Annotated in this window: 52 protein-coding genes and 2 pseudogenes (1 of these 54 only partly in view); 22 read left to right on the forward strand and 32 right to left on the reverse strand. The window is 65.1% G+C overall.

Going from position 1 to position 56,061, the window contains the following annotated elements:
• Positions 1-74: 74 nt before the first annotated feature.
• From ACGLHR_RS24110 to ACGLHR_RS24125, 4 genes and pseudogenes are all read left to right on the forward strand, one after another.
• The gene (locus ACGLHR_RS24110) at positions 75-974 is read left to right on the forward strand and encodes an MFS transporter (RefSeq protein WP_400096699.1); all 900 of its coding nucleotides are present in this window, start codon (positions 75-77) and stop codon (positions 972-974) included.
• Between the two features lie 240 nt (positions 975-1,214).
• Positions 1,215-2,264, forward strand: a pseudogene (locus ACGLHR_RS24115) (cytochrome P450); the annotation flags it as partial.
• Positions 2,265-2,426: 162 nt separating this feature from the next.
• A complete protein-coding gene (locus ACGLHR_RS24120; RefSeq protein WP_400096660.1) occupies positions 2,427-3,458 on the forward strand; it encodes a hypothetical protein in 1,032 nt (343 codons plus the stop codon).
• Positions 3,459-3,474: 16 nt separating this feature from the next.
• Positions 3,475-3,822: a nuclear transport factor 2 family protein gene (locus ACGLHR_RS24125; protein ID WP_318232401.1), complete on the forward strand. Its 348-nt coding sequence runs from the start codon at positions 3,475-3,477 to the stop codon at positions 3,820-3,822.
• A 61-nt stretch (positions 3,823-3,883) separates the two neighbouring features.
• On the opposite strand, the gene ACGLHR_RS24130 is transcribed toward ACGLHR_RS24125, so the two are convergent.
• The 5 genes from ACGLHR_RS24130 to ACGLHR_RS24150 all read right to left on the reverse strand — a co-directional run bounded on the left by ACGLHR_RS24130 (position 3,884) and on the right by ACGLHR_RS24150 (position 8,954).
• The gene (locus ACGLHR_RS24130) at positions 3,884-5,059 is read right to left on the reverse strand and encodes a thiolase family protein (protein WP_400096661.1); all 1,176 of its coding nucleotides are present in this window, start codon (positions 5,057-5,059) and stop codon (positions 3,884-3,886) included.
• The gene (locus ACGLHR_RS24135; RefSeq protein ID WP_400096662.1) at positions 5,056-5,958 is read right to left on the reverse strand and encodes a 3-hydroxyacyl-CoA dehydrogenase; all 903 of its coding nucleotides are present in this window, start codon (positions 5,956-5,958) and stop codon (positions 5,056-5,058) included. The genes ACGLHR_RS24130 and ACGLHR_RS24135 overlap by 4 nt, the downstream gene beginning before the upstream one ends.
• 43 nt (positions 5,959-6,001) lie before the next feature.
• Positions 6,002-6,850 carry a fumarylacetoacetate hydrolase family protein gene (locus ACGLHR_RS24140; RefSeq protein ID WP_400096663.1) on the reverse strand — a complete coding sequence of 283 codons (849 nt, stop codon included), beginning with the start codon at positions 6,848-6,850 and terminating at the stop codon, positions 6,002-6,004.
• A complete protein-coding gene (locus ACGLHR_RS24145; RefSeq protein ID WP_400096664.1) occupies positions 6,847-7,926 on the reverse strand; it encodes an amidohydrolase family protein in 1,080 nt (359 codons plus the stop codon). The genes ACGLHR_RS24140 and ACGLHR_RS24145 overlap by 4 nt, the downstream gene beginning before the upstream one ends.
• 227 nt (positions 7,927-8,153) lie before the next feature.
• Positions 8,154-8,954 carry a TetR/AcrR family transcriptional regulator gene (locus ACGLHR_RS24150; protein ID WP_400096665.1) on the reverse strand — a complete coding sequence of 267 codons (801 nt, stop codon included), beginning with the start codon at positions 8,952-8,954 and terminating at the stop codon, positions 8,154-8,156.
• A 150-nt stretch (positions 8,955-9,104) separates the two neighbouring features.
• Between ACGLHR_RS24150 and ACGLHR_RS24155 the strand changes: the two genes are divergently transcribed.
• On the forward strand, positions 9,105-10,727 hold the full coding sequence (locus tag ACGLHR_RS24155) for an ATP-dependent acyl-CoA ligase (protein WP_400096666.1): 1,623 nt from the start codon (positions 9,105-9,107) through the stop codon (positions 10,725-10,727).
• A 51-nt stretch (positions 10,728-10,778) separates the two neighbouring features.
• On the opposite strand, the gene ACGLHR_RS24160 is transcribed toward ACGLHR_RS24155, so the two are convergent.
• Positions 10,779-11,579, reverse strand: coding sequence for an SDR family NAD(P)-dependent oxidoreductase (locus tag ACGLHR_RS24160; protein WP_400096667.1), 801 nt, complete (start codon positions 11,577-11,579; stop codon positions 10,779-10,781).
• A gap of 129 nt (positions 11,580-11,708) precedes the next feature.
• Between ACGLHR_RS24160 and ACGLHR_RS24165 the strand changes: the two genes are divergently transcribed.
• Complete coding sequence (locus ACGLHR_RS24165; protein ID WP_400096668.1) at positions 11,709-12,458, forward strand: DUF2889 domain-containing protein; 750 nt, start codon at positions 11,709-11,711, stop codon at positions 12,456-12,458.
• 72 nt (positions 12,459-12,530) lie between these two features.
• Here ACGLHR_RS24165 and ACGLHR_RS24170 read toward each other — a convergent pair whose 3' ends face one another.
• From ACGLHR_RS24170 to ACGLHR_RS24190, 5 genes are all read right to left on the reverse strand, one after another.
• Positions 12,531-13,091 carry a 3-phenylpropionate/cinnamic acid dioxygenase subunit beta gene (locus ACGLHR_RS24170; RefSeq protein ID WP_400096669.1) on the reverse strand — a complete coding sequence of 187 codons (561 nt, stop codon included), beginning with the start codon at positions 13,089-13,091 and terminating at the stop codon, positions 12,531-12,533.
• A gap of 55 nt (positions 13,092-13,146) precedes the next feature.
• The gene (locus ACGLHR_RS24175) at positions 13,147-14,547 is read right to left on the reverse strand and encodes an aromatic ring-hydroxylating dioxygenase subunit alpha (RefSeq protein ID WP_400096670.1); all 1,401 of its coding nucleotides are present in this window, start codon (positions 14,545-14,547) and stop codon (positions 13,147-13,149) included.
• Positions 14,548-14,988: 441 nt separating this feature from the next.
• Positions 14,989-16,191 carry an ABC transporter substrate-binding protein gene (locus ACGLHR_RS24180; RefSeq protein WP_400096671.1) on the reverse strand — a complete coding sequence of 401 codons (1,203 nt, stop codon included), beginning with the start codon at positions 16,189-16,191 and terminating at the stop codon, positions 14,989-14,991.
• A gap of 204 nt (positions 16,192-16,395) precedes the next feature.
• Positions 16,396-17,382, reverse strand: coding sequence for an NAD(P)-dependent oxidoreductase (locus ACGLHR_RS24185; protein WP_400096672.1), 987 nt, complete (start codon positions 17,380-17,382; stop codon positions 16,396-16,398).
• Positions 17,372-18,802 (reverse strand): aldehyde dehydrogenase family protein, encoded by a 1,431-nt coding sequence (locus ACGLHR_RS24190; RefSeq protein ID WP_400096673.1) that lies wholly within the window; start codon positions 18,800-18,802, stop codon positions 17,372-17,374. The genes ACGLHR_RS24185 and ACGLHR_RS24190 overlap by 11 nt, the downstream gene beginning before the upstream one ends.
• A 201-nt stretch (positions 18,803-19,003) precedes the next feature.
• Here ACGLHR_RS24190 and ACGLHR_RS24195 point away from each other — a divergent pair, with 201 nt between their 5' ends.
• The 6 genes from ACGLHR_RS24195 to ACGLHR_RS24220 all read left to right on the forward strand — a co-directional run bounded on the left by ACGLHR_RS24195 (position 19,004) and on the right by ACGLHR_RS24220 (position 24,684).
• Positions 19,004-19,936, forward strand: coding sequence for a LysR family transcriptional regulator (locus tag ACGLHR_RS24195; protein WP_318232388.1), 933 nt, complete (start codon positions 19,004-19,006; stop codon positions 19,934-19,936).
• A 238-nt stretch (positions 19,937-20,174) separates the two neighbouring features.
• The gene (locus tag ACGLHR_RS24200) at positions 20,175-21,431 is read left to right on the forward strand and encodes an MFS transporter (protein WP_400096674.1); all 1,257 of its coding nucleotides are present in this window, start codon (positions 20,175-20,177) and stop codon (positions 21,429-21,431) included.
• Positions 21,432-21,490: 59 nt separating this feature from the next.
• Positions 21,491-22,141 (forward strand): RraA family protein, encoded by a 651-nt coding sequence (locus ACGLHR_RS24205; RefSeq protein ID WP_400096675.1) that lies wholly within the window; start codon positions 21,491-21,493, stop codon positions 22,139-22,141.
• 10 nt (positions 22,142-22,151) lie between these two features.
• Positions 22,152-22,925 (forward strand): fumarylacetoacetate hydrolase family protein, encoded by a 774-nt coding sequence (locus ACGLHR_RS24210; protein ID WP_400096676.1) that lies wholly within the window; start codon positions 22,152-22,154, stop codon positions 22,923-22,925.
• Between the two features lie 32 nt (positions 22,926-22,957).
• Positions 22,958-23,818 (forward strand): alpha/beta hydrolase, encoded by an 861-nt coding sequence (locus tag ACGLHR_RS24215; protein WP_400096677.1) that lies wholly within the window; start codon positions 22,958-22,960, stop codon positions 23,816-23,818.
• A 59-nt stretch (positions 23,819-23,877) separates the two neighbouring features.
• Complete coding sequence (locus tag ACGLHR_RS24220) at positions 23,878-24,684, forward strand: SDR family NAD(P)-dependent oxidoreductase (RefSeq protein WP_400096678.1); 807 nt, start codon at positions 23,878-23,880, stop codon at positions 24,682-24,684.
• 16 nt (positions 24,685-24,700) lie between these two features.
• Here the strand turns inward: ACGLHR_RS24220 and ACGLHR_RS24225 are convergent, their stop codons facing one another.
• The 12 genes from ACGLHR_RS24225 to ACGLHR_RS24280 form a co-directional block, all read right to left on the reverse strand.
• The gene (locus ACGLHR_RS24225) at positions 24,701-25,747 is read right to left on the reverse strand and encodes an oxygenase (RefSeq protein ID WP_400096679.1); all 1,047 of its coding nucleotides are present in this window, start codon (positions 25,745-25,747) and stop codon (positions 24,701-24,703) included.
• Between the two features lie 50 nt (positions 25,748-25,797).
• Complete coding sequence (locus ACGLHR_RS24230; RefSeq protein WP_400096680.1) at positions 25,798-26,739, reverse strand: Rieske 2Fe-2S domain-containing protein; 942 nt, start codon at positions 26,737-26,739, stop codon at positions 25,798-25,800.
• 28 nt (positions 26,740-26,767) lie between these two features.
• Positions 26,768-27,793 carry an amidohydrolase family protein gene (locus ACGLHR_RS24235; protein WP_400096681.1) on the reverse strand — a complete coding sequence of 342 codons (1,026 nt, stop codon included), beginning with the start codon at positions 27,791-27,793 and terminating at the stop codon, positions 26,768-26,770.
• 124 nt (positions 27,794-27,917) lie between these two features.
• Positions 27,918-28,736, reverse strand: a complete 819-nt coding sequence (locus ACGLHR_RS24240) for an SDR family oxidoreductase (RefSeq protein WP_400096682.1) — start codon at positions 28,734-28,736, stop codon at positions 27,918-27,920.
• A 19-nt stretch (positions 28,737-28,755) separates the two neighbouring features.
• Positions 28,756-29,529, reverse strand: coding sequence for an SDR family NAD(P)-dependent oxidoreductase (locus tag ACGLHR_RS24245; RefSeq protein ID WP_400096683.1), 774 nt, complete (start codon positions 29,527-29,529; stop codon positions 28,756-28,758).
• Between the two features lie 50 nt (positions 29,530-29,579).
• Positions 29,580-30,635, reverse strand: coding sequence for a phosphotransferase family protein (locus ACGLHR_RS24250; RefSeq protein ID WP_400096684.1), 1,056 nt, complete (start codon positions 30,633-30,635; stop codon positions 29,580-29,582).
• Positions 30,636-30,647: 12 nt separating this feature from the next.
• On the reverse strand, positions 30,648-31,922 hold the full coding sequence (locus ACGLHR_RS24255) for an acyl-CoA dehydrogenase family protein (protein WP_400096685.1): 1,275 nt from the start codon (positions 31,920-31,922) through the stop codon (positions 30,648-30,650).
• Positions 31,923-31,946: 24 nt separating this feature from the next.
• On the reverse strand, positions 31,947-32,684 hold the full coding sequence (locus tag ACGLHR_RS24260; RefSeq protein ID WP_400096686.1) for an SDR family NAD(P)-dependent oxidoreductase: 738 nt from the start codon (positions 32,682-32,684) through the stop codon (positions 31,947-31,949).
• Positions 32,685-32,745: 61 nt separating this feature from the next.
• Positions 32,746-33,723 carry a Bug family tripartite tricarboxylate transporter substrate binding protein gene (locus tag ACGLHR_RS24265; RefSeq protein ID WP_400096687.1) on the reverse strand — a complete coding sequence of 326 codons (978 nt, stop codon included), beginning with the start codon at positions 33,721-33,723 and terminating at the stop codon, positions 32,746-32,748.
• Positions 33,724-33,726: 3 nt separating this feature from the next.
• Positions 33,727-34,731 (reverse strand): fumarylacetoacetate hydrolase family protein, encoded by a 1,005-nt coding sequence (locus tag ACGLHR_RS24270; protein ID WP_400096688.1) that lies wholly within the window; start codon positions 34,729-34,731, stop codon positions 33,727-33,729.
• Positions 34,731-35,228, reverse strand: coding sequence for a bacteriohemerythrin (locus ACGLHR_RS24275; RefSeq protein ID WP_267601517.1), 498 nt, complete (start codon positions 35,226-35,228; stop codon positions 34,731-34,733). The genes ACGLHR_RS24270 and ACGLHR_RS24275 overlap by 1 nt, the downstream gene beginning before the upstream one ends.
• The gene (locus ACGLHR_RS24280; protein WP_400096689.1) at positions 35,228-35,923 is read right to left on the reverse strand and encodes an SDR family NAD(P)-dependent oxidoreductase; all 696 of its coding nucleotides are present in this window, start codon (positions 35,921-35,923) and stop codon (positions 35,228-35,230) included. Before ACGLHR_RS24280 ends, ACGLHR_RS24275 begins: the two co-directional genes overlap by 1 nt.
• Positions 35,924-36,088: 165 nt before the next feature.
• Between ACGLHR_RS24280 and ACGLHR_RS24285 the strand changes: the two genes are divergently transcribed.
• The 6 genes from ACGLHR_RS24285 to ACGLHR_RS24310 all read left to right on the forward strand — a co-directional run bounded on the left by ACGLHR_RS24285 (position 36,089) and on the right by ACGLHR_RS24310 (position 41,228).
• Entirely contained in the window at positions 36,089-36,502 is a 414-nt protein-coding gene (locus ACGLHR_RS24285; RefSeq protein ID WP_400096690.1) for a Zn-ribbon domain-containing OB-fold protein, read from the forward strand.
• The gene (locus ACGLHR_RS24290; protein WP_400096691.1) at positions 36,499-37,689 is read left to right on the forward strand and encodes a thiolase family protein; all 1,191 of its coding nucleotides are present in this window, start codon (positions 36,499-36,501) and stop codon (positions 37,687-37,689) included. The genes ACGLHR_RS24285 and ACGLHR_RS24290 overlap by 4 nt, the downstream gene beginning before the upstream one ends.
• A gap of 156 nt (positions 37,690-37,845) precedes the next feature.
• Positions 37,846-39,147 (forward strand): MFS transporter, encoded by a 1,302-nt coding sequence (locus ACGLHR_RS24295; RefSeq protein WP_400096692.1) that lies wholly within the window; start codon positions 37,846-37,848, stop codon positions 39,145-39,147.
• The gene (locus ACGLHR_RS24300) at positions 39,138-40,376 is read left to right on the forward strand and encodes an NAD(P)/FAD-dependent oxidoreductase (protein ID WP_400096693.1); all 1,239 of its coding nucleotides are present in this window, start codon (positions 39,138-39,140) and stop codon (positions 40,374-40,376) included. The genes ACGLHR_RS24295 and ACGLHR_RS24300 overlap by 10 nt, the downstream gene beginning before the upstream one ends.
• A 190-nt stretch (positions 40,377-40,566) precedes the next feature.
• Positions 40,567-40,806: an AbrB/MazE/SpoVT family DNA-binding domain-containing protein gene (locus ACGLHR_RS24305; protein ID WP_400096700.1), complete on the forward strand. Its 240-nt coding sequence runs from the start codon at positions 40,567-40,569 to the stop codon at positions 40,804-40,806.
• The gene (locus tag ACGLHR_RS24310) at positions 40,806-41,228 is read left to right on the forward strand and encodes a type II toxin-antitoxin system VapC family toxin (RefSeq protein ID WP_400096694.1); all 423 of its coding nucleotides are present in this window, start codon (positions 40,806-40,808) and stop codon (positions 41,226-41,228) included. Before ACGLHR_RS24305 ends, ACGLHR_RS24310 begins: the two co-directional genes overlap by 1 nt.
• A 149-nt stretch (positions 41,229-41,377) precedes the next feature.
• Here the strand turns inward: ACGLHR_RS24310 and ACGLHR_RS24315 are convergent, their stop codons facing one another.
• From ACGLHR_RS24315 to ACGLHR_RS24350, 8 genes are read right to left on the reverse strand one after another with little or no spacing between them, the layout of a single operon-like run.
• Positions 41,378-41,884 (reverse strand): DUF1993 family protein, encoded by a 507-nt coding sequence (locus ACGLHR_RS24315; RefSeq protein WP_400096695.1) that lies wholly within the window; start codon positions 41,882-41,884, stop codon positions 41,378-41,380.
• Positions 41,885-41,891: 7 nt separating this feature from the next.
• The gene (locus tag ACGLHR_RS24320) at positions 41,892-42,722 is read right to left on the reverse strand and encodes an SDR family oxidoreductase (RefSeq protein ID WP_318232363.1); all 831 of its coding nucleotides are present in this window, start codon (positions 42,720-42,722) and stop codon (positions 41,892-41,894) included.
• Positions 42,723-42,748: 26 nt separating this feature from the next.
• Entirely contained in the window at positions 42,749-43,594 is an 846-nt protein-coding gene (locus ACGLHR_RS24325) for an enoyl-CoA hydratase/isomerase family protein (protein ID WP_400096696.1), read from the reverse strand.
• A gap of 5 nt (positions 43,595-43,599) precedes the next feature.
• Positions 43,600-44,565: a lactoylglutathione lyase gene (locus ACGLHR_RS24330; RefSeq protein ID WP_400096697.1), complete on the reverse strand. Its 966-nt coding sequence runs from the start codon at positions 44,563-44,565 to the stop codon at positions 43,600-43,602.
• Positions 44,566-44,593: 28 nt separating this feature from the next.
• Positions 44,594-47,062 (reverse strand): RND family transporter, encoded by a 2,469-nt coding sequence (locus ACGLHR_RS24335; protein WP_400096698.1) that lies wholly within the window; start codon positions 47,060-47,062, stop codon positions 44,594-44,596.
• Positions 47,063-47,096: 34 nt separating this feature from the next.
• Positions 47,097-48,242 (reverse strand): YCF48-related protein, encoded by a 1,146-nt coding sequence (locus ACGLHR_RS24340; protein ID WP_267601506.1) that lies wholly within the window; start codon positions 48,240-48,242, stop codon positions 47,097-47,099.
• Between the two features lie 28 nt (positions 48,243-48,270).
• Complete coding sequence (locus tag ACGLHR_RS24345) at positions 48,271-49,638, reverse strand: DUF1329 domain-containing protein (RefSeq protein WP_267601505.1); 1,368 nt, start codon at positions 49,636-49,638, stop codon at positions 48,271-48,273.
• Positions 49,639-49,673: 35 nt separating this feature from the next.
• Positions 49,674-51,311, reverse strand: a complete 1,638-nt coding sequence (locus tag ACGLHR_RS24350) for a DUF1302 domain-containing protein (protein WP_267601504.1) — start codon at positions 51,309-51,311, stop codon at positions 49,674-49,676.
• A gap of 1,114 nt (positions 51,312-52,425) precedes the next feature.
• On the opposite strand from ACGLHR_RS24350, the gene ACGLHR_RS24355 reads away from it, so the two are divergent.
• The 3 genes and pseudogenes from ACGLHR_RS24355 (at position 52,426) to ACGLHR_RS24365 (ending at position 55,071) form a co-directional block, all read left to right on the forward strand.
• The gene (locus ACGLHR_RS24355; protein WP_267601503.1) at positions 52,426-53,082 is read left to right on the forward strand and encodes a TetR/AcrR family transcriptional regulator; all 657 of its coding nucleotides are present in this window, start codon (positions 52,426-52,428) and stop codon (positions 53,080-53,082) included.
• Between the two features lie 10 nt (positions 53,083-53,092).
• Positions 53,093-53,510: pseudogene (locus tag ACGLHR_RS24360) on the forward strand (tyrosine-type recombinase/integrase); the annotation flags it as partial.
• A 190-nt stretch (positions 53,511-53,700) separates the two neighbouring features.
• A complete protein-coding gene (locus tag ACGLHR_RS24365) occupies positions 53,701-55,071 on the forward strand; it encodes a Fic family protein (protein ID WP_267601502.1) in 1,371 nt (456 codons plus the stop codon).
• Between the two features lie 154 nt (positions 55,072-55,225).
• Here ACGLHR_RS24365 and ACGLHR_RS24370 read toward each other — a convergent pair whose 3' ends face one another.
• On the reverse strand, positions 55,226-55,384 hold the full coding sequence (locus ACGLHR_RS24370) for a hypothetical protein (protein WP_267601501.1): 159 nt from the start codon (positions 55,382-55,384) through the stop codon (positions 55,226-55,228).
• A 192-nt stretch (positions 55,385-55,576) separates the two neighbouring features.
• On the opposite strand from ACGLHR_RS24370, the gene ACGLHR_RS24375 reads away from it, so the two are divergent.
• On the forward strand, positions 55,577-56,061 hold the start of the coding sequence (locus tag ACGLHR_RS24375; protein WP_267601718.1) for an IS630 family transposase. Its footprint extends 598 nt past the window's final position; the window shows 485 of its 1,083 coding nt (coding positions 1-485); the start codon lies at positions 55,577-55,579; its stop codon lies beyond the right edge, outside the window.

Below are 56,061 nucleotides of genomic sequence, written 5' to 3' on the forward strand. Positions count from 1 at the left end.
CTTGCCATCCTTCAAGCTCTTCTTGTTGTTGCAGAGGCTTGAAAGTTAACACAAATTCGAATTTGTTAACAGTATTGGGGCTAGGCACCTTGCACCTGACCTGGACGCAACTGGTGAATAGCTGGTTTGACCGCAATCGCGGCCTGGCGCTGGCCATCACGCTGTGCGGCTCCGGCATTGCCGCGGCCGTCCTGCCGGCCCTGGTGACCTGGAGCGTCACGCGCTGGGACTGGCGCGCCGGCTTTCTTGCCATGGCAGCGATCCTGCTGCTGCTGACGCTGCCCCTGGTGCTGATGTGGATGCAGGCGCCGGCGGGAGCCAGCTTCGCCCGCAAGGGACCGGCGGCTACCGGCACAAGCACCGAGCCCGGCGTGACTTTTCGCCAGGGGCTGCGTTCGGGCAAGTTCTGGCGCTGCAATATCGCGCTCGTGCTCGCAGTTTCCGGCGTGGTGGCCATGGTCACCAACACGATCCCGGTGATGCGCGACAAGGGCCTCACCGCGGGCGAGGCCAGCCAGATCTTTGGCGGCTTCGGCGTCTCGCTGATTGTCGGGCGCATCGTGGTGGGCTACCTCGCGGACCGGGTATGGGCGCCGGGCATCGCGGCGCTGGCATTGCTCCTGCCAGGCGCGGGCTGCCTGATCCTGGCCTACGGCAGCCACGATCACGCGATCTTGCTGCTGGCCGTGGCCATGATCGGCGTGGGCGCGGGGGCGGAGTACGACGTTGCGTCCTTCCTGATTGCCAAGTACTTCGGCATGCGGGAGTACAGCCGGCTGTTCGGCGCGCACACCGGCCTCATCACCATTGGCGCGTCGCTGACACCGTTGCTGGTGGGCGCCCTCTACAAGCTCAGCGGCTCCTATAACGGGCTGCTGGCCTATGCCGTGTGCTGCTTCACCGTTGGTCCGTTGCTGTTGCTGACGCTGGGACGCTATCCGGCGTTTGCGCCAGCGGCGGACGCCGGCATTTGACGGCGCGTCAAACTAAGCCTGCGGACTTCGGCGCGACATCTCGCTACGATGCAAATCAGCTTGACACAATCAACTCAGGATGCCCGCCAGGGCTCATGAAGGAGACACAGTATGAATGCACCACTTGAGGCTCCCGTGCTTGATCTCGAGGCCGCTTACCACGCCGTTTCGGACACTTTCCGCGGCCCCGACCTGGATCTTCAGGCCCTGTGCCGCGAGATGCGTCACAACAACCCGGTGATGGAGGGCGACTTTGTCGCGACGCATCTGGGCGTCCCGACCAACGCCGGCGCCAACGCCGCCAAATGCGCGCTGACCTTGTTCAGGTACCGCGACGTGATGGCGGTGATGCGGGACGCGGCCACCTTCACCAATGGCTTTATCGCCGAAGGCTTCGGGGCATTCTTCGATGGCCTCATCATTCTGGCGATGGACGGGGACGCGCACCGCCGCGCCCGCGGCCTGCTGCAGCCGGTGTTCATGCCCGAGACCGTGAACCGCTGGCGTCCCGAGATTGATCGCCTGATCCGCAAGGACTTCCTTGAACCCCTGGTGCCGCAGAAGAAAGCGGACCTGATGGATTTCGGCCTGTACTTCCCGATACGCGCGATGTACGCCCTGATGGGCTTTCCGACCGACGACCCCGCCAGGTTCAACCAGTACGCCACCTGGGCGCTGTCCATGGTGGCGGGTAACCAGGTCGATCCCGAGAAGATCAAGATCTTTGGCCCGATCTCGGCGGCTGCGGTAAAGAGCCTCTACGATGCGGTAAAGGAGGTCGTCGTACGGCGCCGCGCCGAAGGCGCCGACGGGGACGACCTCATCAGCCGCCTCATGCGTGCCGAGTACGAGGGCCACAAGCTCGACGACCACGAGGTCACCACCTTCGTTCGTTCCCTGCTGCCGGCCGCGGGCGAAACCACCACCCGCACCTTCAGCTCGGTCATGACGCTGCTGCTTGAACGCCCGGAACTGGTAGAACGCGTGCGCAAGGACCGCAGCCTGATCTCCAAGGTCATCGACGAAGCAGTGCGCTTCGAGCCCGTTGCCACCTTCAAAGTGCGCCAGGCCGCGCGCGACGTGGAGATTGCCGGCGTCAAGGTGGCCAAGGGCGCGCTGGTCCAGTGCATGGTGGTTTCCGCCAACCGCGACGAAGAAGCCTTCGACCAACCCGATACCTTCGATATCGACCGCAAGCCCAAGCCATCCTTCGGCTTTGGCTTCGGCACCCACATGTGCATTGGCCAGTTCGTCGCCAAGGTCGAGATGCAATGCGCGATCAACGCCATCCTCGACCTGTTCCCGAACATTCGCCTGGATCCGTCCAAGGCCGCACCGCGCATTACCGGTGCGCAGTTGCGCGGCGCCAAGTCGGTGCCGGTGATCTGGGACTGAACAGCGCATGCGCCCATCCCGCCTGCCCCGGAAAAACCCACGGATACCCCACTCGCCATGAAGCATCCTACAACACTCCCCGAACGCGGGGACTTCGCTTACCAGACCCTGGTCGGCCCGCACAAGGTCAGCGGCCACGCCCTGCACGACCTGCGCGGGTTCTTCGGCCTCAAGCCCACCAAGGGCATGCCTTTCGGTTGCGTGCGCGACGAAGATGGCGAGATCTACGCCTTCGTACGCGCTGTCAACGAACCCGGCAGCACGCCCAACCCCACCAAGTTCATCTACCTGTCCACCCGTGTGGACGGCGAGCACCTGCGCATCGACAAGTCACGCATCGAGCCGCGCGCCATGACGCTGTTTCCCAAGCGCTGGCTCGAAGGCGACACGGCGTGCTGGTCCAGCCTGGAAGGCGAAACCGGCGCCCCCTGGCTGCTCACGGTATCCGGGGAACGCCTGAGCTGGAAGGAAGACGGCCTGTTCGAACTCGGCGGCCCGCTGCTGGGCCAGGGCATGCAGTGGTATCTGCCCGGCCCGGAATGGGGAACATTCTATGTCTCCCAGATCTACGACATCGCCGGCACCTGCGAGGGCCGGCGCGTGAAGGGCCTGATGGCCTTCGACCAGGCCTACATGGCCGAAGGCGGTGCCATCCATTTCAAGAAGGACCTGGTCGTCAACAACAAGATGCATGTGATCTGGTGGTCGTTCGCCACCGTCTACAAGGACGGCAGCTGGGACGTGGGCTCCTTCATGGTGGGACACGACAACCTGGGCTACGCCATCTTCCAGAACGACAAGGGCGAGATCCGCACCACAACCGACATCGAAGGTAGCGTCAGGCACAAGGAAGGCAGCTACTTCGTGGAGAGCGCGCGCATCGTGCTCGACGGCAAGGAGGAATGGGAATACCTGCCCTGCCCCAAAGGGGAAATGATCGACTTTGTAGGCGGCTTCCCGGTCACGGCGCAGCAGGAAGGCCGCTGGCGGCGCGTGGGCGACACCCGCGAGCCGGACCGCTGGCTGGGCTGGGGCGAATCCGACCGGCGCAACGGCACCGCGCGCAATGTGCGCGGCGCCGACCTCTGACAATGAGACCATCAGCATGACCGAAACCGAACGCATCGAAACCTTCCTGCGAGACCAGACCGCGCACTGGAACGCAGGCGACAAGCAGGCATTCCTTGAGGACTACAGGCGCGCGGCGCCGGCAGGCCTCAGCATCGAATACGTCGGCCGCCCGCCGCAGGACGGCTGGCCGGTACTGGAACAGATGTGGGAGCAGCAGCAGGCGAAGATCCTTGTGGAGCCGTTGATGAAGATCATCAATGGAAACGAGGCTGCCTGCCATATCCGCAACGTCATCAAGGGCACCGATCGCGCCATCGTGACGATTGAACTGTACCGGTTTGAAGAAGGCAGGCTGTTCGTGCGGTACTTCATCAAGCAATAAGAAACGCAGTCGCCTCCCCCAAGGGGAGGCGAAGCTGCCTTTGACTTAAACCGCTGACGCCTCATCCCAACCGTTCAATCACAGTCGCCGTGCCCATACCACCGGCACAACATATCGCCTGCAACCCATACCGCGCCCCGCGTCGCTCCATCTCATGCAGCATCGACGTCATGATTCGCGCGCCGCTGGCACCAAGCGGATGGCCAAGCGCGATGGCCCCGCCGTTGACGTTGAGGCGCTCATGCGAAACGCCCAGCTCCCGCATCCAGACCAGCGGCACCGGCGCAAAGGCCTCATTGACCTCGAACAGGTCGATGTCGTCCAGGCCCAGGCCAGCCTTGGCCAACACCTGGCGGGTAGCGGCAATCGGCCCGGTCAGCATCAGCGTGGGATCGGAGCCGACCGTCACCACCGCGCGGACCCGCGCGCGCGGCATCACCCCCAGCGCATCCGCCTTGCGGGCCGACATCAGCAGCAGCGCGGCCGCGCCATCGGAAATCTGCGAGGCATTGCCCGCCGTGACCCGGCCATCGGTGCGAAAACTGGTCTTCAGCGTGGCCAGCCGCTCCGCGCTGGTGCCGGCGCGGATGGTCTCGTCCGCCAGCAAAGCCGGCGCAGCGCCTTCGACTGATTTTTCCCGCAAGGCTTCCACGGGCACCGGCACGGTCTCCTGCTTGAACCAGCCAGCAGCCGCTGCTGCCGCCGCGCGGCGATGGCTCTCCACCGCATACGCGTCGAGCTGCTCGCGGCTAAGGTGCCACTGATCGCACAGCCGCTCGGCGGCTTCGCCCTGGCCGGTGAGCTCAAAGCGCTGCGCGGCCATCCAGCCGAAGGCCTCGCCGTGGAGGTCGCGGTTGCTGCCCATCGGCACGCGGCTCATGTTCTCCGCTCCACCAGCCACCACCACGTCGGCCGCGCCGCAGGCGATCAGGCCGGCGCCGACATGCACCGCCGCTTCGCCCGAGCCGCATTTCCGGTCGATCGTCAGGCCCGGGATCGTGACCGGCCAGCCAGCGCCCAGCAGCGACGTCCGGGCAATATTGGCGGACTGCTCGCCGATCTGCGTGACACAGCCAAAAATCACGTCGTCGACGACATCCGGGCGCAGCCCGGCCCGGCTTACCAGCTCGCCAATCACCAGGGCGCCGAGATGATCGGCGCGCACGCCGGCCAGGCTGCCACGGAACTTGCCGACCGGCGTGCGCACCGCGCCGACGATCACCACATCCGTGCTCATAGCGCGCTCCCCTTCAGGCCGGAGCCGGGCACGCGCTGGCCGTCCTCGTAACGATAAACGCCGTGGCCGGTCTTGCGGCCGAGTCGGCCGGCGGCCACCATCTTGATGATCAGCGGGCACGGCCGGAACTTGTCGCCCAGGGTCTGGTGCAGGTACTTCAGCACCGACAAGCGGGTATCCCAACCGGTCAGGTCGCCGAGTTCCAGCGGGCCCATCGGGTGATTGAAGCCAAGGCGCAAGGCGGTGTCGACGTCTTCGGCACTGGCAGTGCCCTCCTGCAGCATCCACATCGCCTCGTTGCCGAGCAGCGCCGACATACGGCTGGTGGTCAGGCCGGGCGACTCATTGACCACGATCGATGTCTTGCCGATCAGGCCGGCGTAGTCGCGCGTCAGCGCCACCGTCTCGTCGCTGGTGGCCAGGCCGCGCACCAGCTCGACCAGTTTCATCTTGTGTACCGGGTTGAAGAAATGCATCCCGACCACCCGCTCCGGGCTGGACACCGCGACGGCGATCTCCGTTACGCTCAGGGCGGACGTGTTGGTGGCATAGATCGCGTCGTCGGCCATCACCGCAGCCGCCTGCGTGACCACGGCCTTCTTTACCGCCAGGTTTTCCGAGACGGTTTCGACCAGCAGTTGTGCGCCTGTGGCAGCGGCGGTCAGATCGGTCTCCACGGTCAGACGGACCTTGGCAGCCTGCGCCACCCCGGCGTCGAGCTTGCCCAGCCTGACCCCGTCGTCGAGTATCTTGCCGATCGTCTGTCGCGCGCGTTCCAACGCCTGGGCGTCGGTATCGACCAGCGCCGTGGCAAAGCCCGAACTGGCAAACGCATGCGCAATACCGGTGCCCATCAGGCCGGCACCGACCACGACCACCTTGTTGTTCGTCAGGCTCATTCGGCAGTCTCCATTTTCCAAGAAATCATGATGCGCATGCCCCTCATGAGGCAATCTCCGAAACGACGTTGCGCAGCGTGCCAACGCCTTCCACGCTCGCTTCGACCACATCGCCCGGATTCAGGAAGCGTCCGCTACCCTGGCCCGTGCCTTCCGGCGAGCCCGTGTAGAGCACATCGCCGCATGCGAAACGCGAGCGCTCGTCGATGAATTGCACCAGTTCGGCCACGTCCCAGGTCATCTCGCCCGATGAAGCATCCTGGCGGGTATCGCCATTCACCTTCAGGGTCATGCGCAGCTTCGGGCTGCCGGCGGGAAACTCGTCGCGGGTGACGATCCACGGCCCAAGCCCCGTGGTGTCGTCCTGGCTCTTGGCGGAGAACAGGTCCATGCCCACGCCTGGCGGGCCGCTGCGCTGCAGGTCGCGGGCGCTGACGTCGTTGCCGACTGTGTAGCCCAGCACGCTGGACAAAGGATCGCTGCGGTCGACTCGTTGCGCGCCGATCACCGCCACCAGCTCGACTTCATGGTCCAGCTCCCGCGTGAGCGGCGGGTAGCGGATTGGGTCGTTGGCGCCGATCAGCGCACCGTAGGCCTTGAGGAAGGCCACCGGCTGCGTGTGTCCGCCCATGCCGAAATCGGCACGGAGGTGCTTGGCGTAGTTGGCGCCCGCCACCACCACGCGGTTGGTTCTCTCCACCGGAGGCAGCAGCCGTACGCTGGCCAGCGGCCGTGCCACGCCGGCCGGCGTCAAGGCGCCCTCGCCTTCGCCACGCGTCAGTGCGGGCGCCCAGTCGGCAAACGCGCCGGCAATCGGCGTGATTTCGCCGCGCGCGGTGTCCACCACGGCCCAGAACGGCGCGCCACCATCGGTACAGCGCGCGATCTTCATGCTGCCGCCGCCTGGCGCACCGGTGCGCCAATCTTCGCTGCATCGAGATGCAGCAGCTTGCAGGCGTTCTGCCAGCGGATCTTTTGCAGGTCGTCGTCGGACAGCCGCAGGCCATCGGTCAGGTCGTGGCGCACCGCGTCGCTGCCGCCAAAGTTGCTGCCGTAGACGATGCGGTCCGCACCGATGATGTCGACCAGCGCCTGGCGCATCGGGATCTCATGCAGCTCGACGTCGAAATAGAAGTTCTTCAGGTACTCGAGCACCGGCTTCTTGTTGTGCACGAAATCCAGGTTGGTGTTGCACTGCGCCAGCCGGCCGAGCTGGTATGGCACGTAGCCACCGCCGTGCGTGATGTACACCTTCAGGTCGGGGAAGCGATCGAACACGCCGCCACAGACCAGGTTCCAGAAGCAGCGCGTTTCGTCGTACTGCATGCCGACGATGGCGGTGGTCTCGTAGCGGTCGGTGTTGGCCTTGTCGCCCCAGGTAACCGACTGGTTATAGCCATGGACGAACATCGGCAGGTCCAGGTCGCACAGGGCGCGCCAGACCGGGTCCATCTCCGGCGAATCGAATTCCAGCCCGCCAAAGTTGGCGCCGCCGGCGACCAAGCCCTTGGCGCCAAGTTCGCCGCAAGCGCGGCGCAGTTCCTTGGCGGCCTCTTCCGGCGCGTTCAGCGGGGCATGGGCCCAGTACATCAGCCGGTCGGGTGCGGCCGAGCAGTACTCCGCCAGGGTGTCGTTGACCTTGCGGGCGTACGGCACGGAGAACTCGGCTTCCGCCCAGTACATATAGCAATGCGACGGCACGGAGACCACCTGCGCGTTCTGGCCGGCGGCGTCCATGCCGGCCAGGCGCACCTTGGGATCGGCCCAGCGTGCGAAGTACTCATCGAGCTTCAGGCCCTTGCCCGAGCGGACCGCGGCCTTGCGCTCGGGGGACCCCAGGGTCAGGATCCAGTCGCCAACCCGCAGCTTGACGTCGCCATCGGCATGCTGCTCGAAGAAGGGACCCCAGTGCGGGTGTTGGTTGTAGTACCCGGGATGCGGCGCATGGGCGTGAAGGTCGATCAGCATGAAGGTCTCCTTTTGTCATACGCGGCGCTGGAACGCGCAGCGGTGGGGAAAGCGGTCTGTCACTCGCTTCACGCCCGGACCAAAGGACACCACTGGACACTGGTCGCGCAAACGCGGGCTCAGACCGACAACATCATGCCAATGTTAGTCATTTTATGCAAATGTGTTCAATTTAAATTTCAAAGGCGGGAAGGCCATGAGCTGCATGCAGCCCATGGCCCTGCCCTTTAGCGCCGTGCCCGAGTCACGCCGCCGAAGCGCAACGCTTCCACCATCCGGCCGATCCGGCGCGACATGGCGCCGTGATCCGACTCGCCCCACACCAGGTTCTCGCTCATCACCATGCGGATCAGCAGATCGCAGATCAGCTCGCGGTCCAGCGCGATGCCCAGCCGCTCGTCCCACGCATCGAACACCGGCGCAAGGAAGTCCTGGAAGCGCACCACGGAGTCGTGAAAGATCCGCTTGAAGAAGCTCATGGCGAATTCCGGCGCCACCAGCAGCAGCCGGCGCGAGCTGCCGATGGCCATGTAGTCTTCCAGGTACTTCACCAGGGTCGCGAAGCGTTCGTCCGGGTCGGTGATGGGTTCAAGCAACTCGGCCAGCGACTTGTGGAAGGTCTCCCGCTTGTAGCGCGAGAACGCATCCAGCAGTTCTTCCTGCGAGGCAAAGTAGCGATAGAACGTGCCGCGCGAGATGCTGGCGGTATTGCAGACCTCAAGGATCGAGATGCGCTCGGCGCCCGACTCCAGGATCACCTTCTCGGTGGCTTCGAAGATGTTGTCGATGGTCTGCTGGGAGCGCTTGTTGCTGCGGCGCCGGCGCGGCGTTGCAGCCGCGGGCGCTGCGGACGCGGGTGCAGCCCCCGCTTTCTTCGCCGGTGCTCCTTTCTTCTTCTCCGCCGGCGCAGCGGCCACTGCCTTCAGGGCCGCTTTTGCTTTCGCGGGCTTCTCGGCCGCGGCTCGCCGCTTTGGCGCCGCTTCGATTTCGGTCTCGACAGGCTTGGTCTTTTTGCTCACGCTGTTCATCTGTTTCGCCATGAAGGAGTCGTCTGGATTAAGGTTTGCGGGTTTTCCCGCAGATCGATAAATGGATACAAGGCATAGAATTCAATTCTTGCATTAGAATTTACTGGGAAAGCACCCGGTTCTTATTTCGGAGATGATGATATGGCAGGGATGGGAAATACAGATACCTGGTCGCTTGGCGAACAGGACACCGTGATTGCCGCGCTCGACCGTGCCGTGGCCGCGCATCCAGACCGTGTATTGCTCGATTTCTCGGGTGAACTGTACACCTATGGCCAAGTCGATCAACTTTCGACCCGGCTGGCGAACTCCCTGGCCGCCCTGGGCATCCAGCCCGGCCAGACCGTGGTCACCATGCTGGACAACAATATCGACGCCGTCATCTCCTGGCTCGCGATCAACAAGCTGTGCGCGGTCAGCGTGCCGATCAACACGGCGCTGCGCGGCGAGTTCCTGCGCCACCAGATCGCCGACGCCAGCGCCCCATTGGTAATCTGCGAAGCGGACTACGTGGAGCGCATCGGCGCGCTCGCCGCGCAACTGCCCGACGTCAAGCTGGTGCTGCAACGCGGCAGCGCCGGCGCATCGTCTTGCGGCGGCCTGCAACTGGCGCCGCTGGACCTGCACCGCGGCACCGACGACACGCCGCTTGCGCGCAAGCCCAATCCCTGGGACCTGGCCTGCCTGATGTACACCTCCGGCACCACGGGGCCGTCCAAGGGCTGCATGATCAGCTACAACTTCCAGTGCAACCTGGCGCGGCTGCAACTGCGTTCCGGCCCGGCCACGGCTGATGACATCACGATCACGCCGCTGCCGCTCTATCACCAGAACGCGCTGGTGGTGGGCATCATCTCGAACATCCTGGTCGGCGCGCGCGTCGCCTTCGTCCCGCGCTTTTCGGTGTCCAACTTCTGGCCCGAGGTGGAGCGCAGCGGCGCGACCATCGCGTCGATCCTGGGCGGCATGGGCGGCCTGCTGGCCAACGCACCGGACAGCGACGCGGCCAAGCGCTGCTTTGGCCAGATCCACACCGTGCGCGGCAACCCGTTCACCGAGGAAAGCAAGACCATCTGGCGCGAGCGGTTCGGCGCCAAGCTGGTGGGCGGCAATGGCTACGGGCTGACCGAGGCCTGCGTGATCACCTCGCTGGCGGCGGGCGAATATGCCGCTCCCGGATCGTCCGGCAAGCGCGTGCCAGACTTCGACGTGCGCATCGTCGACGACCTGGACCGCGAGCTGCCGGCCAACACGCCGGGCGAGATCGTCTGCCGTCCGCTGCGCCCGGACATCATGTTCATGGGCTACTGGCGCCGTCCGGAAGAGACCCTGAAGCTGATGCGAAACATGTGGTTCCATACCGGCGATATTGGCAAGTTCGATGACGATGGCTACTTCTATTTCGTGGACCGGAAAAAGGACTACCTGCGCCGGCGCGGCGAGAACATCTCCAGCTTCGAGATGGAAACCGCCTTCTCCGCCCATCCCGACATCGCGGAGGTTGCGGTCCACGCCGTGCCCTCCGACAAGGGCGAGGACGATGTGAAGATCACCGCCATCCTCAACCCGGGCTCCGCCCTGACCGCCGAAGCCCTGTTCCACTGGGCCACGGACGCCGTTCCCTACTACGCGTTGCCACGCTACATCGAGTTCCGCGACACCCTGCCCAAGAATCCGCAAGGCCGCATCCTCAAGTACCAGCTGCGCGACGAGGGCAAGACGGCGAATACGTGGGACCTGGAAGCCACGGACATCAAGGTCGCCAAGCGCTAAGACCACAGGAAGGGCCCCTTGGGGCCCTTCCTGCCCTTCTTCCATTGCGGCTCAGTATTCCCGCGCAGGCACGTGCGCCGGCCGCGAGTTGTATCCCGGCAGGTGCAGCCCGCCATCCACGTGCAAGGTCTCGCCGGTGATAAAGCGCGACATCTCGGACGCCAGGAACACCACCGCGGGCCCGATATCCTGCTCGGGCTCACCACAACGGCCCAGCGGACGTGCCGCCGCCGAGCGCTCGGCAAACCCCGGGTTCTCCGCGGCCAGCTTGAAGAAGGTCGCGCCCATCGCGGTCGGCGCAATCGCATTGACCGTGACGTTGAAGCGTCCCCACTCGGCGGCGGCACTGCGCGTCAGCCCGACGATCCCCGATTTGGCGGTATTGTAGTCGGCATGCAGCCACGCGCCGGTCTCGGTATCGATCGAGTAGAAGTTCACGATCCGCCCCCAGCGGCGATCCCGCATATGCGGCATGGCCGCGCGCATTGCCCACCACGTTGCCCACAGCGCCGAGATCAGCGTCAGTTCCAGCATCTCGTCGGTCTTGTCTTCCAGCAGCACATTGGGCGTGGGAATAAAGGCGTTGTTCACCAGGATGCCCAGGCTGCCGAAGTGCTCGACTGTTTCCGCTACCGCCGCTTCGATCGACGCCTTGTTCGTCACGTCGGTCCGGACAAAGCGGGCCCGGGCGCCCAACTCCTTCAACTCTTGCTCCACCTGCCTGCCGCTCGCCTCGTCGATCTCCGCAATCACCACCGCGGCGCCCTCGCGGGCAAAGGCGCGCGCCACGCCCTTGCCGATGCCGCCGCCCGCCCCCGTGATGATTGCAACCCTGTCCTTGAGCAATGCCATGTCGATGTCTCCGTATTTTTTGAACACAATCTCATATATCGTACACTTTAAGCGGTAAAGTGTCAGCATCCGGGTGCCGGAGGATGGCTATGGTGCCCTTGTCTTGCAGCATTTCCGGGGGCTTTTTCCATGTTTAGACGCCGCATCATCATTTGCAGCCAGCGCGCGGGAACGCAAACCCGCGTACGCGCCGCGCTGGAGGACGATTTCCATCATTTCCGGGTCGAGATAGCCAGTGCCGAAGGCCGCGTGACACGCCTCGACGGCGCGGCACCCCGCCAGCCTTATACGCTGTGCGCCAATGCCGTTGCGCGGCTGGACGCGCTGCTAGGCATGCCGCTCTCGCCCACCGCGCACGAGGTCACCCGCGTGACCGATCCCACGGAGCAATGCACGCATCTGTTCGAGCTGGCCGGGCTGGCGGTTGCGGCCGCCGCCCGTGGCACGGCGCTGCGCCAGTACGATATCGAGGTACCGGTGCGGCAGCGGGGCCGCACGCGGCCCCGGCTATGGCGCGATGGCGCCGAGCTGGTCGCGTGGGAGGTACTGGGCAGCGTGATCGAGGGGCCGTTGCCCTACGCCGGTGTCGACCTGTACCATGGCATGGCCCGCTGGGCCCTGACCGCACTGTCTGTAGAAGACGCCGAGGCGGCGCTGGTATTGCGCCGCGCTACCGTGATTTCGCTGGGGCGCGGCATGCCGCTCGATGCGCAGGTCCATGCCAAGCCGAGCGGCAATTGCTACTCGCAGCAGCCCCGGCGCGCCACTGAAGCCTTGCGCGTGGTCGGATCGACGCTGGACTTCGCTGGCACGCCGGAGCGCTTGTGTGCGGATGATCTCGGGTGGCTGAGCTTCAAGGAGCATGCCGATGGCTGCTAGGCACGGCGCCGCGGCCTGAAAGGTAAAACGCCCCCGGAATGAACGGGGGCGTTGGCACGTAGCAGATGCCGTCTACAAGAAAATCGCCAGGTTCGGCGTCCCCAACACCGCCTGGTCCAGCAAGATCTCCCGCCGCGCCAGCTTGAACGTATCGCCACTGCGCCGCAGCACATCCCGCCGCTCGCCGCTGATCAAATCGAACTCGTCGAAGTTGAAGCGGCTACGGGTAATCAGCAGATTGCTGCACACGGCGAACTCGCCGGGGTTGTCGCCGGTGCGCACCGTCACATTGGTTACCAGGCGGCGAGTGCGCGAGGGCGGATCTTCCGCCCAGGCGCTCTTGGTGGCGGTCAGCCGCATGATGCGACCCATGATCGAGCGGTAGTCGTCGTGGTAGTGCTGCATGGTGCGAATCACCGTCGCGGCCTGCTGTGCCAGCGGCCGTGTCTGGCGCAAGGGCGCGGCATAGACGAGGTCCTCGGCCAGCGTGGCGACCCAGTCCTCCAGCCGGATCTCGTCCAGCATGGCGGCTTCCTCATAGAGGAACTCCAGCACCGCGTTATAGACCGGGGATCCGATCGACACCCGCGCCGACAGCGTCGCCGGCGCAACTTCGTCTTTTACTTCACTCATGGTGTTGTCTCCTAAATTGGCATCCGATGACGGCAACTGGCGGAAGCCTGGCGGCCTATTGCTCCGCCATCATCAGCTCGCGCCAATGCAGCCACCAGTGCCATTGCGTATCGTCCTTGGTGAAGCCCTCGTTGACGATGCCGGGGCCGGGCCAGCCCTCGGGCTTGCCGGTCTCGTAGATCGCCTGGTACTTCATCGTCATGTGCTTGCCCATCGCGCCCTTGGCGGCCAGCGTCATATGCGGCCAGGTGTCGGAGTCGTCCTGCTCCACCATGCCCGAGGTGCCGAACATCTGGATGGTCTGCTTGAGCATGCGCTCGCGCAATTCGGGCGGCGCGTCTTTCTCGGCGAAGATCCAGTTGACGAACTCGAGCTTGTCCGGGCCCCGGGGCACATAGGCGTGCATCGTGATGGAGCCGACCACCGTGCCGTCCGGCTGCGGGATATACAGGAAACCGAACAGCACGTTGGGGAACATGCCGCCAACCTGTGGCGGCATGCTGGTCTGCACCGCAAGCTGCTCCTCGCTCAGGTTGTTCCTCAGCTGGCTGACCATGTCCAGCGTCATGCCGGCCGGCGGCAGCGCATTGAGCTTTTCATCGACGCTCAGCATGTCGGGGTCCAGCCCGGTCAGGCGGCGGATCTTGCGGCCCAGGTCGATGCAGCGCAGCGCATGGCCGTGCGGCGAGCTGATCTCCACGCCGTACATCTCCGGGCTGAGATCGCCACCGCCTCCCTCGCCTTCGCCCTTCTTCGAATAGGCGCCGACCTCGCCCAGCCAGCGGTGCAGGGTCAGCGTGTGATAGCCGTCGCCCGACGACTGCTCGCCGGCGGCCTTCCAGTTGGCGCGCACCACGAAACGCTGGGGCGGCCCGAGGACTTCGATGCCCCGGTCGCTGCGCTTGAACAGCATGTCGTAATACCACTTAGCATCGCCCAGGAACTCGTCAAAGGACGGCCCGTCGATATTCCAGGTGGCGAAGATCAGCCCGCCATAGAGCGCCACGCGAGCCCGCTTCAGGCTGAGCTCCTCCTTGCTCCGGATCTTCCCGTGCATGCACTCCTTCTCCACCGGCGCGCCCAGGAAGGCGCCGTTGGGGCGAAACGCCCAGCCGTGGTAGATGCAGGTGTGGATCTGGGTATTGCCCGCGTCCAGCGTCGAGACACGCATGCCGCGGTGCGAGCAGACGTTCAGCAGCACGTTGACCTCGCCGGACTTGTCGCGCGTGACCAGCACCGAGTCCGAGCCCATGTCCCGGACCACGAAATCGCCGGAATTGGGAATCTCCGAGTCGTGGCCGAGCAGCAACCAGGTCTTGCCGAAGATGCGCTCCATCTCCATCTCATAGAGCTCGGGGTCCGAAAGCGTGCGCATCTGCACTTCTCGGGTCTCGACGTTGACCAGGTCCGCGACCTTGGTCCCGTCAGCCAGTGTGGGACTGGTCTGAGTCAGCATGCTTGTCTCCTTAACTTTCCCTAGGACGGGCTTGAATAGTAAATATAAACACTTTTCAAAACTGTGTACATAAATTACAGGATTCTTGCCGTAGCGCGCAAGCCCCTGGCGGACCGAGGCCGCCCCAATTCAATGGGCCCGGGCGCCTGCAAAGCCGCGCGCAGCGCCGCGCTCCGGCGGCCCGCCTCCTTTTCTTCCGGATAAACCCTAGGCTTGCCTCACGCTTGCGCGCCAACGGGCCCACACAACCAGGGGGCCAAGGCGACAGAAAGCCCCCTTTGTGTAAACAAAGGGGGCCACTACGCCTGTTCTTGAAAGTAGGGAGATTGCCCGGGGGGAAAGCCTGATCGGCCAGGACGCCGGGATCGATCAGGCCGGGCGGGGACTGGCCGGCGCAAGCACCGGCCAGCTTATGCGGCGCTCAGCGCTGGCGAGGTCCTGTCACTGCCACAGCGCGCACTTGGACTCGGCCTTGGTCATGTACGCCTGCGCCCCGGGAATGGTATTGACCAGCTTGTAATAGTCCCATGGCCCCTTGGACTCGGCCGGCGTCTTGACCTGCATCAGGTACATATCGTGCACCATGCGGCCGTCTGGCCGGATCGTGCCGCCCTTGGCAAAGAAATCATCGACCGGCGTGGCGCGCATCTGCGCCATGACCTTGTCCGCGTCGGTCGTGCCTGCGGCCTTGACCGCCTTCAGGTAGGTCAGCGCCGAGGACGCATCGGCCGCCTGGAACATGGACGGCATCTTCTTCATCTTGTCGTAATAGCGCTTGGCCCACGCGCGCGATGCGGGGCTCTGGTCCCAGTACCAGCCGTCGGTCAGGTACATCCCCTGCGTGACATTCAGGCCCAGGGCATGGATGTCGTTGATGAAGACCATCATCGCGGCCAGGGTCATGGTCTTGCCGATGCCGAACTCCCTGGCCGTCTTGATCGAGTTGATCAGGTCGCCGCCGCCGTTGGCCAGGCCCAGCACCTGCGCCTTGGAGGCCTGTGCCTGCATCAGGAAGGAGGAGAAGTCCGCGGCGGAGAGCGGATGCCTGACGGCACCGAGCACCTTGCCGCCATTGGCCTTGACCACGTCGGCCGTGTCTTTTTCCAGCGAAGTGCCGAAGGCATAGTCCACCGTCAGGAAATACCATGACTTGCCGCCTTGCCGGGTCACGGCGGCGCCGGTGCCGCGCGCCATGGCGGCAGTGTCATAGGCGTACTGCACGGTGTACGGATTGCACTCCTCGTTGGTCAGGCGCGTGGTGCCGGAGCCGGCGGAGATGAAGACTCTCTTCTTCTCTGCGGCCACCTTCGCCATGGCGAGGCTGGCCGCGGAATTGGAGCCGCCGATCAGCAGGTCCACCCCCTGCTGGTCGAACCATTCGCGCGCCTTGGCAGCCGCCACATCGGCCTTGTTCTGGTGATCCGCCGTCAGCAGCTCGATCTTGCGGCCCAACACGCTGCCCCCGGCATCGGCAATCGCCAGCTTGATCGCCTCGGCGCCGCCCTGCCCGTCGAAGTCCGCGTACACACCGGACATGTCGGTGATGAAGCCAATGCGCAGTACATCATCCGCGCCCCAGGCGGGCGTGCTCAGTCCCGCTGCGGCGACGAGCGATGCCGCGAGCCTTGCGATGCTTGATGCCATGATGTTGTCTCCTTGCTTATGGTTTGGGCCAGAGCAGCCCTTATGGCCGGCACGGCGCTTGAGCGCCGTGCCGGTATCTCTGTGTCGTGCGCCCGCCCATGCATGGCAACGACAACAGGCGCGGCGCGGCCGGCCCCATCCGAGCCGACCGCCACCGCGCCCTGTTCCGTGTCTGCGGAAAGCCCTGCATGGGGGCCGTGCCCGTCAGCCCGCCACCCAGCCCCTCGGCACCCGGGCGCGCTCGATCTTCGCCAGGTCGCAGATGGCATCGGCAATGCCCGAGAAGTCAACGCGGCCGTACTCGCTCGCCCGCGCCAGGCTGAACGACTCATAGACCGCGGCAGCCACCGGCATCGGCACCTTGGATGCATGCGCCGCGCCGAGCACCAGCGACATATCCTTGTGCGCCAGGTCGATGGTGAAACCGGGGGTGGTGTCGCCAGCCAGTACCTTGTTGGGGAAGTTCATGCGCAGCTGGCCGTTGTTGGCCGAGGTGCCGTAGAGCACCTGCAAGGTCTTGGTGATGTCCAGGCCAAAACGCTGCGACAGCGCCAGAGCTTCTGCATTGACCTGGCACAGCGTGACCGCGACGTAGTTGTTGACCAGCTTGGTGCGCCCGCCCGTGCCGACGCCGCCGCAGTGATACACGGTGGTGCCCATCGCATCGAGCAGCGGCTTGACCCGCCCGAAATCCGCATCGCTGGCGCCGACCATGAACAGCGACTCGCCCCGGTCCGCGTGCTCGGCCAGCCTGCCGACCGGCGCGTCGACCACCGACAGGCCCTTCTCCAGCGCCGCGGCCTGCAGGCGGTCCGTCGCCAGCGGATCGATGGTGCTCATGTCCAGCAGCAGGCTGCCGGCGGCCGCGTTCGCAAAGAGGCCATCCGCGCCCAGAGCCACCTGCTCGACTTCCACCGAGCTGGGCAGCATGGTGACCACGATGGCGCAGTCGCGCGCGACCTGGGCTACGCTCTCTCCCGCGGTGGCGCCGAGCGCCACCAGCTCGGCCACGGCCTCCCGGTTCAGGTCCATCACCACCAGATCGAAACCCTTCTTGCGCAGGTTTGCCGCCATGGGCTTGCCCATGCGGCCCAGCCCGATAAATCCGATCTTCTCCATTTCCTGTCCTTGTTGTTTTGCGAAACGCGGTGAATGCGCCAGCCCTGGCTCAGTCGCCGACTCAGTAGCCAACGTACGCAGTCTTGGTCTGGGTGTAGAAATCCACCGCGTAGCTGCCCTGCTCGCGCGGGCCGTAGCTGGAAGCCTTGGTGCCCCCGAACGGCACGTGGTAATCCAGCCCGGCTGTGGGCAGGTTGATCATCGCCAGCCCGCTCTTGACGTTCAGGCGGAAGTGATTGGCATGGCGGTGGGACGTGGTGCAGATGCCGGCCGACAGGCCGTACTCCGTGTCGTTGGCCAGGGCCAGCGCCTCGTCGTAGTCCTTGGCGCGAATGACGGCGGCAAACGGGCCAAAAACTTCCTCGCGGTTGATGCGCATGCTGTTGGCGGTGCCGGTCATCAGCGCGGGGCGCATGAAGAAGCCCGGCGTGTCGCCCTGCAGCAACTCGCCGCCCTCGACCAGCTCCGCGCCTTCCTCGCGCCCGATGCGGATGTAGTCCTGCACCATGTCGAGCTGGCCCTGGTTGATCACCGGCCCGATATCCACGCCCGCGGCCAGTGCGTGCCCGATCTTCAGGCCGGCCATGCGCTTGCGCAGCGCCTCGATGAAGCGATCATGGATGCCGTCGGTGACGATCAGCCGGCTGGAAGCCGTGCAGCGCTGGCCGGCGGAGAAATAGGAACCGTTGACAGCGCACTCGACCGCGACAGCCAGGTCGGCATCGTCGAGCACCACCAGCGGGTTCTTGCCGCCCATCTCAAGCTGGATGCGAACCATATTGGCGACCGCTGCCCGCGCCAGCGTGCGCCCGGTGCCCACGCTGCCCGTGAAGCTGATGGCGTCCACGCCGGCCACCAGCGCTTCGCCAGCGACGGCGCCGCGGCCATTGATCAGGTTGGCCACGCCGGCCGGCAAGCCGTTGCGGTGCAGCACCTGGAACAGCTCCCACGCTACGCCGGGCGTATCCTGCGACGGCTTGAGCACCGCCGTGTTGCCAAAAGCCAGCGCCGGCGCTAGCTTCCAGGCCGCAATGGCAATCGGGAAATTCCACGGCGTGATCAGCCCGATCACGCCGATGGGCTCACGGCTGACCTGCACGCCGATATTGGGCCGCACCGACGGCAGGTTCTCGCCGCCGTAGCGCACCGCCTCGCCGGCGAAGAACTGGAAGATCTGGCTGGCGCGCAGCACCTCGCCGATGCCTTCCGCGCGGGTCTTGCCCGCCTCGCGCGAAACCAGCTCGCCCAGTTCCTCCTTGCGCGCGGCCAGCTCCATTGAGGTCTTGAGCAGCAGGTCGCTGCGTACCTGCGTGGTGGTTGCCGCCCAGCCCGGCTGGGCCTGGCGTGCGGCCGCCACCGCCTGGCGCATCTGCGCGGCATCGGCCATGGCGTAGTGGCCAACGCTGTCGCGGGTGTCCGAGGGGTTGATGCTCTCGATCGCGCCTGACCCGGCGACCCATTCGCCACCGATGAGGTTGGGCTTGATTGTCATATGCTTTGTCTCCGATGAGCGCCCTGCCCCAAGGCACGATGCGCCTGGCTAAGGGGCTTTCGCTATGGTGCTTAAGTGAGTGGTCATCATAGAATTCCATGCAAATCGTTGTCGAATGACAAAAACTGATCGCAACATCACGCCCGGGCATGCATCCGGGCGGGCCGCAACAGCCCTAGCTTCCATCGCCCCCGGACCCCCATGGATATCCGCCAGATCCGCGCCTTTCTTGCCATCGCCGACACCGGCAGCGTGACCCGCGCCGCGGAATTGCTCCACGTCGTGCAGCCTGCGGTTTCGCGCCAGCTCAAGCTGCTGGAGGACGATGTCGGTGCACCCTTGTTCGAGCGGGACCGCCGCGGCATGCAGTTGACCGAGGCCGGCCACATCCTGATGGAGCGCGCCCGCCGTGCGCTGCGCGAGCTGGACGCGGCGCGCCTCGAGATCCGCCCCACGCCCGGCCTGATCTCCGGCATCGTGAACCTCGGGCTGCTGCCCAGCAGTTGCGAGTTGCTGACCGGCCCGCTGGTGGGTGCCCTGCAGGCGCAGTACCCGCATGTGCGGCTGTCGGTCTCGGTCGGCTATACCGATCACATGCTGCGCTGGCTGGAGAGCGGCGAGATCGATGCGGCACTGCTCTACGACCCCAACCCCTCGCCGGCGCTGGAGGTGGAGCCACTGGTCGAGGAGTCCCTGAGCCTCGTGGGGCTGGCCGCGCTCGGCCTGCGCGATGAGGAACCCGTGCCGGTGCAAGCGCTGGGGAGTGCACCGCTGGTGCTGCCAAGCTCGCCGCATCGCCTGCGCAACCTGGTGGAACACGCTTGCGCCGTGGCGGGCGTGCCGATCACCGTCGCGGCCGAGACCAATGCGCTGAGCGTACAAAAGGCGCTGGTTACGCAAGGCTATGGGCTCAGCGTGATCCCGCGCGTTGCAGTGCACCATGAGATCGAGCGCGGCATCCTGAGCGCGGCACGCATCGACGGCCCCGACTTCCTGCGCCGGATCGTGCTGGCGCTGCCCACCACGCGGCGTGTTCCTACCGCGGTGCGCTGCGCCACGACCGCCTTGCAGGTAGTGGTAAAGGACATTGCGCGCAGCGGCCATTGGCTGGGCGCGCGCTGGCTGGGCGACTGAGCTGCACTTGGGGCGGGCCTTGCCGTAAAGCTTGCCTCCTCCTTGCCCACCCCAATCCGTTTATAAACACATTGTGCAAATGTGTTTATTTTAGTGCTACACTCGGCCGGCGCTGCAGCCTTGCGCGCCAACAACGGTCCAGAGCCATTCATAGGTGCCGGAGGCAGCCGTGCAAGCGGCGCGGCCGGCTGCGCCCGGGCCGTCCACTTCCATGGAATGTCCCCGGCCGCAGGATCCGATGCCCTCCGCTCAACCCTCCGTGCTGCAGCCCCTGGGCCAGCCCGTCTTCCGCATGCTCTGGCTGGCCTGGCTGGCCGGCAATATGACGATGTGGATGAACGACGTCAGCGCTGCCTGGCTGATGGCCCAGCTCACCACCGGGCCGATGATGGTGGCGCTGGTGCAAGCCTCCGCAAGCCTGCCGCTGTTCCTGCTGGGACTGCCCAGCGGCGCCCTGGCCGACTTGCTCGACCGCAAGCGGCTCTATGCCTTCGCGCAGTTCTGGATTGCGCTGGTGTCCATCGCGCTGGCGGTGCTTGCCGCTGCCGGATGGATGACCGCGCACAGCTTGCTGCTGCTGTGCTTTGCCAACGGGATCGGCCTCGCCATGCGCTTTCCGGTGTTCTCCGCGATCGTGCCGACCCTGGTACCGCGCGCCCAGTTGCCCGCCGCCCTCACGCTCAACGCGCTGGCCATCAATGTGTCGCGCATTGCGGGCCCGCTACTGGCGGGCGTGGTCATGGCATCGCTCGGCATGGGCGCCGTGTTCGCGCTCAATGCCGCGCTGTCGCTGCTGTCGTGCGCGCTGATCCTCCAGTGCAAGACGCCGCCACATGACAGCACGCGCGCCTCCCAGGGCTTGCTGGCGACCATGCGCGGCGGCGTTGCCTATGTGAGGCAATCGCCCTCCATGCGCAATATCCTGGTGCGCACCTTCCTGTTCTTCCTGCACTCCATCGGCTTGATCGCTTTGCTGCCGCTGGTGGCGAAGGGGCTGCAGGCCAACGCCACCACCTACACGCTGCTGCTCGCATCGATGGGCGTGGGCGCCATTCTGTCGGCGCTGGCCTTGCCGCGCATTGCGGCCACCGCTTCCCCGGATCATGTGGTGGCAACGGGCGTGCTGCTCTATGCCGGCGCGACTCTCACCGCCGCGCTGGCGCCCTCGGTCTGGCTGGTCGCGCCGGCGATTGCGCTCTCTGGCGGGGTCTGGCTGTGCGTGGTCAACACCCTCACCATGGCCGCCCAGGTCGTGCTGCCGAACGCGATGCGCGCCCGCGGCATGGCGATCTACCAGATGGCCATCATGGGCGGCAGCGCGGCGGGCGCGGCGCTGTGGGGCCAGGTGGCCAGCCGCACCTCGGTAAGCACCGCGCTCTTGGCATCCGCCGCACTGAGCCTCGCCATGCTGTGGCTGAGCCGCCGCGTCTCCGTGCAGATCGGGCCGCATCCCGAACCCGAGGCGGCACCGGCAGCATCGGTCGAGCTGCATTAGCGAGCCCTGCTCTGCCGCCTTCACCCCTCTTCGCCAACCCTGACACCCGAGCAACCACCATGACATCCCTGGCCGAACAATTGGCAACCTGCAACACCCCGGGCCTGTTCGACGTGCTGCGCGTTCACGGCCTGCCCGTGCGTGAACTGCCGCGCGAGGTCCGCGCGCTCTCCCCCGGCATGAAACTCGTGGGGCCGGTCTTTACGATCACCGGACGGCCCGACCCGGCCATCAGCGTCCATGAATCGCTGGACCTGTTTATCTCCCGCGTGCTGTCGGGCGCGCCGCGCGGCCACGTGGTGGTCTGCCAGCCGAACGACCACGCCCGCTCGGCGATGGGCGACCTGGCCGCCGAAGCGCTCAAGCAGCGCGGCATACGCGGCTACTACATCGATGGTGGCTCGCGCGATGCCGATGAGATCACCGAGATCGGCTTCCCCGTCTTCGCGCGCTATACCAGCCCGATCGATATCGTTGGCAGCTGGCGGCTGGAAGCCACCGACGTGCCGGTGGTGATCGGCGGGGTCACCGTCAACCCCGGCGACTACCTGCTGGGCGACCGCGACGGGACCTTGCTGATTGACAAGGAGCACGCGGAGTTCGTCATCACGGAAACGGTCAGGACCATGCAGACCGATTCACGCATGCGCACCGAGATCCGCGGCGGCCGCGACCCGTACGACGCCTTCCTCGAGTTTGGAAAACTGTGAGCGCCCGACCATGAAAATCGCCCGATATCAGTTTCAGGATGCAGTCCATTACGGCGTGCTCGAAGGCGAGCACTTGCAGCGCCTGGCCGGTTCGCCCCTTGACAGCCTGACGCCCATCGGCCAGACCGATGCGCTGGCCGATGCACGCTTGCTGTGCCCGCTGCCCGCGCCGAGGCTGTTCGCCATCGGCATGAATTACATCGGCCATATCGCCGAGGCCGGGGCCAAGACGCCCGAGATCCCGCAGATTTTCATGATGCCCACGACCGCGGCCGTCGGTCCGGACGAGCAGATCGTACGGCCGCTCGAAGCGCAGATGGTGCATCACGAGGCGGAGCTGGCGATTGTGATCGGCCGCAAGGGACGCCGCATCCGCGAGGAAGATGCGCTCGACTACGTGCTTGGCTACACCTGCGCCAATGATGTCAGCGAACGCGTGATCCAGGGCCGGGAGATGCCTTACGGCTGCCTGATGATCGGCAAGGCCTTCGACACGTTCTGCCCGCTCGGGCCAGTGATTGCCACCGGCCTCGATCCGGCGAACCTGGGCGTGCGGGCTCATGTCAATGGCGTGCTGCGGCAACAAGGCAATACCTCCGACCTGCTGTTCAGCGTGCCCTTCATCATTGCCTACCTGAGCCAGGCCGTGACGCTGTTGCCGGGCGATGTGATCCTGACCGGCACCCCTTCCGGCGTCGGGCCATTGCTGGCGGGGGACGTCTGCGACATCTCGATCGATGGCATTGGCACCTTGCGCAACCCGGTGGTCGACGAAGCCGTCTGACGCCTGCGCGCCATGCCCGCTCCACAAGCCTCATGACCATGCACACCATCAACCCTGAACTTGAGGCGCAGTACAACCTCCGCGCCCTGCGGCCCGACTTCGAAGGCGGCATGCTGCAGCAATGGCTGGCCCGCTCCGCCGCCTTGCGCGCCGCGGCCGTGTCGTGGCTGGACCTGGCCTATGGCCCCGGTGAGCGCGAGCGCATCGACTACTTCCCCGGTGGCTCGCCAGACGCGCCACTCCTGATCTTCTTCCACGGCGGCTTCTGGCAGCGTGGCGACAAATCCATCTACAGCTTCGTCGCCGAGCCATTCGTTGCCCAAGGCGTGTCCGTGGTGCTGGTGAATTACACGCTGTGTCCTGCCAACAGCGTCGACGGCATCGTCGCGCAGGCGCAGCGCGCGCTGGCCTGGCTGTGGCGCCATGCCGGCGAGCTGGCCTGCTCGCGCGAACGCTGGTTCGTCGGCGGGCACTCCGCTGGCGGCCAGATAGCCGCGCGCCTGATGGCCACGCGATGGTCCGAACTCGGACTGGACCTGCCGGCACGGATGCTGCGCGGCGCCGTGCTCGTTTCCGCGCTGTTCGACCTTGAGCCGCTTTGCGCAACCACGCACAATGCGGGCTTGCAGCTGGATCTTGCTCAGGCGCGCGCAGCCAGCCCGCTGCGCCACCCTCCGGTCGACGATGCGCCGCAGTTGCTGGCGGTCGGCGGGGCTGAGTCACGCGAGTTCCATCGGCAAGCGGACGAGTATGCCCAGGCCTTCGCCACGGCGAAGCGGGCCATGCCCCGCTATCGGGTCGATGCTTGCGATCATTTCGACGTGCTGCAGGCGCTGGCCGATCCTGCGCATCCCTTCTTCCGTGATGCGCTGGCCTTTATCCACGCGCGATAGTCCCGATAGTCCGCCGGCTTCCTGCTGTCATGGGCTCCGCCCGCTAACCGAGATACGAAATGCCTGTCACATCCGAAGACCTGAGCGGTAAAGTCGCCCTGATCAGCGGCGGCGCCGGCGCCATCGGCGCTGCCACCGCGCGCAAGTTGGCGGCCAGCGGCGCCAAGGTCGTGATTGCGGACCTGCCCGGCGCGAACGCGGAACAGCTTGCCGAGACCATGCGGCAGGAGGACCTGGCTGTCAGCGCCCACGTGCTGGACCTGGCTGATGAGACCAGCATCCGCGAGCTGATTGCACACACCGTACGCACGTTCGGCCGCCTGGATGTGCTTGACAACAATGCCGCCCTGAAGGGACTGCGCGAAGACACCGATGTGATGTCGATGTCGGCGGACGTCTGGGACCAGGTCATGGGGGTCAATGCGCGCGGCACCATGCTGATGTGCAAGTACGCCCTGCCAGCCATGATCGCGGGCGGCGGCGGGTCGATCATCAATATCAGCTCGGGCACCTCGCTGGCCGGCGACGTATTCCAGACCGCCTATGCGGTGTCCAAGGGCGCCATCAACACATTGACCCGCTACGTCGCCACGCAGTGCGGCAAGCAAGGGGTGCGCTGCAACGCGCTGCTGGTCGGCTCCGTGCTCACACCGCCGATGCAGCGGGCATTGCCCGAGCCGATGCGCGACATCATCACCGCGCACAAGCTGCTCGGGCGGCTGGGCCAGCCCGAGGACGTTGCGGAGATGGTGAGCTTCCTGGCATCCGACCGTGCGGCCTGGATTACCGGGCAAACCTGGTCGGTGGACGGCGGCTTTTTCGCCCATTCCCCGACCATGCCCCAGTTCGCCGCGCTGCGCGCGTGAGCCGGAGCGGCGACGCTCAGTCCAGCATCCCCAGCAGGCCGCTGATATCGCGGCCCGGATCGGCGTCCGCGCCGTAGGAGAAATCGCCGCGGCGCTGCCGGGCCGCCAGCTGCTCCATCTGGAAGCGGTAGCGCGTGCCGGGCGTGTCGAAGCGCGAATGCAGGTCCAGCGGTTGGTCCGGGTCGAAATAGCGCTGGTTTTGCGGGCGCACCACAGAATTGTCCTGCGGCTGGATCACAAAAGCGATGCGCGGCATCACGTAGCGCAGGGGCACAGGCGCGGCGGTGGTATTGAAGGTGACGTCGCAGCGTGAGCGGTACCGCCCCACAGGCAGGAAGGGCTGCAGGTTGGGCACATCGTAGCCCGGCCGGAAGCGGGGATAGGAAATGCAGACATTGCTGCGCAGATGGACGTGCAGCACGGCGCGAAAGTCCTGGTAGCGGGCGCGCACGCCGCCCACCCAGCGCATGATCGGCGCAACCGATTTCCTGGTCACGGTGCGGGTGCGCGTGACGGTCTCCGAGGTCCATTCCACCTCGACCACGTCGGACACCGAAATGCCATCGCCGATGGTCCCCGCGTGCAGGAAATCCGCGTGGGTGAGATCGATCAGGTTTTCCACGGATAGCGCGGATGCGGCATCGAAGCGGACGGTCCGCTGCGTATAGCCCGGCAGGCTGCCATCCAGCGGCAGAAAGGGAATATGAGGCAGCAACAGCGCATCGGCGTGGTCCGGGTTGCCATACCAGACCCACAGATAACCGTAGCGCTCGACCACAGGGTAAAGACCCGTCCCCCCTGTGAAAGCCGTTGCAAGGTGGCGCTGGCCTGACAGCAGATGGGGATGGAATTCGCCCGCCATCGGCCGGCCGTTGTCGCGCCAGAGGAAATAAGGCTGCGAATGGATGATGCGGCGGCTCGGCCGCTGTTCCGTGACGTCGCGGCTATGCGAGACAGGAAACCAGGTGTCGCGCAGGTCGTAGTTGGCCGGGAGCCAGTCGCGTCTTGCCAGCCGGCTCTTCAGGGGCTCGGGCGCGGTAGCTGCGAGTGTCGTGGCGTTCATTGCGATCCTCCTGGCATTCGATGCCGCCTCAGTCCGTTCGGCGCCTTGGCTCAAGCCGCCGCACCCATGGGGGCAGCGCGCTCGGCGCGGGCAGCCGCAAGATCGCGCGATGGCGCGACCAGCAGCGCGGCAATTGCCGCGCCGTCGATCTTGTCGTGCAGCGCGAACGGCGCACGGCCGGCCGCGCGCGCCACGCGCCAGCGCAGCGGCGCGGCGGGCAGTGCATTGCCGTTCTTGAACCCGCGCCAGCAGATTCCCGTGGTGCCGCGCCGGTTGGCGCTGGCGGCAATCCGTATCGAAACCACCTGCGTTTCGTCGGCGCCCAGCAAATCGACACGAATCATGCCGCCGGCCAGAGGCACGGCGGTACGTACGATGAGGGGGTGATCGGTGACGAAAGCAGGCGGCAGCATCGCCGTCTTCCAGACCGCACCGCGTTCGAGCACCAGGTGCGTGCCCTCAACGCGCGGATCGCCAAGGAAGAAGTCCGTGATGCGCACGCCGTCGAAACCAAGCAGGCATTCGGGGCCGTCAAGCATCACACCCAGGTAATCGTCGTACGAAATGCTGACGATCGCCGAGCCGGTGAACTCGCGCCCACCCGGATTGGACGCCGCCGCAGGCAACTCGCCCTCGGGACTGCCCTCTCCCAGCCAGACATGGACGAAGCCGTTATGCTCCGCCACGCGGAAGGCCCGCGCGCCGTAGCGTGCCGGCACCCGCTCGTCCGCATGCAAGTTGGGAATCTCCAGGCAGGCTCCGGTGGCACCATCGAAGGTCCAGCCGTGATAGCCGCACTGCAGGCCGCCGGGCTTGACGGTACCCAGCGACAACGGCACCCGTCGGTGCGGGCACCGGTCCTCCAGCGAGAACAGATCGCCCGCCGCGTCGCGGTAGACCACCAACTCTTGTCCGTTACAGACTACCGCGAGGGGCTTCGTCCCGCTGACCGATTCGGAGAGCGCGACTGCCCACCAGCTACCGTTTGTCATAGCTTGGCTCGGAAAAGCATCTTGTGCGTCAGACCGCAACCGGCGCTTTCACATCGAGCTTGAGCAGCTTGATGGCGTTGCCGCTGCGGATCTTCTCGCGGTCCGCATTGGACAGGCCAAGGCCTTCGGTCGGATCGCCATGATCGTAGGCGCCGCCGAAGTTGGTGCCGTAGACGAGGTTGTCGACGCCGACGACTTCCACCACGCCACGGCGCAGTCCGGGCGTGTGGATATCGAGGTCGAAGTAGAAGTTCGGCAGATAATCCATCAGCGGGCGCTGGTTGCGCGAATCCGGCGCCATGACCCGGTTCAGGTCGTGCAACCGGCCCAGTTGGAATACCGCCATGCCGCCCGCGTGGGTGATGTAGGTCTTGAGCTGCGGGAACGCGTCCAGTGCGCCACCGTTGATCAGATTCCAGAAGAAGAGCGTTTCGTCGAAGCAATCGCCGACGATCGAGGTGGTCTCGAACTTGTCGTCGGTGTGCTTCTCGCCCCAGTAGATGGACTGGTTGAATCCATGCACCATGATCGGCACGTCGAGCTGCTGCAGCTTCTCCCACACCGGGAACAGCTCCTCGCTATGCGCCTCCAGCCCGTCAAAGTTAGCCCCCCCCACGCACAGGCCCTTGGCGCCGAGCTGGGTCACGGCGCGCTCGATCTCCTTCACGGCATCCGCCGGGCGAGCCAGGTTGGTATGCGCCCAGAAATCGAAATGATCGGGATCCTCCGCGCAGAAGGCGGAGAGTTCATCGTTGCAGATCCGCGCGTACTCCGTGCCGAATTCTCCGGCCCAGTACATGAAAGCGTGCGAAGGCGTGGACAGCACCAGTTTGTCCACACCGCGCTCGGCCATCAGCTTGCGGCGCGCGGCGTGCGTCATGCGCGCCAGCAGATTGGCCTCGGCTTCGTCGTCGTCCTTTGCCTTGGACGGCTGGGTCGTGCCCAGCGAGAAATGCCCCACGGTCAGGCCCTTGGTCTTCATGAACGGGCCCCAGAATTCATGGCGCTTGAGCATGCGGGGGGTGAATAGATGGGCGTGGATGTCGATCAGCATGGGATGTCTCCTCCTGAGTGGATATGGCGCGACGGCGGCCTGCCCGGCTTGCGCCGGATGGTTTGGTGCGGGCCGTCTTGTAGCGAACAGCTTTGAAGCAAACGTACAACCTGAATGGCCCGGTTCAGGTCGGAACCAAGGGCATCTTCCCCATGAAGCCAGCCGGCCTGCAGTGGAATTGCCCGCTGCCGGATGCGCCGGCCACGGTCACGCCGGAGTCCACGACCAGCGTGTGCGCCGTCACATGCCGTGCATCGTCGCTCGCCAGATAGACGAGCGCCGCAGCGATTTCCTCGGGCATCAGCGGCGTGCCCAGCGGCGAAGCCTTCGCGGCGGCGTCCAGCGCCGCATCAAGGCTGCCGCGCCCGGCCACGATCATGTTGGTGACGGTGGTCCCCGGCGCCACCGCGTTCACGCGCACGCCAAACGGTGCCAGTTCCGAGGCTGCGGAGCGCGTCAACCCGATCACGCCGTGCTTGGCCGTGGTGTATGCATGCGGGCCCAGGCCGCCGATCACGCCGGCCGTGCTCGCTACCGAAAGAATGCAGCCGCTGCGCTGCCTGGCCATGACCCGGCCGGCATGCTTGATGCCGTAGAACACACTGTCGAGCAATACCGCCAATGTGGCGTGCCAGGCTTCGCCGCTGGTTTCGAGGATTGACCCGAAGGCACCGACCAGCCCGGCGTTGTTGACCATGCAATCGAGCCGGCCGTGCAGCTGCACCGCGTGCTCCACGGCCCCGGCCACCTGTGCTTCCACGCTGACATCAGTACGCACGAAGCTGGCGCCGGCCAGCTCACGCGCCAGTGCCTGCCCGCCCTGCTCGTCGATATCCGCAAGCACCACGCGGGCGCCTTGGGCCGCCATGGCGCGGGCGGCTGCCGCGCCAATCCCGCTGGCCGCGCCGGTGACCAGCACCACGCGCTCTGTTAAACGTTCCACCGTGCGGCTCCTTGCGGGTTCAGGGGATCATCAGGCCGCCGTCGACGGCGAGCGTCTGTCCGGTGATGAACTGCGCGCCGTCGCTGACCAGGAACAGCAGCACCGGCGCCATGGCGCGATCCGGGTCGCCCAGCCGGCCGCCAAGGGGAATCAGCCCGGCCATCATCTCGTCGTGCGCCTTGAGCTGGGCGGCGTCCAGCCGGGAGCGAAAGGTCTCGTACATCGGCGTCCACATGGCGGGCGCGACGGCGTTCACCGTAATGCCGTGCTTGCCCCACTCCTTGGCAGCCGTGCGCGTCCAGCCCAGCACGGCCGCCTTGGATGCCGAGTAGTGCGCGAGGCCTGGCACGCCCATCACCCCCGCGGCGGAGGCAAAATTGATGATGCGGCCACCGTTGGCACGCAGATGCGTAAAGGCGGCCTGGTTGGTGTTGAGGGTGCCGCGGGCGTTGACGTCGAACATCAGGTCCCACTCTGCCTGCGAGATGGACTCCGCAGGCGACTTACGCTCGACTCCGGCGATATTTACCAGTGCGTCCAGCCCACCCAGCCGCTGCGCCACCGCGCTGAATACCTCTTCCACCTCGTGCCGCTGGCTCACGTCGCAGCGAAAGTAATGCGCCTCACCGGGGCCGCTGCGCGAGGCTGCCGCCGCAATGGCGGCGCCGGCCTCGTCGGCCAGGTCCAGGCCGGCCACTCTGGCGCCGGCAGCTACCAGCGCTTTCAGCGCACTGGCGCCGATGCCGCTGGCCGAACCGGTGACGATCACGCGCTTGCCGTGGATATCCACCATGCTTGTCTCCTTGTCGTTCGTTCTTGTCGTTCTCGGCAGGACCGCCGCACTCATGCGAGTTCCGCGATCAGGTCTCTGGCCTGCCCCAGCAGCCGCAGCGCCGAAGCATGGTGCCTCTGGCCCAGCTCCGCACTCGCCTTGCCGGCGCAGGAACGCGCATAGCTGCCCTCAAGCAGGATGCCCAGCTTGAAGCGCGCCAGCACCACGTACCAGTCGATCGACGACAGGTCGCGCTGGCTATGGTCCCGGTAGTACACCACCAGCTCCGCGGCGGTGGGAAAGCCCTGCCACGGCGCCACGCGGATGGTTCCCGCACCCTGCCCGCTGGCATCGGGCCAGGTGGCCACCAGCCAGCCCAGGTCGAGCAGCGGATCGCCGACGGTCGCCAGCTCCCAGTCGATCACCGCCGCCAGCTCGGCGCGGTCCGGGCGGAACATCACATTGGCCAGGTGGAAGTCGCCATGCAGGATGCCGGTGCGAGAAGGCTCGGGCCGGTTGGCCTCAAGCCAGCGCGCCACCTCAGTCACGCCCGGCAAGGAGGCCCGCCCCGGCCAGCCGGCATGGGTCCGGTATTGCTCCAGCTGGCTGCACCAGCGCGTCACCTGCCGCGCCAGGAAGCCTTGCGGCTTGCCGAAGTCTCCCAGCCCGACAGCCTGCGGATCCAGCTCGCCCAGGCGCAACAGCGCATCAACCATGGCAAAGCCCATCCGGCGCTGCATGGCCGAGTCGACGGCATGCGGCGCCGGCAGCGGCCCGGCCGAGGCGTTGAAGCCATCCACCGGCGCCATCAGGTAGAACGGCGCGCCCAGCACCTGCTCGTCGACACAGGCAGCAAACAGCGCCGGATGCGGCACCTTGCTGCCCGCCAGCGCCGCCAGCACGCGCGCTTCCCGGGCAATGGTGGCGCACACCTCCGCCCGTGCATGCAAGGGCGGACGACGCAGCACGAATTCGCGCGCGCCGCGAAAGAAGCGCAGCAGCACGTTCTGCGTGCCGCCGGTGAGCGGCACCGCGCCGGTGATGGGCCCCTCCTCCAGTCCTTGCGTATCCATCCATTGCGTGAGCCTATCCAGGTCCACCGCGGCCTGCCATGCAGTATTCGTCATCGATGGCTCCATTCAGCTGAGCTGTGCGCGAAACTTCTTCTGCGCCGCCACTGCCGCCGTGGGGCGGTGATAGGCCGGGAACAGGTCCTCGCAGGGCTGGTACTCGCGCAGCAACTGCCTGGCCACCGTGACCTTGTGCACTTCCGTGGGGCCGTCGGCCAGGCCCATCTGGAACGCGCGCGAGATCATGCCGGCGAAAGGCATCTCTGTCGAGGCGCCGATGGAGCCGTGCACGTGCAGCGCCCGCGCGGCAATATCGTGCAGCAGCTTGGGCATCGCGGCCTTTACCGCGGCGATGTCCTTGCGCACCTTCTGGTAGTCCTGGTACTTGTCGATGCGCCACGCGGTGCGCATCACCAGCAGGCGGAACTGCTCCAGCTCCAGCCAGGAATCGGCGATCTTCTCCTGAACCATCTGCTTGTCCGCCAGCAGCCCGCCTTGCGTCTGGCGCGACAACGCGCGCTGGCACAGCGCATCGAGCGCCTTCTGCGCCAGGCCGATGGTGCGCATCGCGTGATGCACACGGCCGCCGCCCAGGCGCACTTGCGCCACCACGAAGGCCTCGCCCGGCGCGCCCAGCATGTGGTTGGCCGGCACGCGCACGCTGTCAAACTCCAGATAGGCATGCGTCGCCGCCGGCTCATCGGCCATACCCACGTTGCGGATGATGTTCAGCCCAGGCGTACCCGCCGGCACGATGAACATCGACATGCCCTTGTAGGCTGAAACCTCCGGGTCGGTGATCGCCATCACGATGAAAAAGTCCGCGTAGCGCGCGTTGGAGGCAAACCACTTCTGCCCGCTGATCACCCAGTCATCGCCGTCGCGCACGGCGCTGGTGGTGAACACCTTGGGATCGGCGCCGCCCTGCGGCTCCGTCATGGCGAAGCACGACACGATCTCGCCGGCGAGCAGCGGCGCCAGGAAGCGTTGCTTTTGCTCGGCGGTGCCATAGTGCGCGAGGATTTCCGCATTGCCGGAGTCGGGCGCCTGGCAGCCAAAGACGATGGGCGCGAACAGCGCGCGGCCCAGGATCTCGTTCATCAGCGCCAGCTTGACCTGGCCATAGCCGGCGCCGCCCAGTTCAGGGCCGAGGTGGCAGGCCCACAGCTTGCGCGCCTTGACCTGCTGCTGCAGCGGCCGCACCAGCGCCTGGAACTTCGGGTCGTGGATTTCCCACGGGCTGCCCAGCACGTGCTCCAGCGGTTCGACCTCATCACGGACGAAGGCCTCGATCCAGTCGAGTTCGGCCTGGAACCCGGCATCGGTTTCAAATTCCCAAGACATGCTGCTTCCTTTATCGAGTGCGCATCAGGCCAGCAACATGCCGCCGTCCACCAACAGGGTCTGGCCAAGCACATAGGCCGAGAGCGGCGACGCCAGGAACAGCGCCGCGCCCGCCATGTCTTGCGGCGTACCCAGGCGCCCCAGCGGGATGTTGCGCAGCGCGCCCTCCAACCGGTTCGGATTGCCGGTGGTGACGCGGGTCAGCTTGGTATCGACCAGGCCCGGCGCGATGCCGTTGACGCGGATGCCTTCGCGCGCCCAGGCCTCGCCTAGCGTGCGGGTCAGGCCAAAGGCGCCGGTCTTGGAGGCGTTGTAGGCCGGATTGCCACGGGTAGAGTGAAACGCCGCGGCGGAGCTGACCACGATCATGGCGCCACGCGCCTCCCTCAACGGCCCGTAGCATTTGTCGGCGCAGGCCATCAGGCTGGTCAGGTTGATGTCGAGCACCTTCCTGAAGCCTGGCGTCTTGAACTCCTGGCGGTCGTAAAGCACCGTGCCCTGCGCTTGCACCAGCACGTCGAGCCGGTCGAATGGCAGCGCGCATCGCTCGATATTGGCCGCGTCCGACACGTCGACCTGGGTGTAACCCAATCCGTCCAGGCGGGAGTCCGGAGAGTCCGTGTAATCGAGGGCCGATGCACGGGTGCCCCACACGTGCACGGTGGCGCCGCGTTCGCGAAAGGCATGGGCAATGCCATTGCCGATGCCACTGGAGCCGCCCACCACCAGCACCGTCTTGTTCGAGAAATCCAGTTCGTTCATTGCCTGTGTCTCCGTTCCTGTCGCTTTCGATTCGTGCGTTCGTGCCTGCGCATGGGCTGCCCTACTCCGGCTGGATGCCGGCGGCGCGGATGATCCGCCCCCAGGCCGCGCTTTCATTCGCCTGGAACTTCGCCATTTCCGCGCCCGGGACGACAAACTCGAAGGTGCCGGTGGCCTGGTAGACGCTCTTGACCTCGGATGTCCTGACCGCCTTGGCCAGCAGCCCCTGGAGCTGCCCCACCACCTGCGCGGAAGCACCCGCGGGCAGGTAGGCGGCGAGCCAGAAGCCAATGTTCATGCCCTTGACGCCGGACTCTTCGAAGGTGGGCAGCTTCGGTGCGTAAGGGCTACGCTTCGGGTCGGTAACGGCCATCGCCCGCAGCTTGCCCGACGCCACGTGCGGCCAGGGAGCGAAGTCCGTGAACATCATGTCGATCTGGCCACCGACCAGATCCGGCACGGCGGCCGCGCCGCTGCGGTACGGCACGCCGAGGATCCTGAGCCCCACCGACCGCTGCAACACCTCCGCCGGCAAGCGGCTGGTGATGCTGGTGTAGCCGAACGAGTACTTGCCCGGGTTCTTGCGGATCAGTTGCAGCAGCTCGGCGATATTCGCCACCGGCAGCTTCTGCGGGTTCGTGTAGAGATACATCGGCCCTTTGGCCAACGTCGTCACCGGCGTGAAATCCGCCACCGGGTCATACGCCAGTTTCTTGAGCGTATAGGGGTTGCCCGTGAACGCCACGTTCCCCGTGACCAGCACGGTGTAACCGTCCGGCCTGGCCTTGGCCACGGACTGGGCGGCCAGCGCCGAGCCGGCGCCGGGCCGGTTTTCCACGATGGCCGGCACGCCAGTGGCCTTTGCCACCTCCTGTGCGATGGCCCGCACGAACACATCCGGACCGGCGCCCGCGGTGAAGGGCACCACGAACGTAATCAGCCTGGCCGGATACGCGGCGGCCGTTGCGCCGGTGGCGAGGGCCGCGCCGAGCGCGGCGATGACAGCGGAAATTGCCCGGCGCGGCGCAACGTTGAGCATGGCCTATTCCTCCGCGCCGCTGGCCGGACGCACGATGCGGCTGCGCAGGATGCCGATGCCCTCGACCTCGAGTTCCACCACATCGTCCGGCTTCAGGTAGCGCAGTTGCTCCATGCCGCAGCCGTTGCCCACGGTGCCCGAGCCCAGGAACTCGCCGGGGTGCAGCGTCTCCGAGCGCGAGATATGCGCGATGACATCCTCGAAGTGCCAGCGCATGTCGCGCGTATTGCCCCGCCCCCACTCCTCCCCATTAACGCGCGCGATCATTGTCAGGTTGTACGGATCCTCCAGCTCGTCCGCCGTGACCAGGCACGGCCCCATCACGTTGGCCGTGTCGAAGTCCTTGCCCTTGGCCGGGCCGAGCATGCCGCCCATCTCCAGGCCCTGGGCATCGCGCGCGCTGATGTCATTGAAGATCGTGTAGCCGAAGATATGCTCGCGGGCCTTCTCGCGCGGCACGTTCTTGGCGCGGCCGCCGATATAGCAGCCGAACTCCAGCTCGAAATCCAGCAGCTCGCTGTAGTCCGGCCAGATCACGTCGTCGTCCGGGCCGATCACCGCGAACCGGTTGCACTTGTAGTAGATGGGCTGGCGGTTGAAGGTGTCGATCACGCGGTCGTCGGCACGCGTGTTCATGGCCTTCAGCGTGGCCTCGGGATCCGGCGTGCGCAAGGCACGCGCGCGCCGCGCCGCGGCAAAGCACTGCTTCAGGTGCAACTCGAAACAGGAACAGTCACGCATCTGGGTGGGCGGTTGCACCGGCGCCAGCAGTTTGACCGTGGCGCGCTCTCGTACCGCTTCGCCCGGCGCGCGGGCCAGCAGTGCGCGCGCCTCGGCAAGTGCGGCGTCGCCGCCTTCGATCAGCGTCTGCACGCTGGCCATGCCGGCGCCATCTCCCCCGCGCACGATCTGGCTGGCATGGCGCAGGTCCAGTACCGCCTGGCCGCCATCGAACAGTGCGCCGGCACGCTGGAAGCCATCGGTGGCCTGATACGTGATGAGTCTCATCAGCTTGATCTCGTTTCGTGGGAAGGTTCGGAAGACGGTTGCGCCAGGCGGCGCTTCAACACCACCGGCGCGCCGCCATGGGCACGCTTGCTCATCCAGTGGGACAGCGCCGCATCCATGTAGTCGGCGTGCCCCGGGAACCAGTCGGCCAGTGCCTGCGTGAGGTCGCGCACGACCTGCTGCGCGGCGCCCTGCTGCAGCAGCGCCTGCACCTCGCGCACCGATCCCAGCACCGCAGCGTGTTCGTCGGCATGGCATTGCGCCGCGGGAAAGCCCGTGGTGCGCATCCACTGCTCCTCCTGCCCGAAATGCGCTTCGGCATGCTGTGCGAATTCGGCCAGTCTTGCCGGCAGTTCGGCGTCGGCTGCGGTTTGCAGCGCGGCCACGCATTCGACGAACTCCTGGTGCGTGGCATCCATCGCGGCATAGCCGAGCAGGTAATCGTCGCGCCAGCGCATCGGCGCTTCGGCCACGGCAGGATTGGGGCTCGTCACCATCACACTCTCCCGGCCACGGGCAGGCAGGCGCCGGTGATGGCGCTCGCATCGTCCGACAACAGAAAGGCGATGACCGCGCCGAGCGCCTCCGTGGACACCCAGCGCGATGCGTCCGCATCCGGCATGTCTGCGCGATTGGCCGGCGTGTCGATGATGCTAGGTAGCACCGCATTGACATTGATGCCGCGGTCCTTCAGCTCCTCGGCCAGGGATTCGGTCAGGCGCGCCACGCCAGCCTTGGACGCCGCATAGGCGCCCATGCCAAGGGCGGCCTTGCCCGCCGCCAGCGCGCCGACATTCACGATGCGGCCGCCCGGCTGGCGCAACAGGTGCGGCAGCGCTTCCCGGCAGGCGACCACCGCACTGCGCAGGTTCATGGCGTAGAGCGTGTCCCACGTGTCAGGGCTGCCGGCTTCCAGGGTTTCCCATCGAAAGCCGCCCGCGATATTGACGATGGCATCGATGCCGCCGAAATGCCGCGCCACGTCGGCAAACGCGTTCGCGGTGCCGGTCAAGTCGCCCAGGTCGACGCCGCCGGAAACCATGGCGACGCCGGCCACCTCGGTCCGTGCAAGGCGGTCGACCAGCGCGACCTGCGCGCCGCGCGAGGCCAGGACGGCGCCCACGCTGCGCCCAAGTGCGCCAAGGCCGCCGGTAACGATGACTCTGCGGTGAAGCAGCTGGTGTGAGGGCATGGGGTCTCGCTTGTCTCCTGGAAGCTGCCGCCGGGTCCGCGCAGGGCCACTTCCAAATTAATACATTTTTTTAGTTTCTGTTCATATATTATGATCGATGACGGGATGCGGTCAACCACCCAACGAGAAGAAATTCGAGAGACAAACGACGACCACCGACAGACCATGCCGAGAAAACTCCCCCTCCTCACCCCTGTCACCGCGCCGTTCTGGCAAGGCGGCGCCAATGGGATGCTGAACATCTGCTGCTGCGCCGAATGCCAGCACCTCTTCCACCCACCCGCACCGGTCTGTCCGCAGTGCCTGTCGCCCGACGTCGGCCCGCGCGCTGTATCGGGCCGTGGCGAGGTGGTCAGCTACACGGTCAACCACCAGGCTTGGACGCCCGAGACGGCCGTACCGTACGTGGTCGCGATCATCGAACTCGCGGAGCAGCCGGGGCTGCGCTTCTTGAGCAACATCGTAGGCACCGCGCCGGCGGACATTCGCATCGGCATGCCGGTGCGCGTGCACTTTGAGCAGGTGGAGGACGTCTGGCTGCCGCTGTTCGTGCTCGATGAAGCGGAGGCCCAGGCATGAAGACCGACTTGTTCGAGAAGCATGTCGCCATCACAGGCATCGGCCAGTCCGAGGTGGGACGCCCTTCGAACCGCTCAGCCATGCGCCTGTCCATCGACGCCGCGCTGGAGGCCATTGCCGACGCCGGGCTGCAACGCAGCGACATCGACGGCATCGCCTGCTGGCCCGGCGACAACGACAACGGCAACCCCTTTTCCCCGGTGGGTCCCAACGCACTGATGAGCGCACTGGGCCTCAAGGTGAACTGGTATGGCGCCGGCTATGAAGGGCCCGGTCCGCTGACGGGGCTGATCAACGGCGCCATGGCCATCGCCACCGGCCTGTGCAGGCATGTGCTGGTGTTTCGCACCATCGCCGAAGCCAGCGCGCGGCAGAAGGACAAAACGGCCAGCGCGCTGACCAACAAGACGGTCGGCCGCGATAACAGCTATTTCTGGCAGTGGTATACGCCGTTCAATGTGATGTCGGGGATCAACCTGATGGCGCTCTACGCGCAGCGTCATTTCTTTGAGTACGGCACCACCGGCGAGCAGATGGCGCAGATCGCGCTGACCTGCCGCGCCAACGCGATGCGCAACCCCAAGGCCGTATTCCGCACGCCCATGACGATGGACGACTATCTTGCGTCGCGCATGATCTCGACCCCGCTGCGCATGTTCGATTGCGATGTGCACTGCGATGCATCGACCGCGATCATCTTGTCGCGTGCCGACGCTGCACGCGATGGCCCCAACGCGCCGATCCGGCTGGAAGCGATCGGCTCGGCGCTGCACCAGCCCTGGTCCTGGGACCAGATCTCGCTGACCGAGATGGCCTGCTTCGATGTGGGCCGCATGCTGTGGTCGCGCACCGACCTGAAGCCGAAGGACGTGGGCAGTGCCCAGTTGTACGACGGTTTTTCGATCCTGACCATGCTCTGGCTGGAGGGACTGGGCCTTTGTCCGCGCGGCGAGAGCGGCGCTTTCATCGAAGGCGGCACACGCATTGCGCGCGATGGGCAACTGCCGGTCAACACTAACGGCGGACAACTGTCCGGCGGCCGCACGCACGGCCTGGGCTACGTCCACGAAGCCTGCGCCCAGCTGTGGGGACGCGGCGGCGAACGCCAGATTGCCCCGCACCAGGTAGCCATAGCGGCGGCGGGTGGCGGACCGCTGGGCGGCAGTGTGTTGCTGGTCAGGGAGTAGCAAGGCGGGTGCCTCAGGGCATCTACCTAGCTTGGGCGCAGAATCCATATGTAGAATAGCAATCTATATACAGAATTCAAGAAATTGCCCGGCTGTATCACCCAAGGCAAAGAAAGGTGCGGCACTGGCAGTACGCATTCACCTAGGAGACAGTTGATGTCCAACTCTGGCAATACCCGATCCGTTGCGATCGACCTGACTGAATTCCGCCGCGGCTGGCGCGTGGTGCTGCTCGCCATGCTTGGCCTGGCAGTGGCCGCTAACGCCTCGCTGCTCTATGCCTTCGGTGCGCTGGTGATTCCATTGCAGAACGCCTTTGGCTGGAGTCGTGGAGAGTTGCAGCCGGCCATCAGCTTCCTATTCGGCGGCGCGGTCGTCGGCGCCCAGATGGTAGGCTGGTTCAACCAGCGCTGGGGCATGCGGCGCGTGACGGTGCTGTCGCTGATCGCCCTCTCCGTCACCTTCGCCCTGATGCTGCTGATGGGCCGCTCGATCTGGTGGCTCTACCTGATGTGCGCGCTGCTGCCGATTGCGGGCATGGGCACCATGCATATCACCTGGACGCACCTGGTGAACCTCTGGTTCGATCGCAATCGCGGCCTGGCACTCGCGCTGATGCTGTCGGGCACCGGCCTGTCCGCGTCGCTGATCCCTTCCGCCGTGACCTGGAGCGTGGCGCGCTGGGGCTGGCAGGCGGCCTTCCAGTTGCTGGCGCTTCTGCCGCTGGTGCTGGTGGTGCCGCTGGCGCTGCGCTGGCTGGAAACGCCGCAAGACCGGCAAGCGGCATCCAAGGAGACCGTTGTTGCGCAGGCGCAGGCGCCGGCATCTGGCATGGCCTATCGCGACGCCATGCGCTCGGCGCGCTTCTGGACCATCAATATCGCGCTGGCGATGGTGGTGGCAGCCATGGTCACGATGGTGAGCAACACGGTGCCCCTGCTGCGCGACAAGGGGCTGAGCGCGGCCGAGGCGAGCCAGGTCTTCGGCAGCTTCGGGCTGTCGCTGATCGGCGGCCGTGTGCTGGTCGGCTACCTGATCGACCGCTTGTGGGCACCCGGCGTGGCGGCGGTCGCACTCATCATGCCGGCGCTAGGCTGCCTGCTGCTCTCCGCCACCGGCGCGAACCAGCCCGGTATCCTGGCGCTGGCAACGCTGCTCATCGGCATTGGCGCGGGCGCGGAGTTCGATATTGCCGCCTACCTGATGGCCCGTTATTTCGGCATGCGCGACTATGGCCGCTTGTTCGGTGTGCATGTCGCGCTGATCACCATTGCCGCGGCGCTGGCGCCGTGGCTGTTCGGGCTGATCTATACCGCCACCGGTTCCTACACGACCATGCTCGCCATCTGCGGTACGGCGTTCCTGATCGGGCCCATGCTGCTGCTGCCGCTTGGCCGCTATCCGAGCTTTACCACCCGCAACCTTGCGAACGAACTTTCGTCATTGTCATGTCACTGAACAACGTGGTTATCGTCGGCGCCGGCCAGGCCGGCTATCAGGTGGCGGCTTCGCTGCGCCAGGAAGGCTTCGTTGGCCATATCGCCCTGATCGGCGATGAGGCCGGCGTGCCCTACCAGCGCCCGCCGCTGTCCAAGGCTTACCTGCTTGGCAAGGTCGGCTCCGCGGCCCTGCGCTTCCGCCCGCCAGAGTGGTTCGACCAGCAAAGCGTGGAGCGCGTGCAAGGCAGTGTGGCCATGATCGACCGTGGCGCGCGCTGCGTGGAACTGGCCAGCGGCGAGCGCATGCTCTACGACCATCTGGTGCTGGCCACTGGCGCGCGCAATCGTGTGCCCGTCATCCCCGGAGCCGATCTCGACGGGGTTTTCGGCATCCGCACGCTGGCCGATGCCGATGCGCTAGCGCCGCGCGTCGCCGCGGCCCGCCACGTGGTGGTGATCGGCGCCGGCTTCATCGGCCTCGAGTTCGCCGCGGTGGCGGCAGCCAAAGGGGTGGCGGTGCATGTCGTGGAACTCGGCACGCGCCCCATGGCGCGGGCGCTGTCCGCGCCCATGTCCGAACTGTTCAGCGCCGCGCACGCGAGCTGGGGGGTCACGCTGGATTTCGGGCAGACGGTGGCGAATATCGTCGGCGCCGACGGCAAGGTCACCGCGGTGGAAACCGGCGACGGCCGCCGGCTGCCTGCCGATCTCGTGGTCTACGGCATTGGCGTGATACCGAACGCGGAGCTGGCGGCCGACGCAGGGCTTGTGGTGGACAACGGCATCCGTGTCAATGCGCAGCTGCTGACCGCCGACCCCGCGATCTCGGCCATCGGCGATGCGGTGAGCTTCCCCAGCCCGCACTGCGGCGCGCCGATCCGGCTGGAGTCCGTGCAGAACGCGGTCGACCAGGCCCGCAACGTCGCCGCGCGGCTGATGGGAAAGCCCCTGCCCTACGTCGCGCTACCCTGGTTCTGGACGGACCAGGTTGATCTCAAATTGCAGATTGCCGGCTTGTCGGATGGGCATGACGAAACCGTGCTGGTGGGCAATGCCGAGACCCGGCAACTGAACGTACTATGCTTCCGGCAGGGACGCCTCGTTGCCGTCGAGTCGTGTAATCGTCCCGCCGATCACATGGCGGCGCGGAAGGTACTGGCACGCGCGGCGCCACTCACATCGCAACAGGCGGCCGAGCCAGGCTTTGACCTGAAGGCCTACGAGGCCTCCACGCGGGAAGTCGCCTGAGCGTCGCGCCAGTTCAGCAAGCTGTCCGACTGCATTCCCACCGCCCCACGCGCCACGCCGCCGGGGCGTTTTACCATGTCCAACGGCCTTATGGCGGAGTTACCCTTGCTCCTGGCTACGTGCTGCCCCGGAATCAGCGATGCGCTAGTATGTATATACGTCAATGTATATCAAAGGAGGGGCTATGAACCTGCAAATCGCGAAATGGTGCAATAGCCTCGCGCTGCGTATCCCCGCTGATTACGTTCGCCGCGCTGGTCTCAAGGAGGGCGACCTAGTGCAGGCCAACCTGACCGTGGATGGCGGTATTAGCATTCGCGCGGCCAAATGGGACCGGAAGGCTTTCGCGCAAGAGCTGGAGTCGACTCGCGAGGCGATGCCGATGACGGAGTCGGTCATGGAGACGTTGCGGCACGGAGCGCGCTACTGATGGTGTACGTTGACACGAGTGTACTGGTGGCGCTCTGCGTGAATGAGCCAATGAGTCACGCTGTTTCGCAGTGGTGCGCGGCGTGTACCGAAGAAATGGCCTCTGCCGCGTGCTGTGTGACAGAATTCGCGAGCGCCCTTGGCATCAAGCAGCGGACAAAACAGCTGTCGATCGAACAGGGAGCGTCTGCATGGCAGTCATTCGAGCGCCTGTGTGCTGGCGACCTACAACTACTGCCGGTCGAACCGCACACATTCCATCGCGCTGCCGTACTGACCCGCGATGCGTCCACGGGGCTCCGTGCGGGCGATGTGCTGCCCCTTGCCTCTGCGCTGGATGCCAAAGCCAAGACCATGGCGACGCTCGATGACGTGCTGGCCCGCAACGCAAAGCGAATGAAGATGAATCCGCTCGAGTTTTGAGCGCCGCCTGGCAGGGCGCTCCTTATCGCCTACCCTACAGATTCACGTCTCCAAGGGGTAGCTCCCTCAAAATGCTGATGTCCAGCGGCCCAACGACAAAGGGCAGCCCCTTCGGGCCGCCCTTTGTACTCAGCGCATGGCTACCGCTTTCACCCCAGGCCGAGGAAATCCGCCTTCCCCAACTCCACGCCCGCGTGCCGCAGCAACGCATAGGTCATCGTCACGTGAAAGAAGAAGTTCGCCTGCGACCAGTGCACAAAGCCCTGCCGGTCAAACACGAGCGGTGCCTTGCCACGCTGCGGCACCACCAGCTCCGTCACCGTGCTGCCGTCGATCTGCGCCGGCGTACAGGCCGCGAGATGGTCAATGATGCCCTGGACGCGCTGGCGCAGATCCTGCACGCTCGCATCCTCGTGCTCGACCTTGGGCGCTGTTAGTCCGGCAAAGCGCTCCACGCCCACCTTGGCAATCTCTCCCGCGATCAACACCTGCCTGGAGAGCGGCAGCATGTCCGGCGCCAGCTTCATCGACAAGTAGCCAGCGCTGTCGAACTTCCTGGCATCGGCATGTGCCTGGGCCTTGTCCAGCCACGCCTGCAAATTGCGCAGCATCTTGATGTAGTCGCCCACAATGGCGGAGTGAATGGAAAGAGTCATTGCGTGTTCACCATTTGTTATCGCCCTTGCGCTCGAAAAATTGCCGGATCGGCACCAACGACGGTGCGTGGCTGGTAAAGCCGCCGTCCACCATCATGGCGTGGCCGGTGACGAAGGAGGATTCCTCGCTGGCAAGGAAGGCCACCACATCGGCGATCTGGCGCGGGCTGCCCAGCGCCGGTGTCAAATGCTGGTCCAGCAGGATCTGCTTGATCTCGTCCGCCACTTCCTTCTGCGCATGCTCGTTAAGCACGAAGCCGATGACGATGGCATTCGAGCGGATGCCCTGCTTGCCGTACTGCGCGGCCACCATGCGGCTGAGCGCAAGCAGCGCCGCCTTGGAACACGCATAGGATGTCAGGGTGGCATCGCCCATTACCCCGAAGCCCGATGAGCTGTGGATGATTGACCCGCCGCCGCCGCGCAACATCACCGGGATCACGTGCTTGCAGCACAGCATGGCGCCGCGCGCGTTGACGTTCATCGAGCGGTCCCAGGCCTCCACCTCCACGTTGCAGACGTCGCGGTCGGCGTAGCGTGTCTTCAGGTCCAGCGCCGCGGCGTTGTTGTGGAGCACGTCGATACGGCCCCAGCGTCCGTCGACCGCGGCGACCATCGCCTTGATCTCGTCCTCGACACTCACATCGGCCTTGACGGCCATCGCCTGCCCACCCTGCGCCTCGATCTCGGCCGCCACTTCCTGAGCCGCGCCGAAGTTGATATCCACCACCGCCACGCTGGCGCCGTGCCCGGCCAGGACCTTGGCGCAATCGGCGCCGAGGCCATTGCCGGCACCGGTCACGATCGCCACCTTGCCGGCCAGTTTTTCTTGTGCCATTCCCTGCTCCTTTCTATCCCTTTCTTCTAATGGCCCGAGAACTGCGGCGCTCGCTTCTCGCTGAAGGCTTGCGCCGCTTCCCTGACGTCCTGCATCGGCGCGAGCAGCGAGAACAGTTCCAGCTCCAGGTCCAGGCCGCTCTTCAGGTCCACGCGGCTCGCCGCGCGCGCGGCTTGCTTGGCGAATGCGGTGGCCATGGGCGGCCGGGCGGCGATGCGCGTTGCCAGGGCGCGTACTTCCGCCAACAGTTGATCGTTTGCGCTGGCGATGCGCGTCAGCAGGCCGATGTCCCGTGCCTGCGCGGCGGTCATGCGCTCGCCCGTCAGCAGCAGGTCCATCGCCGTGCCGTGCCCGACCAGGCGCGGCAGGCGTTGCGTGCCTCCACCACCGGGAATCAGGCCAAGCCCGGTCTCCGGCAGCGCGAAGGTGGCATCCGGCGAGGCAAAGCGGATATCGCACGCCAGCGCCAGCTCCATGCCGCCGCCCATGCAATAGCCATGAATGGCGGCGATCACCGGCTTCTCGGTGCTGTCCAGCGCTTCGATCCAGCGCGCCCGTTCCATCCGCCGCCGCACCTGGAGCGAGGTCTCGTCGCCGCGCCGCTCCTTGATGTCGGCGCCGGCGCAGAAGCCCCGATCGCCCTCGCCGCGGATCACGATCACGCCAATGGCGGAGTCGGCATCCAGCTCGGCCAGGGCCTGCGGCACGCCACGCCGGATCTCGTCGTTGATGGCATTGATCTGCCCCGGCCGGTTCAGCACGATCCAGCCGATCCTGCCTTCGCGTTCCAGCCGCACAGCCGGCTCCGTGGCGGCCCCTGGCAGGTCGGCACCCGATGTCGCCTTGGCCTCGCTTTCGCTGATGGCTTTCATGATGCTCACAGCTCGTGGAATTCAAACAACTGGCCGCGCACGTCCGCCGGGTCGACCCGGATCAGCGACTTGCCGCCCACGGCTTCGCATTCCTCGATCCAGGTAAAGCGGGTGCCGCACGCGCGCAGGTCTTCCGCCTTGGCCGCCAGCCCGTTCACCGCAATGCGGATGTAGTAAGGGCCGGGGCCCCAGGAATTCAGGTAAAGGCCGGCATCGCTGTTCCAGCGCGTGGCCTCGATCACGTCCAGCGTGGCGCTGTTGGCCAGCGCGCATTTCATGGTCGCCTTGCGGTAGCCCTCCTTGGTCAGTTCCTGCACCGGGCCGCTGGACTCCCAGTCGAGATTGGCGGAGACGCGGCGCAGGGTTTCGTCCAGGTCCCGCACCAGGTAGCCGCGCGCGGACACGCGGATCATCTGGCCCGGTTCCGGATTGACCACTTGCGGCGCGGGTACCGCGAACGTCTCGGGCGGCAGTTGCAGCGGCTCGTTTGCCATCACCTCGATGCACAGGCCGCCGTCCACGGACGGCTCATAGTGCGGGTCCTCCGGCGTGACGCCAAGCCATAACCTGTCGAACGGCATGTCCGGCGTGCGCTGCGCCAGCCGGAAGCGCAGCCTGCGGCGCATCAGCTTGTCCACCAGCACGGCCAGGCGCTCGCTGGGCAGGGTCAGCACGATGGAGTGCGTCAGCATCGGGCGGTGCTCGCCCTGGTACGCCTTCAGGCTATCCAGGAACTCGTGGAACATCGGGTCGCCCTGGTTCGGCCTATCGAGATGCCATTGCGGCTCGATTCGGGTGGGCGAGATGGCCAGCGACTTGTGCACGCGCAGGAAGTGCGCGATGTAGGGATGGTCATCGAACGCCTGGCGCCAGCGCGGGTGGCTGTGGATACCAAGCTTGGACACCAGCAGCTCTGTCATGCCATCGGGGTCCGGCATCATCATGTCGGCGCTCATCAGCAAATCGAACATTGTTCTCTCCAGTCGTTTTCAGGAATAGTCAATTGGCCACGTGATGCGGCTGCGGCTGCGGCCGCGGTTGCGGCGCGGGAGCCGGCACGGGCGGCTTCGGATTGAGCAGGAAATGCGACAACGCGGGGATCAGAATCAGCGCGCCGAGCATGTTCCACAGGAACATGAACGTCAGCAGGATGCCCATGTCGGCCTGGAACTTGATGGGTGACCAGACCCAGGTGATCACCCCGGCGGCCATCGTCAGCCCGATCAGCGCGACCACACGGCCGGTGAAATCGAGCGAGCGCCGGTAGGCCTGCGCCAGCGTGGCGCCGCGCCGCTGCATGGCGATCTGGACGCTGAGCAGGTACAGCGCATAGTCCACGCCCACACCCACCCCGACCGCGATCACCGGCAGCGTGGCCACTTTCAGGCCGATGCCCAGCCATACCATCAGCGCCTTGCACAGGACGGTGGTAATGACCAGCGGGATCATGGCCACCAGCGTGGCGCGGATGCTGCGGAAGGTCAGCAGGCAAAGCAAGGCGGTGGCGCCATACACCGCGAGGTACATGGTGACGATGCCGTGCTCGACCTCGATATTGGTAGCCGCCTCGATGCCCGCGCTGCCGGCGGCAAGCAGGAAGCGCGTGGGCTTCTTGGCATCCGCCGGGGTATTGTTCTGCAGCGCGAAGTCATTGGCCGTGCGCAGCACGCGGGCCAGGGTGTCGGCCTTGTGGTCGCCAAGATAGGCAATCAGCGGCGTGACCGAGCAATCCCGATTGGTGATATCGGGCGTGGCGATCATCGCCGCGGAGACCGCCGCGTTGGTGATCTGCTGGTCGCGGCTGAGCGTCATCCATTTGCCATTGCCTTCGGCCAGGCCGGCGGTGATGAAGCGCGTGGTCTCGGCCAGCGAGCTGGTGCCCTGCACGCCGGGGGTCTGGCGCAGGCGTTGCGCCAGGCGGTCCATCAGTTGCAGGGATTCGTAGTAGCGGCAGCCATCCTCGGCGGTCTTCATGATCACCACGAACTGGTCGCTCGATAACCCGTAGTGCTGGGTGATATAGGCGTTGTCGCGGTTGTAGCGCGACTCGGTGCGCAACTCCGGCGCGCCGGGATCCAGGTCGCCGATGCGCAGGTCGCGCATCACGAACGCACTGACCACCGTCAGCACCGCAGTCACGCTGATGACCGCAAGCGCCGCCCGGCGCTCGGTCAGCCGGTCGAGCCCCTTCCACACCCTGGCCAGCAGGCCCTTGCCTTGCGCCACCTCGCCTTCATCCACCAGCGCGCGCTTTGCGGCGGCCGGGCTCACGCCGATATACGACAGCGCCACCGGAATCAGCACCAGCTTGGTAAAGATCAGCACCGTGACGCCGATGCTGGTCGTGATGGCGAGATCGCGGATCACCGGGATATCAATGATGATCAGTACCGCAAAGCCCACGATGTTCGTCAGCAGTGCCGTCAGTCCCGCCATGAACAGGCGGCGGAAGGTATAGCGCGCCGCCACGTACTTGTGCGTGCCGCGGCCTACGTCCTGCAGGATGCCGTTCATCTTCTGCGCGCCGTGCGAAAGGCCGATGGCGAAGATCAGGAACGGCACCAGGATCGAATACGGATCCAGCTCATAGCCCAGGATCTGCATCAGCCCAAGCAGCCAAACCACGCCCGCGACGGCAACCGTCACCAGCAGCACGGTGCTGCGCACACAGCGCGTGTACACGAAGACGAAGACCGCCGCTACCAGCACGGAGATGCCAAAGAACAGCATCACCTGCTTCAGTCCGGCGATCAGGTCACCGACAATCTTGCCAAAGCCAACAATATGCACGCCCACCCGGTCGCTCTCGAAGCTGCGGATCTTGGTCTCGAGCGACTGGGAGAACTCGCCATAGCTTAGGGGCTCGCCCGTCTTTGGGTGACGCTCCAGCAGCGGCGTGACGATCATGCTCGACTTCAGGTCGTTGGCCACCAGGCTGCCGACCACGCCAGCGCGGCCGATATTGGATCTCAGCTGGTCGACGGCCCGCTTGCTGCCGTCGTAGTCGGAAGGCATCACCGCGCCGCCGGTGATGCCTTCCTCGGTGACCTGCCGCCAGCGCACGCTCGGCATCCAGATCGACTTCATCCACGAGCGGTCCACGCCCGGTATCAGGTACAGCGTGTCGTTGACCTTGCGCAGCGTTTCCAGGTAGGCCGGGTCGTAGATGTCGCCGCTCTTGTTCTCCACGACAATGCGGATGCTGTTGCCCAGCCCGGGCAGTTCGGCCTTGTTGTCCAGGTAGTTGCGGATATACGGGCTGGAGGACGGAATCATCCGCTCGAAGCTGGCGTTGACCTGGATCTTCCATGCGAACAATCCAAGCACCAGCGTCGCCACTAGGCAAAACACCAGCGCCACCGCGCGGTGGTTGAAGATGAAGCGTTCCGCCAGATTGCCCGACTTCGGATCGAAGTCGCGAAGGTCACGGATGACCGGCATGGCGGGGTTGCCGATGGGTGCGCTCATCGTTGAGATCCTTGGTTAATTCGAGATGCGGCGCTCATGGGGCCGAGGGCAAGATGTCGACTACGCGCAGACCGTCGACGAGCGCCAGCACAAGGGCGCCCGACTCCGACGCCGTGGCGCCCATCACTTCGCTGGTGTAAGGCACCTGCAGCGGTACCGCCTTGCGACCATCGGCGGAAACCGAAAGCACCTGTCCGGCCTGCGAGACCAAAAGCAACCCCTTGGGATCCGTGGGCACGGCGGCCACCATGCTGGCGTCGATGCCGGTTTCGACCTTGTGCCAGGCTAGTCCTTCGTCCGTACTCATGTAGGCATTGCCGCGCAGGCCGTAGGCCAGCAGCCGGCCCGGGCTGGCATCCAGGCCGAAGAAGCTGCCTTCGTAAGGCGTGCTTACCTTGACGAAGCGGTCGCTCGCGCGGTCGAGCTTCAGCAGCAGCCCCTGCTCGCCGGCGATGTAGCGCTGCGCATCGTGACCGGCCACAGCGTAGAGATGCAGCCGGCTGTCGTTGTCGGTGTGCTCCATCCAGGGCGTCCAGGTCTTGCCACCGTCACCGGTGCGCAAGATCAGCCCGAACGCGCCAACCAGGAAGCCCTCGTTGGCATCGGTGAACGACGCATCGAAGAACGGCGTGGGCAGCACGTCCGGCGTGGCCGACTGCGCCGCCCAGCGCTCCACCTCCTGGCGGATCTTGCCGGCATCGGGCGCGCCGGCGCCCTCAGCATAGTGCTGGCGCAGCAGCTTGAGCAGCGCGCGCCCATCCAGCACGCGCTGCCAGCTTGCGCCGCCGTCCGTGCTGCGCAGCGCGACGGCGTCGTGCCCCACGGCCCAGACGATACCCGCGCCGCTGAACTTCACCGAAACCAGGTCGGACTGCACCGGACTGCCAACCTGGCTCCAATGCGCGCCGCCGTCGATAGACAGCGCAATGAAGCCGCGCGGACCAACAGCTACCAGCCGCTTGCCCTCCCGGGCCACGCTGCTAGCGGTAGCGCGCTTGTTAAGCTTGCCTGGTTGGACAGGTAGGTCGAGCACGTCGCGCATCGGGGCGTACTGGACGCTCTCGCTAGCATAGACGCCCAGGGCAGCCAGGACGCCAAGCGCAGCCGCCAGCCGCCACGGGAGGCGGCGCGAGGATCGCGCCCCTTCTGGCGCGGCAAGGGAACTAGGCAGTGGTTGCACGTTGCGGCTCCTGGTCAATGGCGGGGCATCAACGCGCGGTCTCGCGTGCTACCACGGCCTCGGGATTGAGCTCGCGCTCGCTCAATCGCGAGGGCTGGACAAAGTAGCCGGACTTCGACGCATCATTGATATAGGCGTAGATCCCCTTGTTGAAGTCGTAGATCGTGTTCTTCACGCCATACGGCTGGAGGTTTTTGCCGAAGAGCTGGATGGTTCCCTGGAACAGCGCCCGGTACAGTTCGCCGGACTGGTCGAACGCGTCATAGAGCGATGCGCCAGACCAGTCTTCGTCAAAGTAGTAGGTGCGCTTGGAGTACACGTGACGCTGGCCCGGCTTCAGCGTCGCCTCGACCACCCACACGCGATGCAGCTCCCAGCGTTCGCACGCCGGATTGACGTGCTTGGGCTGCAATGCGTCCTCGGACGTGCAGCTGTTGTACATCTTGTAGCTGTTGTAGGGGATGTACATCTCCTTCTTGCCGACCAGCTTGAAATCGAAGCGGTCCTGCTTGCCGGTGAAGACGAACAGTTCGTCGAACAGCGTCACGCCGCCCATGCTGCCTACCGGCGTGTCATATGCGAACTCCGGGGATTGCTTCACGCGGCGCTGGCCCGGCTGGTAGTTCCAGGCCTTGCGCGGCTTGTCGACCGGGTCGAGGTAGTCGATCAGGCCGGTCATCTCGCCGGCGCGGCGCGCGGGCACCTTGTTGTTGGAGTAGGTGCGCCAGATCATGTCCGGGTCGCGATCGGCCTGGTCGACCTGGTAGTAGACATAGTCCTGGAATGTGTACTGTTCCGAGGCCTGGGTCGGCTTGCCCGAGGAATCGACCACCCAGGTCGAGCCATGGTTGGAGACCATGGCGGTGTCCCCCATATAACGCAGGATGTGGTCCCACATCACTTCATTGCCGGTCTTGGGGATCGGGAACGGCATGCCGCCGCGGCAAGCCCTCTCGATCGCCAGGCCATCCTTGATGGTCTGGCATCCGGTGGCGTTGCGCACGGTCGCCTTCAGGATCTTTTCCGGAAAGGCCGCGCTGCGGTGCGTCGGGTAGACGTCGATGTAGTACGTGCCGGGATTCTTCTTGATCAGGTGCTTCTGCCCTTCGCTAAGCTTGGCAGCGTACTTGTCGACGTTCTTCGCGTCGATGCGGAACAAGGGCTTCTCGTCCTTGTACGGGTCGGGCCAGAAGCCGCTGTCCGGCTTGTAGTCGGCGGGCGCCTTGGTCAGGCCGCCGGTATAAGCCGGGATCGTGCCATCGGCATTTCCGGCCTTGACGGCGCCGAACTCGGTCAATGTCGTGCCGAGTTGCTTGGCTTCGTCAGCCGACACGGCCGCCATGGCACCGCCGCTGGCACCGATCAAGGCAGCGCAGATTGCATAGTGCAGTTTCATCAGGGTCTCCTGTCTGTTGTTGCGAGAGAGCGGCCTTAGAAGGCCGTCTTGAAAGTTAGGACCAGCCAGCCGCGGTCGGTGGCCCCCACGGCGCTGTTGAGCGCGCCGCCACCCACCGCGGTAGTACCTGCTGAGTTGTAGCGGGTCGGCACGAACATGTCGGAATAACGCAGGCCAAATTCGTACTTGGAGTGATAGGTCGCGGTTACGCCGACGGAATAGGACACCACCTTCTCGAAGCCGCCGCCGCCGGTGGGCGCCTTGCCCTTGATGCCCCAGTTGACCGTGAGCGGGACGCTCAGGTCCCAGCCGGCAAAGACGGCGAAGTACTGCGGCGTGAAATTCAGGGCTAGCTGGTAGAAGTTGTTGGTCGAGCAGGCATTGGGCGTCGCGGTGGTTTCGCAACCCTTATAGCCTTCGCCCCGGTAGAGGTTCTCGTTCTTGGTGATCTTGAGCAGATGGCTATAAGCGAACTCGGCCACCAGCACGCCAGTGTCCCACAGCGGCGTCTTGGGCAGGCCGTACATGCCGTTGACCACCCAGTGCAAGGTATCGCCGCGCGCGCCGGTATCGGTCGTCATCGTGGTCGCCGAGTTCAGGTGCGTGTTCTTGCGCATCGACAGGTCGGAGCCGACGATCACGGAGCCAAACTGGCGCGAGAAGCTCAGGCCGTACAACTCCACATCCTGTGCATAGTCGAAGCGGAACTGTCCGTTCGGCAGGAGCTGAATACCGGTCTCCGGCGTGTAGTCATTGAAGCGGCGATAGTAGACACCGATCTTCGAATCGATCGGGTCCACGTCGAACTTGGCGCCCACGCCCCAGTTGCCGGTGTTGCCGGGCTTGCCGCCGCCCGCGTTGTTCAGGGACGCGGTGGGGCTCACGCCAACGCGATCGACATAGGGTGCCGTATCCGCGCCCATCAGGTAGGTGCCACCGTAGGGAACGCGCGTCGGCTTCCACTCGTAGAAGTACTGGCCGAACAACGAGATCTTGTCGGTGACCTGAGCCTTGAACGAAACCTGGCCCAGAGGCAGGAAGACCTCCTTGGTCTCGATGCCGGGGCTGTTGACCGCTTTCACGCCGTCGATCGGCGCCTGCGAATACGAAATGGCGTGCGCGCCAATCAACAAGCCCTCGCCCCATGAGAGCGCGTGCCGACCCACCTTGACGTTGACCGGCACATCGCCAAGGTTGAAGTTGGACCAGGCAAAAGCATCCAGCAACTCGCCCGACGGCCCGTTCATGTAGCGCCCGACCTGCGCGTTGTAGTTGTTGCCGAAATAGCTGGTCGGGAAGCCTGCGGGCGATTTGACCGAGCGGTCGCTGTAGGCGTCGTCGTACCAGCCGGAGGCGCTGATGCGCGCACCTACCTGGCCTTTATAGTTGGCGTCGGCTTCGCTCAACAGATCGACGCGGTTGGTGACGATCGAGTGCTTGCCAAACTTGCTGTCCGACTCGTCGTAGGTCGGGTTGGACAGCAGCCTGGAGTCCTGCCCTTCCATCCGCATGCCCAGGTTGTAGCGCACGGTGTTGTCCCAACGCAGCTTGAAATCCGTGTTGCCCGTATCGACTTCGAATGCCGCAGCGCTCCCGCCATATGCCAGGGCCAGGGCCACCACCATGGCCCGCGGCGCCAGGGCCGCGCACCGAACGTTGTTGCTCCTATTCATCTGCCGTCTCCATCCCGTTTTCTTTTGTGAGGTCGCTTCGCACCCGGGCCTGCACCAAGGTGTCGGTCGCGCGCGGCCGGATCGTGCCGAGTCCTCTTTTTTTCGCTTCCAGCCCCACTCCCCCTGCTACTGCCGTGGCCAGCGCGAAGCTCGTATCGAGGTGGCCCGGATCCTGTCAGCGGCGCGCCGGAAGACCGCCGCGCCGCTCTCGATGCCCCTCCACACAAATTCTAATGTGCGATACGAATTTTGACTTTAGAATTTTTTGCAGGATACCCCGAGTTTTTACCTAGATCTTGCAAGGGGCTTTTGACCCAATCCCAAGGTGTCGCGCCACCGATATCACCACGCCTCCTGCATCCGTTCGCGCGTAGTCAGAGCACCTATGCGCGCCCCGTTTATGGCATCGACCGCTGGCCATTCACGATGGCACGCAAGTGCTTTCCCACGTGCAAAGGACGAAAGCCATCGGCATGCCAGCGGCTTGGCACGCAACAGACAAGGCTGCGATACGGAAAATTGGTGTGGCCTGCCGCTCAGGGCGGCTTGCGGCCAACGCAGAGGCCAGGGACAGCGCGGCAGCGATGGCTGTCTAGCACCAGACCAATGACCGTATCCGATGTGGTACGACCGATGGCGGATCGTGACGAGCACGGCCCCGGCAAGGCCTGGAACCCTGGCTGCGCGTGGCCATGTGAGCGGTGGGTACTGCTCGGCACTTGGACTCCTCCTAGCGGCTGCCCCTGCGCTGCTGTGTGGCCGGCGCGCCTGCATAATTGGTCTGGTGACCCAATAATAGAGAGTTTTTGACCCAGATCAAGCCTGGACTGGCCCGGGAAATCCCTATGTTTTGGCTTATATCGACACATTTTACATAAAAGTGTTTAATAAAACAGACAATGTCGGGGCTACCTAGTACTTCCCGTACTACATTTATTTGGTTCCGTGACCTATGCTAGGCTCCAAGATCATGCGCCACGGAGCACGATCTCTATGGCTTGATGAAACCTGCGAAGAAAAAGAGGACGCGCCACGCGATCACGCACGCCAACTCAGGCTTGCCGCGACGGCCTGATAGGCCGCCCGGGATGAGAGGACACTGGGATTTCAATCGATGAAGGAACTCACGATCACGTCTGCCGATATCCTCGGCAACAAGGAAGACAACGCGCCCAGGCGCCGTGGCAACAGGAACACCCGAGTCCCCGAAATCCTGGAGGTCGCGACCAGGGTCTTCGCGGCGGAAGGCAGTGCTGGCTTCACGCAGCGCCGCATTGCCAGCGAAGCCGGTATCCGGCTGAGCACGCTTCAGCACTACTTCGGCACACGCGAAGAACTGTTGCGCAGCACGATTGAAGCGCGCTCTAGGCGGTCGTTCGAGCTCTACCGCACGCTGCTCAAGGACCGGAGCCGGTCGCCGGACACCTTGCTCGATGCCATCGTCGACAACGTTTTCACGGCGCTGGACGGCTCGGATGCCAGCGTGGGGGCGTTTGCCCTGCAATGCTGGAGCCTGGCGGAGAAAGAGGAGTTTGCAAGGGAGGCTGTGGCGGAGATCAACGCGGAACTGCAGGACATCTTCGCCACCGTGGTGGCAAGGGTGAATCCGTCGCTGTCAACGGCCGAATGCTCCCTTCGTGGCGCGCTGATTCTTTCGCACCTGCTGGGCCTTGTGATCTATGCGCGCCGGGCCGGGCATAACGCGCCTGACCCCGAGGACTTGCGCGTGGCCACCAAGGTGGTCTGGAAGGCGCTGAGCAAGGCCTCCTAGCAAACGGAGGCCGAACGCGGATGAGCGGATGGCGGAACTGGCGCGCTATCGCGAGGCATACAGCCTGCCGTCAATGCCATTGCCAGACGAGGATCGCCCGATCGTGCTAGCGATCATTGGCAAGGTAAAGCCCTTGTCACGCGGCGCACTGCACCTGGCGCTCAAGAATATCTTTGCGCTATCCGCCCAGCGGTCGTGCGCGCGGCCACGAATGGGCAAGCCGGGCCGAGGTACTGGCCAGCGCCTCGGCGCACTGGCTACGTCATACCGCGGGCTCGCATATGACCGACCAGCAGGTGGACCTGCGGTTCGTGAGGGACAATTTCGGGCACGCTTCCATCGCCACGACCAGCGCTTATCTGCATACGGAAGACGATGCGCGACACGAAGCCACGCAGGAGCGCCATCGGATTGGCTGGAAGCGCTAGCACTGGCCGCCGTCGCGTCACGCTAGCCCCTGAGCCTCACACAAGGCCCGGCGACCGAGTCAGGCAAGCCAAGCATCACTATAGTGGCGCTGATGCCTGTACTGCACCACATCTGCGCCAATTTGTGGCGCAGTTAGCCAAACTGCGCCACAATCGCGCCATCGCCTGAACGAACTGCGCCACAGCCCACATGTCCACCGCAAATGCACTGCTAGAAAGTGTTCGGAAAGCCTCCGCGGGATTGATGCTCGCGGAGTTGCTGGCACAGCATCCAGACGTTGCGCGACGGACAGCACAACGCTGGATCAGCCAGTTGATCGAGAGTGGGCAGATCAGAGCGGTCGGCGAAGGGCGCGCCCGCCGTTATCTTGCGCTACAAACGGCAGCGATTGCCCCGGCTGCCACAGAGGAAGACCAGTTCCCAAGTTACATCCCGCTTTCCGCCGACAGCCGCGATATCGTGGCGTATATCGAGCAGCCTCTGGAGGCGCGGAAGCCCGTCGGTTACCAACGCGAATTTCTTGACGCCTATAGGCCCAATGTCACTTGGTATCTGTCGGAATCGCTTCGGCGTCAGCTACACAAGATGGGCAAGACCACGCAGGCTAATGCACCCGCTGGAACCTATAGCAGGGCAATTCTGAACCGGCTCCTGATCGACCTATCATGGGCGTCGAGCCATTTGGAGGGCAACACCTATTCCCGGCTGGACACCCGTGAGTTGATCGAGCACGGGAAAGCCGCGCAAGGCAAGGCGGCCATCGAAACCCAGATGATCCTCAACCACAAGACCGCCATCGAGTTGCTGGTGGAGAACATCGATACGGTCGGTTTTGACCGCTACACATTGATGAACCTACATAGCGCCTTGTCGGAGAACCTGTTGCCTAACCCTGCTGATGAAGGCCGGATTCGCCAGCATGCCGTGGACATTGGCAGAAGTGTCTACCGTCCCCTGTCGGCACCACAGCAGATCGACCAGGCGCTAGATGTCCTGCTCGAGAAGGTCAATCAGATTGCCGATCCCTTCGAACAGTCATTCTTCGTGATGGTACATCTGCCATACTTGCAGCCATTCGCCGACATCAACAAACGCACCTCGCGCCTGGTGGCCAATTTGCCGCTGTTCCGTGCAAACCTTTGTCCGCTCACTTTCCTCGATGTGCCGGAGCACGCCTACAGTCGCGCCATTCTCGGCATGTATGAGATGACCCGCGTCGAGCTGCTGCGCGATCTCTATGTTTGGGCCTACGAGCGGTCGACGCAAGAGTATCTGGCTATCAAGCAGGATCTGGCAGAACCGGACCCGCTGCGCCTTGCCTGGCGTGATGTGATCAAACAGACGATCCGGGACGTCGTGATGCAGCCCAATCAGGATGCGTTTTCCGTAATTCAGCAATCCGTCATAGCAAAAGTGCCGGACGCTGATCGTTACAACGTACAAGCACTGATCGTGGAAGAACTCCGGCGACTGCACGAGGGCGTGCTGGCCCGCTACGGCTTGCGCCCCTCCGAGCTCACCGCTTGGAAGACAGCCCAAGTAACGCGACCATCGCCCTGATTGCATTGCGCAGCGTGGGGTAACAAGCGCGCACCCTTCTCATGCTGGTCAGTACTGCCGGTATCCCTCGCATCGCTTGATGTCTGGCTTCTTCATTTCGTGTCGCCTGATCTGGCCCTATTGTAGCTTCCGGGAGAGAGCGTCGGGGCGACGATCAACGCGGCGATTTTTCCGCTTGGCTGCGCGAGCATCCTTTGATCATCAAAATGCGATTAATTGCATTTTCTGCATCAAGGGGATGCTCGCCATGCACAACTATGCTCGCCGTGCCCACGGTCGCAGAGCCAGGCGAAATCGCTACGTTGATTGTCACCCCGACTCCCACTCCCTAAAACTACCTGTTGAGGGACCGGGTATAAATCGCCGCACCTTCCCAGTCCGATCGTAGGTCGCTCGATTGCCGGATCAATCGTTGTAATAACAATTATTTTCGGACCGCCCGGCGCCCTAGTACAACATCCCGGAAATAGCTTGAATAAATAATCGCCTCGGATATCATGGCGGGATGAGTCGAGGCCGCTATGCAACGCCAGTGAAGCTGGCGAAGAAAGAAAGACAGGAACTGTTATCGCTGATCGAGCGCAAGACGGCGCCGCAGCGAGATGTGATGCGCGCGCGAATCGCGTTGTGGGCCCACGAGGGCCACGCCAATACAGTCATTGCGCGGGAACTGGGTGTATCGGTGCAAACGGTCTGCCTGTGGCGCAAGCGTATTGCCCAGCAAGGTGCCCAAGGCATTCGCGAGGGCGAGCGCAGCGGCCGTCCGCCGCGCATCACGCACGAGGCGCGACTACAGTTGATCGCGCTGGCTTGTGAGACGCAGGAACCTGAGGGGCGGGTCACGCCTACGCTCGATGAGATTGTGGCGCGCGCCGTGGAGCGTGGCGTTGTCGAGCAGATCAGCCGCAGCCAAGTGCAGCGCATTCTGCAGGCCGGCGACGTGCGTCCGCACCGGGTCCAGCAATGGCTACATAGCCCAGACCCCGCCTT

The organism is Cupriavidus sp. CuC1, from assembly GCF_044627735.1.
GTDB lineage: Bacteria > Pseudomonadota > Gammaproteobacteria > Burkholderiales > Burkholderiaceae > Cupriavidus > Cupriavidus ulmosensis.

Excerpts from the sequence above, each read along its gene's own strand:
- ACGLHR_RS24260 (WP_400096686.1), bottom strand. The coding sequence starts at position 32,684 with ATGAACGAACTGGATTTCTCGAACAAGACGGTGCTGGTGGTGGGCGGC.
- ACGLHR_RS24175 (WP_400096670.1), bottom strand. The coding sequence starts at position 14,547 with ATGCTGACTCAGACCAGTCCCACACTGGCTGACGGGACCAAGGTCGCG.
- ACGLHR_RS24170 (WP_400096669.1), bottom strand. The coding sequence starts at position 13,091 with ATGAGTGAAGTAAAAGACGAAGTTGCGCCGGCGACGCTGTCGGCGCGG.
- ACGLHR_RS24300 (WP_400096693.1), top strand. The coding sequence starts at position 39,138 with ATGTCACTGAACAACGTGGTTATCGTCGGCGCCGGCCAGGCCGGCTAT.
- ACGLHR_RS24290 (WP_400096691.1), top strand. The coding sequence starts at position 36,499 with ATGAAGACCGACTTGTTCGAGAAGCATGTCGCCATCACAGGCATCGGC.
- ACGLHR_RS24160 (WP_400096667.1), bottom strand. The coding sequence starts at position 11,579 with ATGGCATTGCTCAAGGACAGGGTTGCAATCATCACGGGGGCGGGCGGC.
- ACGLHR_RS24335 (WP_400096698.1), bottom strand. The coding sequence starts at position 47,062 with ATGAGCGCACCCATCGGCAACCCCGCCATGCCGGTCATCCGTGACCTT.
- ACGLHR_RS24320 (WP_318232363.1), bottom strand. The coding sequence starts at position 42,722 with ATGGCACAAGAAAAACTGGCCGGCAAGGTGGCGATCGTGACCGGTGCC.
- ACGLHR_RS24130 (WP_400096661.1), bottom strand. The coding sequence starts at position 5,059 with ATGAGCACGGATGTGGTGATCGTCGGCGCGGTGCGCACGCCGGTCGGC.
- ACGLHR_RS24345 (WP_267601505.1), bottom strand. The coding sequence starts at position 49,638 with ATGAAACTGCACTATGCAATCTGCGCTGCCTTGATCGGTGCCAGCGGC.
- ACGLHR_RS24135 (WP_400096662.1), bottom strand. The coding sequence starts at position 5,958 with ATGAGCCTGACGAACAACAAGGTGGTCGTGGTCGGTGCCGGCCTGATG.
- ACGLHR_RS24350 (WP_267601504.1), bottom strand. The coding sequence starts at position 51,311 with ATGAATAGGAGCAACAACGTTCGGTGCGCGGCCCTGGCGCCGCGGGCC.
- ACGLHR_RS24310 (WP_400096694.1), top strand. The coding sequence starts at position 40,806 with ATGGTGTACGTTGACACGAGTGTACTGGTGGCGCTCTGCGTGAATGAG.
- ACGLHR_RS24325 (WP_400096696.1), bottom strand. The coding sequence starts at position 43,594 with ATGAAAGCCATCAGCGAAAGCGAGGCCAAGGCGACATCGGGTGCCGAC.
- ACGLHR_RS24330 (WP_400096697.1), bottom strand. The coding sequence starts at position 44,565 with ATGTTCGATTTGCTGATGAGCGCCGACATGATGATGCCGGACCCCGAT.
- ACGLHR_RS24220 (WP_400096678.1), top strand. The coding sequence starts at position 23,878 with ATGCCTGTCACATCCGAAGACCTGAGCGGTAAAGTCGCCCTGATCAGC.
- ACGLHR_RS24235 (WP_400096681.1), bottom strand. The coding sequence starts at position 27,793 with ATGCTGATCGACATCCACGCCCATCTATTCACCCCCCGCATGCTCAAG.
- ACGLHR_RS24265 (WP_400096687.1), bottom strand. The coding sequence starts at position 33,723 with ATGCTCAACGTTGCGCCGCGCCGGGCAATTTCCGCTGTCATCGCCGCG.
- ACGLHR_RS24140 (WP_400096663.1), bottom strand. The coding sequence starts at position 6,850 with ATGAAGATCGCGCGCTGTACCGATGGTGGCGCGCCGTTCTGGGCCGTG.
- ACGLHR_RS24230 (WP_400096680.1), bottom strand. The coding sequence starts at position 26,739 with ATGACAAACGGTAGCTGGTGGGCAGTCGCGCTCTCCGAATCGGTCAGC.
- ACGLHR_RS24120 (WP_400096660.1), top strand. The coding sequence starts at position 2,427 with ATGAAGCATCCTACAACACTCCCCGAACGCGGGGACTTCGCTTACCAG.
- ACGLHR_RS24190 (WP_400096673.1), bottom strand. The coding sequence starts at position 18,802 with ATGACAATCAAGCCCAACCTCATCGGTGGCGAATGGGTCGCCGGGTCA.
- ACGLHR_RS24180 (WP_400096671.1), bottom strand. The coding sequence starts at position 16,191 with ATGGCATCAAGCATCGCAAGGCTCGCGGCATCGCTCGTCGCCGCAGCG.
- ACGLHR_RS24150 (WP_400096665.1), bottom strand. The coding sequence starts at position 8,954 with ATGAACAGCGTGAGCAAAAAGACCAAGCCTGTCGAGACCGAAATCGAA.
- ACGLHR_RS24255 (WP_400096685.1), bottom strand. The coding sequence starts at position 31,922 with ATGTCTTGGGAATTTGAAACCGATGCCGGGTTCCAGGCCGAACTCGAC.
- ACGLHR_RS24250 (WP_400096684.1), bottom strand. The coding sequence starts at position 30,635 with ATGACGAATACTGCATGGCAGGCCGCGGTGGACCTGGATAGGCTCACG.
- ACGLHR_RS24295 (WP_400096692.1), top strand. The coding sequence starts at position 37,846 with ATGTCCAACTCTGGCAATACCCGATCCGTTGCGATCGACCTGACTGAA.
- ACGLHR_RS24280 (WP_400096689.1), bottom strand. The coding sequence starts at position 35,923 with ATGCCCTCACACCAGCTGCTTCACCGCAGAGTCATCGTTACCGGCGGC.
- ACGLHR_RS24365 (WP_267601502.1), top strand. The coding sequence starts at position 53,701 with ATGTCCACCGCAAATGCACTGCTAGAAAGTGTTCGGAAAGCCTCCGCG.
- ACGLHR_RS24145 (WP_400096664.1), bottom strand. The coding sequence starts at position 7,926 with ATGCTGATCGACCTTCACGCCCATGCGCCGCATCCCGGGTACTACAAC.
- ACGLHR_RS24155 (WP_400096666.1), top strand. The coding sequence starts at position 9,105 with ATGGGAAATACAGATACCTGGTCGCTTGGCGAACAGGACACCGTGATT.
- ACGLHR_RS24200 (WP_400096674.1), top strand. The coding sequence starts at position 20,175 with ATGCCCTCCGCTCAACCCTCCGTGCTGCAGCCCCTGGGCCAGCCCGTC.
- ACGLHR_RS24195 (WP_318232388.1), top strand. The coding sequence starts at position 19,004 with ATGGATATCCGCCAGATCCGCGCCTTTCTTGCCATCGCCGACACCGGC.
- ACGLHR_RS24215 (WP_400096677.1), top strand. The coding sequence starts at position 22,958 with ATGACCATGCACACCATCAACCCTGAACTTGAGGCGCAGTACAACCTC.
- ACGLHR_RS24210 (WP_400096676.1), top strand. The coding sequence starts at position 22,152 with ATGAAAATCGCCCGATATCAGTTTCAGGATGCAGTCCATTACGGCGTG.
- ACGLHR_RS24245 (WP_400096683.1), bottom strand. The coding sequence starts at position 29,529 with ATGGTGGATATCCACGGCAAGCGCGTGATCGTCACCGGTTCGGCCAGC.
- ACGLHR_RS24205 (WP_400096675.1), top strand. The coding sequence starts at position 21,491 with ATGACATCCCTGGCCGAACAATTGGCAACCTGCAACACCCCGGGCCTG.
- ACGLHR_RS24315 (WP_400096695.1), bottom strand. The coding sequence starts at position 41,884 with ATGACTCTTTCCATTCACTCCGCCATTGTGGGCGACTACATCAAGATG.
- ACGLHR_RS24270 (WP_400096688.1), bottom strand. The coding sequence starts at position 34,731 with ATGAGACTCATCACGTATCAGGCCACCGATGGCTTCCAGCGTGCCGGC.
- ACGLHR_RS24285 (WP_400096690.1), top strand. The coding sequence starts at position 36,089 with ATGCCGAGAAAACTCCCCCTCCTCACCCCTGTCACCGCGCCGTTCTGG.
- ACGLHR_RS24225 (WP_400096679.1), bottom strand. The coding sequence starts at position 25,747 with ATGAACGCCACGACACTCGCAGCTACCGCGCCCGAGCCCCTGAAGAGC.
- ACGLHR_RS24275 (WP_267601517.1), bottom strand. The coding sequence starts at position 35,228 with ATGGTGACGAGCCCCAATCCTGCCGTGGCCGAAGCGCCGATGCGCTGG.
- ACGLHR_RS24355 (WP_267601503.1), top strand. The coding sequence starts at position 52,426 with ATGAAGGAACTCACGATCACGTCTGCCGATATCCTCGGCAACAAGGAA.
- ACGLHR_RS24165 (WP_400096668.1), top strand. The coding sequence starts at position 11,709 with ATGTTTAGACGCCGCATCATCATTTGCAGCCAGCGCGCGGGAACGCAA.
- ACGLHR_RS24125 (WP_318232401.1), top strand. The coding sequence starts at position 3,475 with ATGACCGAAACCGAACGCATCGAAACCTTCCTGCGAGACCAGACCGCG.